52 protein-coding genes and 1 tRNA gene (2 of these 53 only partly in view) are annotated in these 56,278 nt (G+C 60.0%); 42 read left to right on the top strand and 11 right to left on the bottom strand.

Annotated elements, in window-relative coordinates:
• The 4 genes from CKW21_RS02585 to CKW21_RS02570 all read left to right on the top strand — a co-directional run.
• On the top strand, positions 1–799 hold the 3' portion of the coding sequence (locus CKW21_RS02585) for a LysR family transcriptional regulator (protein WP_095192453.1). Its footprint begins 119 nt before the window's first position; only the last 799 of its 918 coding nucleotides appear in the window; its start codon lies off the left edge, out of view; its stop codon occupies positions 797–799.
• A 350-nt stretch (positions 800–1,149) separates the two neighbouring features.
• A complete protein-coding gene (locus CKW21_RS02580; protein ID WP_095192452.1) occupies positions 1,150–2,682 on the top strand; it encodes an MFS transporter in 1,533 nt (510 codons plus the stop codon).
• A gap of 26 nt (positions 2,683–2,708) precedes the next feature.
• Entirely contained in the window at positions 2,709–3,776 is a 1,068-nt protein-coding gene (locus CKW21_RS02575; protein ID WP_095192451.1) for an HlyD family secretion protein, read from the top strand.
• Complete coding sequence (locus CKW21_RS02570) at positions 3,773–5,344, top strand: efflux transporter outer membrane subunit (protein WP_095192450.1); 1,572 nt, start codon at positions 3,773–3,775, stop codon at positions 5,342–5,344. The genes CKW21_RS02575 and CKW21_RS02570 overlap by 4 nt, the downstream gene beginning before the upstream one ends.
• 2 nt (positions 5,345–5,346) lie before the next feature.
• Here the strand turns inward: CKW21_RS02570 and CKW21_RS02565 are convergent, their stop codons facing one another.
• Together CKW21_RS02565 and CKW21_RS02560 are read right to left on the bottom strand one after the other, a co-directional pair.
• A complete protein-coding gene (locus CKW21_RS02565; RefSeq protein WP_095192449.1) occupies positions 5,347–6,105 on the bottom strand; it encodes a slipin family protein in 759 nt (252 codons plus the stop codon).
• A 2-nt stretch (positions 6,106–6,107) separates the two neighbouring features.
• Positions 6,108–6,641, bottom strand: a complete 534-nt coding sequence (locus tag CKW21_RS02560; protein WP_095192448.1) for an NfeD family protein — start codon at positions 6,639–6,641, stop codon at positions 6,108–6,110.
• 197 nt (positions 6,642–6,838) lie between these two features.
• Between CKW21_RS02560 and CKW21_RS02555 the strand changes: the two genes are divergently transcribed.
• Positions 6,839–7,300 carry an aminoacyl-tRNA deacylase gene (locus CKW21_RS02555; protein ID WP_095192447.1) on the top strand — a complete coding sequence of 154 codons (462 nt, stop codon included), beginning with the start codon at positions 6,839–6,841 and terminating at the stop codon, positions 7,298–7,300.
• A gap of 133 nt (positions 7,301–7,433) precedes the next feature.
• Complete coding sequence (locus tag CKW21_RS02550) at positions 7,434–7,679, top strand: DUF2789 domain-containing protein (RefSeq protein WP_095192446.1); 246 nt, start codon at positions 7,434–7,436, stop codon at positions 7,677–7,679.
• Positions 7,680–7,683: 4 nt separating this feature from the next.
• Here CKW21_RS02550 and CKW21_RS02545 read toward each other — a convergent pair whose 3' ends face one another.
• Positions 7,684–7,965, bottom strand: a complete 282-nt coding sequence (locus tag CKW21_RS02545) for a type II toxin-antitoxin system RelE/ParE family toxin (RefSeq protein WP_095192445.1) — start codon at positions 7,963–7,965, stop codon at positions 7,684–7,686.
• Positions 7,962–8,240: an antitoxin of toxin-antitoxin stability system gene (locus CKW21_RS02540; protein ID WP_095192444.1), complete on the bottom strand. Its 279-nt coding sequence runs from the start codon at positions 8,238–8,240 to the stop codon at positions 7,962–7,964. The genes CKW21_RS02545 and CKW21_RS02540 overlap by 4 nt, the downstream gene beginning before the upstream one ends.
• 199 nt (positions 8,241–8,439) lie before the next feature.
• On the opposite strand from CKW21_RS02540, the gene CKW21_RS02535 reads away from it, so the two are divergent.
• The 7 genes from CKW21_RS02535 (at position 8,440) to CKW21_RS02505 (ending at position 15,977) form a co-directional block, all read left to right on the top strand.
• Positions 8,440–8,868: a MarR family winged helix-turn-helix transcriptional regulator gene (locus CKW21_RS02535; RefSeq protein ID WP_095192443.1), complete on the top strand. Its 429-nt coding sequence runs from the start codon at positions 8,440–8,442 to the stop codon at positions 8,866–8,868.
• Positions 8,865–10,937 (top strand): FUSC family protein, encoded by a 2,073-nt coding sequence (locus CKW21_RS02530; protein ID WP_095192442.1) that lies wholly within the window; start codon positions 8,865–8,867, stop codon positions 10,935–10,937. Before CKW21_RS02535 ends, CKW21_RS02530 begins: the two co-directional genes overlap by 4 nt.
• A complete protein-coding gene (locus tag CKW21_RS02525) occupies positions 10,934–11,143 on the top strand; it encodes a DUF1656 domain-containing protein (RefSeq protein WP_095192441.1) in 210 nt (69 codons plus the stop codon). Before CKW21_RS02530 ends, CKW21_RS02525 begins: the two co-directional genes overlap by 4 nt.
• Positions 11,140–12,027, top strand: coding sequence for an HlyD family secretion protein (locus CKW21_RS02520; RefSeq protein WP_095192440.1), 888 nt, complete (start codon positions 11,140–11,142; stop codon positions 12,025–12,027). Before CKW21_RS02525 ends, CKW21_RS02520 begins: the two co-directional genes overlap by 4 nt.
• Positions 12,024–13,472 carry an efflux transporter outer membrane subunit gene (locus CKW21_RS02515; RefSeq protein WP_095192439.1) on the top strand — a complete coding sequence of 483 codons (1,449 nt, stop codon included), beginning with the start codon at positions 12,024–12,026 and terminating at the stop codon, positions 13,470–13,472. The genes CKW21_RS02520 and CKW21_RS02515 overlap by 4 nt, the downstream gene beginning before the upstream one ends.
• 92 nt (positions 13,473–13,564) lie before the next feature.
• Entirely contained in the window at positions 13,565–14,200 is a 636-nt protein-coding gene (locus CKW21_RS02510; RefSeq protein WP_095192438.1) for an NADH:ubiquinone oxidoreductase subunit N, read from the top strand.
• 271 nt (positions 14,201–14,471) lie between these two features.
• Positions 14,472–15,977 carry a YdgA family protein gene (locus CKW21_RS02505; RefSeq protein WP_095192437.1) on the top strand — a complete coding sequence of 502 codons (1,506 nt, stop codon included), beginning with the start codon at positions 14,472–14,474 and terminating at the stop codon, positions 15,975–15,977.
• A 75-nt stretch (positions 15,978–16,052) separates the two neighbouring features.
• Here CKW21_RS02505 and CKW21_RS02500 read toward each other — a convergent pair whose 3' ends face one another.
• Complete coding sequence (locus CKW21_RS02500) at positions 16,053–17,576, bottom strand: apoptosis inducing factor family protein (RefSeq protein ID WP_095192436.1); 1,524 nt, start codon at positions 17,574–17,576, stop codon at positions 16,053–16,055.
• Between the two features lie 139 nt (positions 17,577–17,715).
• Here CKW21_RS02500 and CKW21_RS02495 point away from each other — a divergent pair, with 139 nt between their 5' ends.
• From CKW21_RS02495 to CKW21_RS02475, 5 genes are all read left to right on the top strand, one after another.
• Positions 17,716–18,279, top strand: coding sequence for a YbhB/YbcL family Raf kinase inhibitor-like protein (locus CKW21_RS02495; protein ID WP_095192435.1), 564 nt, complete (start codon positions 17,716–17,718; stop codon positions 18,277–18,279).
• Positions 18,280–18,366: 87 nt separating this feature from the next.
• Entirely contained in the window at positions 18,367–20,106 is a 1,740-nt protein-coding gene (locus CKW21_RS02490) for a VWA domain-containing protein (RefSeq protein ID WP_095192434.1), read from the top strand.
• Complete coding sequence (locus tag CKW21_RS02485) at positions 20,106–20,717, top strand: RNA polymerase sigma factor (protein ID WP_095192433.1); 612 nt, start codon at positions 20,106–20,108, stop codon at positions 20,715–20,717. Before CKW21_RS02490 ends, CKW21_RS02485 begins: the two co-directional genes overlap by 1 nt.
• Complete coding sequence (locus CKW21_RS02480; RefSeq protein WP_095192432.1) at positions 20,714–21,337, top strand: hypothetical protein; 624 nt, start codon at positions 20,714–20,716, stop codon at positions 21,335–21,337. Before CKW21_RS02485 ends, CKW21_RS02480 begins: the two co-directional genes overlap by 4 nt.
• An 81-nt stretch (positions 21,338–21,418) precedes the next feature.
• Positions 21,419–21,628: a hypothetical protein gene (locus CKW21_RS02475; RefSeq protein WP_095192480.1), complete on the top strand. Its 210-nt coding sequence runs from the start codon at positions 21,419–21,421 to the stop codon at positions 21,626–21,628.
• Positions 21,629–21,711: 83 nt separating this feature from the next.
• On the opposite strand, the gene CKW21_RS02470 is transcribed toward CKW21_RS02475, so the two are convergent.
• A tRNA-Arg gene (locus CKW21_RS02470) sits at positions 21,712–21,788 on the bottom strand.
• Positions 21,789–22,136: 348 nt separating this feature from the next.
• On the opposite strand from CKW21_RS02470, the gene gabD reads away from it, so the two are divergent.
• The 3 genes from gabD (at position 22,137) to CKW21_RS02455 (ending at position 26,391) form a co-directional block, all read left to right on the top strand.
• Positions 22,137–23,579 (top strand): NADP-dependent succinate-semialdehyde dehydrogenase, encoded by a 1,443-nt coding sequence (gene gabD / locus CKW21_RS02465; protein WP_095192431.1) that lies wholly within the window; start codon positions 22,137–22,139, stop codon positions 23,577–23,579.
• Positions 23,580–23,763: 184 nt separating this feature from the next.
• Positions 23,764–25,041: a 4-aminobutyrate--2-oxoglutarate transaminase gene (gene gabT / locus CKW21_RS02460; protein WP_095192430.1), complete on the top strand. Its 1,278-nt coding sequence runs from the start codon at positions 23,764–23,766 to the stop codon at positions 25,039–25,041.
• Positions 25,042–25,176: 135 nt separating this feature from the next.
• A complete protein-coding gene (locus tag CKW21_RS02455) occupies positions 25,177–26,391 on the top strand; it encodes a response regulator (RefSeq protein WP_095192429.1) in 1,215 nt (404 codons plus the stop codon).
• Positions 26,392–26,517: 126 nt separating this feature from the next.
• Here CKW21_RS02455 and CKW21_RS02450 read toward each other — a convergent pair whose 3' ends face one another.
• Both CKW21_RS02450 and desA read right to left on the bottom strand, forming a co-directional pair.
• A complete protein-coding gene (locus tag CKW21_RS02450) occupies positions 26,518–27,507 on the bottom strand; it encodes a sensor domain-containing diguanylate cyclase (protein WP_095192428.1) in 990 nt (329 codons plus the stop codon).
• 226 nt (positions 27,508–27,733) lie between these two features.
• Entirely contained in the window at positions 27,734–28,915 is a 1,182-nt protein-coding gene (gene desA, locus CKW21_RS02445) for a delta-9 fatty acid desaturase DesA (protein WP_095192427.1), read from the bottom strand.
• A 146-nt stretch (positions 28,916–29,061) separates the two neighbouring features.
• Between desA and dibA the strand changes: the two genes are divergently transcribed.
• The 6 genes from dibA to CKW21_RS02415 all read left to right on the top strand — a co-directional run bounded on the left by dibA (position 29,062) and on the right by CKW21_RS02415 (position 35,415).
• A complete protein-coding gene (gene dibA / locus CKW21_RS02440) occupies positions 29,062–30,981 on the top strand; it encodes a phosphodiesterase DibA (protein WP_095192426.1) in 1,920 nt (639 codons plus the stop codon).
• Positions 30,982–31,276: 295 nt separating this feature from the next.
• Positions 31,277–31,459 (top strand): sulfur starvation response protein OscA, encoded by a 183-nt coding sequence (oscA, locus tag CKW21_RS02435; protein WP_022643503.1) that lies wholly within the window; start codon positions 31,277–31,279, stop codon positions 31,457–31,459.
• An 83-nt stretch (positions 31,460–31,542) separates the two neighbouring features.
• A complete protein-coding gene (locus CKW21_RS02430) occupies positions 31,543–32,556 on the top strand; it encodes a sulfate ABC transporter substrate-binding protein (RefSeq protein WP_095192425.1) in 1,014 nt (337 codons plus the stop codon).
• Between the two features lie 160 nt (positions 32,557–32,716).
• Complete coding sequence (gene cysT / locus CKW21_RS02425) at positions 32,717–33,535, top strand: sulfate ABC transporter permease subunit CysT (RefSeq protein WP_053160682.1); 819 nt, start codon at positions 32,717–32,719, stop codon at positions 33,533–33,535.
• A 13-nt stretch (positions 33,536–33,548) separates the two neighbouring features.
• Positions 33,549–34,421, top strand: coding sequence for a sulfate ABC transporter permease subunit CysW (gene cysW / locus CKW21_RS02420; RefSeq protein WP_095192424.1), 873 nt, complete (start codon positions 33,549–33,551; stop codon positions 34,419–34,421).
• Positions 34,422–34,425: 4 nt separating this feature from the next.
• Positions 34,426–35,415 carry a sulfate/molybdate ABC transporter ATP-binding protein gene (locus tag CKW21_RS02415; protein ID WP_095192423.1) on the top strand — a complete coding sequence of 330 codons (990 nt, stop codon included), beginning with the start codon at positions 34,426–34,428 and terminating at the stop codon, positions 35,413–35,415.
• 107 nt (positions 35,416–35,522) lie between these two features.
• Here the strand turns inward: CKW21_RS02415 and CKW21_RS02410 are convergent, their stop codons facing one another.
• Positions 35,523–36,044, bottom strand: coding sequence for a DUF962 domain-containing protein (locus tag CKW21_RS02410; RefSeq protein ID WP_095192422.1), 522 nt, complete (start codon positions 36,042–36,044; stop codon positions 35,523–35,525).
• An 84-nt stretch (positions 36,045–36,128) separates the two neighbouring features.
• On the opposite strand from CKW21_RS02410, the gene CKW21_RS02405 reads away from it, so the two are divergent.
• Positions 36,129–36,815: a Crp/Fnr family transcriptional regulator gene (locus tag CKW21_RS02405; protein WP_095192421.1), complete on the top strand. Its 687-nt coding sequence runs from the start codon at positions 36,129–36,131 to the stop codon at positions 36,813–36,815.
• Between the two features lie 114 nt (positions 36,816–36,929).
• Here the strand turns inward: CKW21_RS02405 and CKW21_RS02400 are convergent, their stop codons facing one another.
• Entirely contained in the window at positions 36,930–37,934 is a 1,005-nt protein-coding gene (locus CKW21_RS02400) for an AraC family transcriptional regulator (protein WP_095192420.1), read from the bottom strand.
• 100 nt (positions 37,935–38,034) lie between these two features.
• On the opposite strand from CKW21_RS02400, the gene CKW21_RS02395 reads away from it, so the two are divergent.
• The 9 genes from CKW21_RS02395 to CKW21_RS02355 all read left to right on the top strand — a co-directional run bounded on the left by CKW21_RS02395 (position 38,035) and on the right by CKW21_RS02355 (position 47,242).
• On the top strand, positions 38,035–39,108 hold the full coding sequence (locus CKW21_RS02395; RefSeq protein ID WP_095192419.1) for a fatty acid desaturase: 1,074 nt from the start codon (positions 38,035–38,037) through the stop codon (positions 39,106–39,108).
• 496 nt (positions 39,109–39,604) lie between these two features.
• On the top strand, positions 39,605–40,186 hold the full coding sequence (locus CKW21_RS02390) for an alpha/beta hydrolase (RefSeq protein ID WP_095192418.1): 582 nt from the start codon (positions 39,605–39,607) through the stop codon (positions 40,184–40,186).
• A gap of 56 nt (positions 40,187–40,242) precedes the next feature.
• Positions 40,243–41,166, top strand: a complete 924-nt coding sequence (locus CKW21_RS02385; RefSeq protein WP_095192417.1) for a sigma 54-interacting transcriptional regulator — start codon at positions 40,243–40,245, stop codon at positions 41,164–41,166.
• Between the two features lie 285 nt (positions 41,167–41,451).
• On the top strand, positions 41,452–42,234 hold the full coding sequence (locus tag CKW21_RS02380; RefSeq protein WP_095192416.1) for a MetQ/NlpA family ABC transporter substrate-binding protein: 783 nt from the start codon (positions 41,452–41,454) through the stop codon (positions 42,232–42,234).
• Positions 42,235–42,850: 616 nt separating this feature from the next.
• On the top strand, positions 42,851–43,516 hold the full coding sequence (locus tag CKW21_RS02375) for an amino acid ABC transporter permease (RefSeq protein WP_095192415.1): 666 nt from the start codon (positions 42,851–42,853) through the stop codon (positions 43,514–43,516).
• Positions 43,497–44,156: an amino acid ABC transporter permease gene (locus CKW21_RS02370; RefSeq protein ID WP_095192414.1), complete on the top strand. Its 660-nt coding sequence runs from the start codon at positions 43,497–43,499 to the stop codon at positions 44,154–44,156. The genes CKW21_RS02375 and CKW21_RS02370 overlap by 20 nt, the downstream gene beginning before the upstream one ends.
• On the top strand, positions 44,153–44,935 hold the full coding sequence (locus CKW21_RS02365) for an amino acid ABC transporter ATP-binding protein (RefSeq protein ID WP_095192413.1): 783 nt from the start codon (positions 44,153–44,155) through the stop codon (positions 44,933–44,935). The genes CKW21_RS02370 and CKW21_RS02365 overlap by 4 nt, the downstream gene beginning before the upstream one ends.
• The gene (locus CKW21_RS02360) at positions 44,932–45,813 is read left to right on the top strand and encodes a transporter substrate-binding domain-containing protein (protein WP_095192412.1); all 882 of its coding nucleotides are present in this window, start codon (positions 44,932–44,934) and stop codon (positions 45,811–45,813) included. The genes CKW21_RS02365 and CKW21_RS02360 overlap by 4 nt, the downstream gene beginning before the upstream one ends.
• Before the next feature lie 289 nt (positions 45,814–46,102).
• Positions 46,103–47,242 (top strand): RHS repeat-associated core domain-containing protein, encoded by a 1,140-nt coding sequence (locus CKW21_RS02355; protein WP_095192411.1) that lies wholly within the window; start codon positions 46,103–46,105, stop codon positions 47,240–47,242.
• 12 nt (positions 47,243–47,254) lie between these two features.
• On the opposite strand, the gene CKW21_RS02350 is transcribed toward CKW21_RS02355, so the two are convergent.
• A complete protein-coding gene (locus CKW21_RS02350; RefSeq protein ID WP_095192410.1) occupies positions 47,255–48,415 on the bottom strand; it encodes an AAA family ATPase in 1,161 nt (386 codons plus the stop codon).
• Positions 48,416–48,674: 259 nt separating this feature from the next.
• Here CKW21_RS02350 and CKW21_RS02345 point away from each other — a divergent pair, with 259 nt between their 5' ends.
• From CKW21_RS02345 to CKW21_RS02325, 5 genes are all read left to right on the top strand, one after another.
• The gene (locus tag CKW21_RS02345; protein WP_095192409.1) at positions 48,675–49,709 is read left to right on the top strand and encodes an RHS repeat-associated core domain-containing protein; all 1,035 of its coding nucleotides are present in this window, start codon (positions 48,675–48,677) and stop codon (positions 49,707–49,709) included.
• 152 nt (positions 49,710–49,861) lie between these two features.
• Positions 49,862–50,965 carry an efflux RND transporter periplasmic adaptor subunit gene (locus tag CKW21_RS02340; protein WP_095192408.1) on the top strand — a complete coding sequence of 368 codons (1,104 nt, stop codon included), beginning with the start codon at positions 49,862–49,864 and terminating at the stop codon, positions 50,963–50,965.
• Positions 50,962–52,029 (top strand): efflux RND transporter periplasmic adaptor subunit, encoded by a 1,068-nt coding sequence (locus CKW21_RS02335; protein ID WP_095192407.1) that lies wholly within the window; start codon positions 50,962–50,964, stop codon positions 52,027–52,029. The genes CKW21_RS02340 and CKW21_RS02335 overlap by 4 nt, the downstream gene beginning before the upstream one ends.
• A complete protein-coding gene (locus CKW21_RS02330) occupies positions 52,026–55,079 on the top strand; it encodes an efflux RND transporter permease subunit (protein ID WP_095192406.1) in 3,054 nt (1,017 codons plus the stop codon). The genes CKW21_RS02335 and CKW21_RS02330 overlap by 4 nt, the downstream gene beginning before the upstream one ends.
• A 206-nt stretch (positions 55,080–55,285) precedes the next feature.
• Positions 55,286–56,278 carry the beginning of a glycoside hydrolase gene (locus CKW21_RS02325; RefSeq protein ID WP_371917489.1) on the top strand. Its footprint extends 1,251 nt past the window's final position, so only the first 993 of its 2,244 coding nucleotides appear in the window; the start codon lies at positions 55,286–55,288; its stop codon lies off the right edge, out of view.

Below are 56,278 nucleotides of genomic sequence, written 5' to 3'. Positions count from 1 at the left end.
GCGCATCCGCGAGGCCATTGGCGATCCGATCCTGGTACGTGCCGGCCGTGGTCTGGTACCGACACCCAAGGCGCTGGAGTTGCGCGAGCAAGTGCGGGATGTGGTCGAGCAAGCCGCGCAGCTATTCCATTCGGCCCGTGTCGTGGACCTGGGCAGTTTGCGCCGACGCTTCAGCATCCGGGCCAATGACTTCTTCATCGGCATCTACGGCGGCAAGTTGTTCGACACCATGGAGCGTCAGGCGCCGCATTGCGAGTTGCGCTTTGTTCCGGAAGGCGATGGCGATGACGAGGCCTTGCGTGAGGGCCGCATCGATCTGAGCGTCAGCAACAACCGGCCGCTGATGCCGGAAGTGAAAGTGCAGAACCTGTTTTCCACCCAGTTCGTCGGCCTGGTGCGCGAGGATCATCCGCTGCTCGATGAAGAGATCACCGCCGAACGTTTTGCCGGGTTTTCCCATATCAGCATGTCACGTCGCGGGATTGCCCGCGGACCGATCGATACGGCGCTCAATGCGTTGGGGCTGGAACGGCGGGTGGCGGTGATTGCACCGAGTTTCCATGCAGCGATGTTCGCCTTGCCCGATTCCGATCTGATTCTGCCGGTGCCCAGGGAAACGCTGTTGAGCGTGCGGCGCCTGGGTTTGAAGTTGCGTTCGTTCACCCTGCCGGTGCCGCTGCCGACCATCATGCTGACCCAGGCCTGGCATCCGCGGTTCGACAATGACCCGGCCCACCGCTGGCTGCGTGAGACGCTGAAAAGCTGTTGCGATGAGACGTGGTTGGCAGCCCAGTCGTGATGGCGTGAGAAACAGTTTGTGGCGAGGGAGCTTGCTCTCGTTGGACTGCGCAGCAGTCCCTTCTTTTCGCAGGTAAGCGGGGCCGCTTCGCGACCCGGCGGGAGCAAGCTCCCTCGACACAAAAGCGCCTTCCTGCATCGCACCGCTCTAACACCTATGGATGGTGGTCCGCCTGACTCGGCGGTGTTAGTTTTTCCCCGCCGTTTCTTCACGAGACCGCTTTCTGTCCTCGTTCGTTTTCATCACCCAATTGCTGCGTCCCACGCACTTATAAATTACCAATAAGTCAGTTTTCGTCAGCGATTCGCCTTCGTAGACTGCCCCCTCAATCATTTCGGAGTTGTGAACCGATGACCTCCCTGACGGCCTCGGTGCCTCTGGCCGCCCCTGTGCCGGCCGCCGCACCAGTGGTGTTTGGTCCACGGATCATCATTGGCCTGGTGGGTGTGCTGCTGGCGGTGCTGGTTTCGGGACTGAACGAGATGGTGACCAAGGTTGCCCTGGCTGACATTCGCGGTGCGCTGGCTATCGGCTACGACGAAGGCACCTGGTTGGTCGCCAGCTACGCCGCGACCTCGGTAGCGGCTGCGGCCTTCGCGCCCTGGTGTGCGGTGACGTTCTCGCTACGGCGTTTCACGCTGTGTGCGATCAGTGCATTCACCTTGTTGGGCGTGTTGTGCCCGCTTGCACCGAATTACGAAAGCCTGCTGGTTTTGCGCACGTTGCAAGGCCTGGCCGGTGGCGCGTTACCCCCCATGTTGATGACCGTCGCACTGCGTTTTCTGCCGGCCAACATAAAAGTCTTCGGCCTGGCCGGTTATGCCTTGACGGCCACTTTCGGTCCTGGGCTCGGCACACCTTTGGCGGGGTTATGGACCGAGTATGTCGGCTGGCAATGGACGTTCTGGCAAGTCGTCGCGCCGTGCCTGATCGCCACGGTGGCGGTAGCCTACGGGATTCCCCAGGACCCGTTGCGACTGGAGCGCTTCAAGCAGTTCAACTGGCGCGGTTTGCTGTTGGGTTTTCCGGCGATCTGCATGCTGGTGATCGGCATTTTGCAGGGCAATCGGTTGGACTGGTTCGAGTCGAGCCTGATCAGCGTCTTGCTGGTGGGCGGTACGTTGTTGCTGGTGCTGTTTCTGATCAACGAGTGGTCGCAGCCGATCCCGTTTTTCAAGATGCAGATGCTCGGCATTCGCAACCTGTCGTTTGCCTTGCTGACTCTGGCCGGGGTGCTGGTGGTGCTGCTGGCAGTGATCATCATTCCGTCCAGCTACCTGGCGCAGGTCCAGGGTTATCGCCCGGTGCAGACCGCGCCGATCACCCTGCTGGCGGCGTTGCCGCAGCTGATCGCGCTGCCGTTGGTGGCGGCGCTGTGCAACTTGCGCTGGGTCGATTGCCGCTGGGTGCTGGGCATCGGTCTGGGCATGCTGACCCTGTCCTGCCTGGGTGGATCGCAGCTGACGTCGGCATGGATTCGCGATGATTTCTATGTGCTGCAACTGCTGCAAATCTTCGGTCAGCCCATGGCGGTGTTGCCGCTGCTGATGCTTTCAACCGGCAGCATCAGCCCGATGGATGGGCCATTCGCCTCGTCCTGGTTCAACACCGTGAAAGGCCTGGCGGCGGTGATCGCCACCGGCGTGCTGGAGACGTTGACCACGGCGCGGCTGCACTTTCACTCGACGATGCTGGTGGACCGCCTGGGCAATTCGCCCTTGGCCGATGCCGACAGCGCCGGCCTCGCCCATCGGCTGCATGAGCAGGCGGTGGTGCTGACCGCCGCGGATCTTTACCTGTGCATGGCCGGCGTCGCCGTGGCGCTGATCCTGCTGATTTTTTGGCTGCCGACGCGGATCTATCCGCCGCGCGCGCCGACCTGAATGCTCCACTGAAACTGAAGGTTTTTATGACGACTCAATCCAAGCAAAAAGTGGCCGTGGGCGCTGCCGTTGTGATCGCGGTGGGCGCGCTGATTTATCTGCTGGCGCCTGGCCTGTTCGGCCAGCGTACGCACCAAAGCACCAATGACGCTTATGTCTCGGCGGATTACACGCTGGTGGTGCCGCGCGTCGCCGGGTTCATCAAGCAAGTGCTGGTGGAAGACAACCAGCAGGTTCAGGCCGGGCAGTTGCTGGCGCTGATCGATGATCGCGATCTACGCGCCGCTGCCGAAGCGGCTGCAGCCGAAGCGCTGATGGCCCAGGCGCAATTGCAAAATGCCAAGGCCACCCTTGAGCGCCAGGCGTCGGTGATTGCCCAGGCGCAAGCCGCGGTGGTGTCGGCCAAGGCTGAGATGGCCTTCGCCGAGCATGAACTCAATCGCTACAACCATCTCGCCGGTGTCGGTGCCGGTACGGTGCAGAACGCGCAGCAGGCGCGCACACGCATCGATCAGGCCAGCGCCCGGTTGACCAATGTCACGGCGGTGCTGGCGGCGGAACGCAAACAGGTGGACATCCTCACGGCTCAGCGCGACGGGGCTGACGGTGGCTTGAAGCGGGCGCAGGCGAAGCTGGAAATGGCCAGTTACGAGCTGTCCTACACGCGGATTACTGCGCCGCAGGACGGCATGGTCGGCGAGCGAGCGGTGCGGGTTGGCGCTTATGTCACACCGGGCAGCAAGCTGCTGGCTGTGGTGCCCCTGGCGCAGGCTTATGTGGTGGCCAACTTTCAGGAAACCCAACTGACCCACGTGCAGCCGGGGCAGAACGTCCAGGTCAGCGTCGACACCTTTGGCGGCGAAATGCTGAATGGGCGCGTCGAGAGCATCGCACCGGCTACCGGAGTGACCTTCGCTTCGGTCAAGCCGGACAACGCGACCGGTAACTTCACCAAGGTCGTGCAGCGGATTCCGGTGAAGATCGTGCTGGCGCCGGGGCAGCCCTTGGCCGAACGGTTGCGGGTGGGTATGTCGGTGGAGGCGAGGATTGATACCGCAAGCGCCGGCGTCGAGCATGAGGTTGCGCAGCGATGAAGATGTTTGGTGATGGGTCTGACGCTTTCGCGAGCAGGCTCGCTCCCACAATGGGACGGTGCGTTGACCACAATCTATTTTCAAAAGGTGATCCCCTGTGGGAGCGAGCCTGCTCGCGAAGAGGCCGTCAGCCTCGACTCACCTTGTGCGCCTTACTGGTCATGAGTCTTTCAGCCTGCACCGTCGGCCCGGACTTCAAGAAGCCCGAAGCCCAACAAGTCACCGGGTGGTCGAAACCTTCAAGCGCCGCACTTAGCCAAGCCACCGATGAAGCGATGAGCGAACGCTGGTGGGAAGTGTTCAACGACCCGAAGCTATCGGCCCTGAGTCAGCGCGCCCTGACCGATAACCTCGACCTGAAACTGGCGAGCAGTCGCCTGGAGCAAAGCCGCGCGGTGCGCCAGGTGGTCACCGCCGACCGCTACCCGACGACCGCCGCCACAGGCAGCTACGCCCGTAAACGCAACAGCGGCGAAGGCTTGATGGACCCCTCGGGGCACAACGGCAATTCCGCATTCAACCTCTGGGATGCCGGTTTCTCTGCATCCTGGGAGCTGGATTTCTGGGGGCGGGTGCGCCGCGAAACCGAGGCCGCCGACGCCACACTGGAAGTCGCGGAAAACGACCGTCGCGGTGTGCTGTTGTCGGTCCTCGCTGAAACCGCCCAAGACTACATTCAACTGCGCGGTGTGCAAAACACCCGGGCCGTCACCGAGCAGAATCTAGAGGTGGCTCGCCACAGTCTGAAGCTGTCGCAGCTGCGCCTGGCCGATGGTGTCGCCACGGATCTGGACGTCGCCGAAGCCGCCGCGCAAGTCGCCGCCATCGAATCGCGCCTGCCGGCGCTGGAACAACGTCAGGCACAACTGATCAACGCCTTGAGCCTGTTGATGGGTGAACCGCCCCAGGCGCTGACGGCCGAGCTATCCACCGACGCGCCGGTGCCGCAGACGCCGCGCCAGGTTGCCATCGGCCTGCCGTCGCAACTGGCCGAGCGCCGCCCGGACATCCGCCAGGCCGAGGCCCGTCTGCATGCCGCAACGGCGAGCATCGGCGTGGCCAAGGGGGATTTCTATCCACGCATTACCCTGTCGGGCAATGTCGGTTCGCAAGCCATGCAGCTGAGCGATTTCGGTTCGTGGGGCTCGCGTACCTTCGGCATCGGCCCGCAATTCACCCTGCCGTTGTTCGACGGTGGGCGCTTGCGCGGCGTGCTGAACCTGCGCGAAGCCCAGCAACAGGAAGCGGCCATCGCCTACCAGCAAACCGTGCTGCGGGCCTGGCATGAAATCGATGACCAACTGAGCGCCTACAACGCCAGCCAATTGCGTCGCGACAGCCTGGCCGAAGCGGTGCGCCAGAACCGGATCGCCCTGCAAACCGCGCAACGGCAATACGTTGAAGGCGTGGTGGATTTCGTCAACGTGCTTACGGTGCAAGGCGCGCTGCTGGCGACCCAGGAGCAATGGGTCGAGAGTTCGACCGGCGTGTCGCTGGCAGCGGTAGGGTTGTACAAGGCCCTGGGTGGTGGATGGGAGTCGGTTTATCCGCTCGCCGCGCAGCGTTGAGTTCAAGGCTTGGCCGACAAATCCGCCATGCCCTTGAGCAACTCGATCGGCAATGGAAAGACGATGGTCGAACTCTTGTCGCCGGCAATCGAGCTCAGCGTCTGCATGTAACGCAACTGCATGGCGCCGGGCTGGCGACCGAGCATTTCGGCGGCCTGCATGAGTTTTTCCGAGGCCTGCAATTCGCCTTCGGCATGGATCACCTTGGCCCGGCGTTCCCGTTCCGCTTCGGCCTGTCTGGCGATGGCGCGGATCATCGATTCGTTGAGGTCCACGTGCTTGATTTCGACGTTGGCCACCTTGATGCCCCAGGCATCGGTCTGGGCGTCGAGCACTTGCTGGATGTCGATGTTCAGTCGTTCGCGTTCGGCCAGCAGTTCATCGAGTTCGTGTTTACCGAGCACCGCGCGCAAGGTGGTTTGCGCCAATTGACTGGTGGCCATCAGAAAGTCTTCGACCTGGATGATTGCCTTTTGCGGATCGAGAACGCGGAAGTACAGCACAGCGTTGACCTTGACCGATACGTTGTCGCGGGTGATCACATCTTGTGCTGGCACGTCGAGGACGATGGTGCGCAGATCGACGCGGACCATTTGCTGGATCACCGGAATCAGCAGGATCAAGCCCGGGCCTTTGACCTGCCAGAAGCGTCCGAGCTGGAACACCACCCCACGCTCGTATTCGCGCAGGATGCGAAACGTCGCGCCTGCCAATGCGATCAGCAATAACAGGAGCGCGACAAAACCCAGCTGTAAGCCCATGACTATTCTCCAACCGATACCGCGTCAGTCGCGGCCACTTCCAGCATTAATCCCTTGCGTGCCACCACCCGGACCCGCTGCCCGATCTGCAGCGGCTTGGCGCTCGACACCTGCCAGCGTTCGCCCTGCAAATGCACCCAGCCGTGACAGGTATCGCCGACCTGCAATGACAACACCGGCGTCACGCTGCCCAGCAGTCCGGCATCGCCGCTGACAGTCTGGCGCGGTCGGGTTTTCAGGGCGCGGATCAGCAGGAAGATCAGCAGCAGTGCACTGATCAGTCCCAAGCCAATCATCAAGGGTACGGGTAATTCGGCATTGGTCAGGATCACGGCGCCGATCACGAACATCACGATCCCGCCCAGGCCGATCACGCCGTAGTTGGGCAGGGCGGCCTCGGCGATCAGAAACGCGATGCCGAAGGTAATCAGCCAGATGCCGATGGGGTCGGGAGCCGGCAGTCCGGCGGGGTCCGCGGCGAAGGCGGAGCCGCTCAAGGCCAGCAGAAATGCAATGGCACAACAACGCGTATTCACGTGACCCTCCGGGAGAGTCGCTGGTGGTTCTGTATACAGTTTAGTTGACGTGTCAGTTGTATGAATTTTGCTCAGTTGTCGACCTGTCCGATGGGCGGATTTCCCGCCGGATCGTTCCGGCAGGCCTAGACTTTGAGTACGTAGAAAAAGTGTTAACCATCGTCCGCCAGGCGTTTTTGCGGACACCGAGGTGCATCATGCGTATGGCAAGAACCGTGCAGAGAAGCCTGGAAAAGGCTCAATGCGACTATGACATCGTCACCCATCCCCACTCGGCCAGCAGCCTCGAAACGGCGCGTGTGGCGGGCATTCCCGCCGAACGGGTGGCCAAATCCGTAATCCTCGACGACCACCACGGGCACTACCTGATGGCTGTGCTGCCCGCCAGCCGTCATCTGGACCTGAGCAAAGTCCGCAGCAGCGGTGAATGGCAAGTCTCCCGTGAAAGCAACCTGCCGCACCTGTTTGACGATTGCGAACGCGGCGCCGTGCCTGCCCTGGGCGAAGCCTATGGACTGGACGTGGTCATCGACCCGCTGTTGACCCGGCAGAAAGACATCTACCTGGAAGCCGGCAACCACACCAATCTGCTGCACATGAACGTGCCGGATTTCCTGAAAATGGTGCCGCATGCGGAAGTGCGGGAGTTGAGTTATTAAGTATTTGCAGCGCCTGTGACATCGATTCGCGAGCAGGCTCGCTCCCACAGGGGATCGCGTTTCTCTTGTGGGAGCGAGCCTGCTCGCGAATGACTGCGAAGCAGTCACCTCACGACGAAAGAAGGAGTCAGACATGGAAAACCCAACCCACAGCCTCCCATCCCTGTTCAAACAACTCGGCCTGCCGGACGACGCCGAAAGCATCGACAAATTCATCGCCACCCATTCACCGCTCAAACCGGAACTGCATCTGGCAGATGCGTTTTTCTGGAATCCAAGTCAGGCAGATCTGTTGCGTAATGAAATACTGGATGACGCCGATTGGGCCGAGGTGGTGGATCAACTGGATGTGATGCTGAGGAAGGGGCGGGGGGTGTAGGCGTTTAGTTCGCTGGAGGCCATTGTCGGGATGTATGAACCAAGGCAAGTATCCAGACTGCATCCAGTTCCTGTTGATAAATCATGCGATAACTCTGGTGCGGAATGAGTTCGCGAGTGCCTGAGACGATTCCAGCAGGACCACTCCCGGGGTTCTGTACAAGTCTGGATATCGCATCGCTGAAGCGGTTATCCATGTCGATGGCCGCTTGTGGGTTAACGGTGTGTAGGTAATCCCAGATGTCTGCACGGTCCTGTGCTGCTTCCTTCGTCCAGATTATTTTCATTCTTGTATGGCTGCCCTTCCTCGCCTGGCGGCGAACTCTGCTTCAACTTCCTCATTCGTCAGACCGTCACCTTTGCGCATGGAAGCACGAGCGATATCCACTTTACGTTGCAGGAATGCTTCGTACTCACGTGACTCTCGTTGTGTTTGAACAAATTGACGCATCATTTCCCGAACAATTTGCGAGGCAGGCCGGTGAGCCGCTTCTGCTTCGGCCATGAACTGTTCGCGCAATTCTGATTCGAGTTTCATCGTAAAAACGGCTTGTTTTGACATGGCCTGGCCTCCGAACGGATGTGATGAAAAAGTATATACAAATTCATTACATCGGTTCGCCAACGGTCGGGCGGTAATGACGGATGGTCACCAATTTGTTTCAAAACTTGACGAAAAATCCTCTCCAATGCCATATTGATAGTTAGCAAACTAACAGTGTGTGCATTCCCTCGTGCCGAATAACCTCGACGCTCTCCAGATGAACATCAGCAGCTCCATGGTGGTGGCCGCGCGGCATTGGCGGAAGATCTGCCAGACGACGCTGGTCAACTATGGAATCTCCGAAGCCTGCGCGGTCCCGTTGTTGATGATCGGACGCTTGGGCGATGGTGTGCGGCAAGTGGCGGTGGCGCAGGCGTCGGGGATGGAGAGTCCGTCGCTGGTGCGCCTGCTCGACCAGCTGTGTCATGCCGGTCATGTCTGCCGCACCGAAGACGCTCAGGATCGCCGCGCCAAATGCCTGAGCCTCACCGACAGCGGACGGACGCTGGTGCAAACCGTCGAGGTCGAACTGGTGCGTTTGCGTAATGAAGCGCTGGAAGGCATCGACCGGCGTGATCTGGAAGCTGCGCTGCGTGTGTTGAAGGCTTTCGAGTCGGCCAGTCCATTTCCGGTGACCCACCCTTGAACGGTTTCTTTACCGGCATGCCCCCGGCCCGTGACTGGTTCTACGGCGTGCGCACCTTCGCGGCGTCGATGATCGCGCTGTACATCGCCCTGCTCATGCAAATGCCGCGTCCGTACTGGGCGATGGCCACGGTGTACATCGTTTCCAATCCGTTTCTCGGCCCGACCACATCCAAGGCGCTGTACCGCGCGGTCGGTACCTTGCTGGGTGCTGTTGCAGCCGTTTTTTTCGTGCCGATGTTCGTCCAGAGCCCCTATGTGCTGGTGCTGGTCATTGCCCTGTGGACGGGAACGCTACTGTTCCTGTCCTTGCATCTGCGTACTGCCAACAACTACGCGTTGATGCTGGCCGGATACACCTTGCCCTTGATCGCATTGCCGGTGGTGGATAACCCTTTGGCGGTGTGGGATGTAGCGGAAGCGCGCACCGAGGAAATCTTTCTGGGCATCGCCGTCGCAGCGGTGGTCGGCGCGATCTTCTGGCCCCGGCGGCTGGCGCCGGTGTTCAACGATTCGGTGAGCAAATGGTTTGCCGATGCATCGACCTACAGTCTGCGTTTTCTCAGCCGCAACGTGCAGCCGGATGAAGTCAGCGGATTGCGCGCGTCGATGGTCGCGACCTTCAACAGCCTGGAATTGATGATCGGCCAGTTGCCCCACGAGGGTGCGCGTCCGCAAACCGTGCGCAACACCAAGGAATTGCGCGGGCGCATGATTCACTTGCTGCCGGTGATCGATGCCCTTGACGATGCGCTTTACGCCCTCGAACGGCGCACACCCGAGCTTGTGGACAAGTTCGCGCCGCTGCTCGGCGCCACTTCCGATTGGCTACAGCACAAAGACGCCGACATTGACCGCTGGCAGGCGTTGAAGCATCAGCTCGAAGCCTTGCAGCCCAGTACCCAGGCGCTGGAGGATCGCAAGCAGCTGCTGTTTTCCAACGCGCTGTATCGCCTCGGCGAATGGATCGATCTATGGCAGGACTGCCGCAGCCTGCAAATCGCCATCCAGTGTGACAACCAGGACAGCTGGCGTGCGGTGTATCGCCATTGGCGGCTGGGGCGGCTGACGCCGTTTCTGGATCGTGGCCTGATGCTTTATTCGGCGGCGTCCACCGTCACCGCGATCATTGTCGCGTCGGTACTGTGGATTTTGCTCGGCTGGACTGACGGTGGCGCGGCGGTGATCCTGGCCGCCGTGGCGTGCAGCTTCTTCGCTTCGATGGACGACCCGGCGCCGCAGATTTACCGGTTCTTTTTCTGGACGGCGATGTCGGTACTGTTTGCCAGCCTGTATCTGTTTCTGGTGCTGCCCAACCTGCATGATTTCCCGATGCTGGTGTTGGCGTTCGCCGTGCCGTTCATCATCGTCGGCACCCTGACGGTCAAGCCGCAGTTTTACCTGGGGATGCTTTTGACCCTGGTCAACACTTCGTCCTTCATCAGCATTCAGGGCGCCTACGACGCAGATTTCCTCAGCTTCGCCAATTCCAACCTGGCAGGCCCCATCGGCCTGCTGTTTGCGTTCATTTGGACCCTGGTTGCCCGGCCATTCGGCGCCGAGCTGGCGGCCAAGCGCCTGACCCGTTTCAGCTGGCGCGACATTGTCAGCCTCACCGAGCCGGCAACGCTGGCCGAGCACCGGCACCTGGGTGTGCAGGTACTGGATCGCTTAATGCAGCACTTGCCGCGCCTGGCCATGACCGGCCAGGACACCGGCATCGCCCTGCGGGAAGTGCGCGTGGTGCTGAATCTGCTGGACCTGCTCGCCTATACGCCACGGGTTGATGGCGTGCCGCAGGCGCTGCTGCATCAGGTGGTGGCTGAGGTCGGCAAATACTTCAAGGCGTGCCTCAAGGCCGGTGAACGCTTGCCGGCGCCGAGTCCGTTGCTGATGACCCTTGACCGCACCCGTCGCGCCCTCGCTGGCGCGGGTGACGAGCAAACCCGCCTGCACCTGCTGCACGCCTTGAGCGGCTTGCGCCTGGCGCTGTTGCCGGGCGTCGAATTCGTCGGTTCCGCAGAGCAAGAAGAACCGCTTCCCCATGGCATCGATGGAGCGCCTTTATGATCGGTGATCTGGATATCAGCGGGGTGTTCCTGCCTACGCTGCTGGTGCTGATGGGCTTTACGTACGTGTTGTACCTGCTGGTGCATGGGGTACTGACGCGCCTGCACTTTTACCGTCTGGTCTGGCACCGGGCATTGTTTAACGTGGCTCTCTACGCTTTGCTGCTTGGCGTGGTGGACTCACTCAGTCGATACCTGATGACATGAAAAAACCTTTATTGACCATCGGTCGCGTGGTCCTGACCCTGTTGATCGTGAGCTTCGCCGTTGTCGTGGTCTGGCGCATGGTGATGTATTACATGTTTGCCCCCTGGACCCGCGACGGGCACATCCGTGCCGACATCGTGCAGATCGCGCCGGACGTGTCCGGACTGATCCAGCAGGTGGAAGTACGCGATAACCAAATGGTCAAGCGAGGGCAGGTGCTGTTCAGCATTGACCAGGACCGCTTCAAGCTGGCCCTGCGCCAGGCAAAAGCGGCGGTGGCCGACCGCGAAGAAACCCTGGCCCAGGCCCAGCGTGAAGCCAAGCGCAACAAGGGCCTCGGTAATCTGGTGCCGGGCGAGCAACTGGAGGAAAGCCAGTCGCGGGTGGCCCGTGCCCAAGTGGCGTTGATGGAAGCTCAGGTGGCGGTGGACAGCGCTCAGCTCAACCTTGATCGCTCGGTGATCCGCAGCCCGGTGGACGGTTACGTCAACGACCGCGCGCCGCGTACCCAGGAGTTTGTCAGTGCAGGGCGGCCGGTGTTGTCAGTGGTCGACAGCAACTCTTTCCACATCGACGGCTATTTCGAAGAAACCAAGCTGGACGGCATTCATGTCGGCCAAAGCGTCGACATCCGTGTGATCGGAGACCGTGCGCGGCTGCGCGGCCACGTCGAAAGTATCGTCGCCGGTATCGAAGACCGCGACCGCACCAGCGGCAGCAACCTGTTGCCCAACGTCAATCCGGCGTTCAGTTGGGTGCGGCTGGCCCAGCGGATTCCGGTGCGGATCGCCTTCGATGACGTGCCGGCGGATTTCCGCATGATCGCCGGGCGCACCGCCACGGTGTCGATCATTGATGATCAGGCCCGGGGGCAGGCGCAATGAGCCAGGCCTCGGTTTTAGCGGTCGCCGGATTGGGCCTGCTGTTGTCGGCGTGCCAGGTGGTCGGGCCGGACTATCACTTGCCCGAAGAAGCGGCCATCCACCGTGAAGACTTGCAGGGTGAACTGGCGGTCGACGGCAAGCCGGTGGTTTCGGCACCGGTGCCTGCCGATTGGTGGCGCCTGTACAACGACCCGCGGCTCGACCAGCTGGTTCAGCAAGCCATGGCGTCCAATACTGACTTGCGCGTGGCGGCGGCGAACCTGCTGCGGGCTCGCGCCCAGGTCGACGAAGCCGAGGCGGCGGGCGGCTGGAGCGCCGGTGTGAAGATGGGTGCCCAACGCTTGCAGGAATCCGGCGAAGCGTTCCTCTTGCCGGAAAAAGTACCGGTGGCCAACATCGGTGACATCGGCATCAGCGCCTCGTACCAGTTCGACCTGTTCGGCACCTTGCAGCGCGGCATCGAAGCGGCCAAGGCCAATGCCGATGCGACGCAAGCCGCGGCCGATACTGCACGCATCACCCTGGTGGCCGACGTGGTACGCGCCTACACGCAAGTGTGCGCAGCCAACGAAGAGCGGGAAATCGCCCAGCACTCCCTCGACCTGCAGGCCCAGAGCACCACGCTGATTCAACGTCTGCGCGATGCCGGGCGCGGCGATGAAACCCAGGTCACCCGTTCGCAAACCCAATTCAAATCCCTGCGCGCCGACATGCCGCGTTATGAGGCGGCGCGCCAGGCCGGACTGTTCCGCTTGTCGATGCTGTTGGCCAAACCGGTGGGTCAATTGCCTGCCGGGACCGACAGCTGCGCCGAACTGCCGAAAATTGCCCGATTGATGCCGGTGGGGGATGGTGCGGCCTTGCTCAAGCGGCGTCCCGACGTACGGCAGGCTGAGCGCCGACTGGCGGCTGCGACCGCCACCATCGGCGTTGCTACGGGTCAGCTGTACCCGGACATCAGCATCGGCGCGACCGTCGGTACCATCGGTATCCTGGATAACCTCGGCGAGCCGTCCACCAACCGCTGGGGCTTTGGACCCTCGCTGACCTGGACGGTGCCGACCAACGGCGCCCGCGCGCGTATCCGCGAGGCCGAAGCGGCCACTCAAGGCGCACTGGCACATTTCGACGGCGTGGTACTCAACGCCATTCGTGAAGCCCAGACCGGCCTGGCCCAGTACTCAGCGTTGCTGCAACGCCGTGAGGCCCTGGCGGACGCCGAGCAATCGGCGAAACTGGCCGCCGATCAGACTCACCGTTTCTTCCAGGCCGGCCGCGCGTCGTTCCTGGCGGACCTGCAAGCGACCCGTACCTACACCGACGTCACGGCACAACTGGCCGCTGCGAACACTCAGGTTGCGACGAGCCAGATCGATTTGTTCCTGGCCCTGGGTGGCGGTTGGGAAAGCGGACGAACGCAAGCGTCGAACTCCGGCAAACCCTGAGGCCGTTGCTATGCTTTGAAGTGTTGAAAGGGCGTTCGTGAAAAACGCCCTTGCTTCGCACAAGGCTTGCGCAGGTCATGGGGAAACCAATAATGAAAAACCCTTATGCTCTCGGCTTCTGGTGTGCCGTCGTGGCGTTGGTGCTGCTCACGGCGACCTATTTCTACGGCATCATGCTGGCCCACCAGATCGACAAGGCGATGGTATTTCTCGACAGTGCCGCCGCGCTGATCGCCGTGATGTCCATCGCGGTGGTGGCCTGGGCGTCCGTCCAGACGCAGCGGATCAAAAAAAGGCAACTCGAACAAGGCAAGACCCTGGTGCTGATCTGGGACACCAAGGTGGCGTTGCGTCGTGTCGAAACGGTGTTCGACCGCTATTTCTGGGGCAGTTACTGGCAACCGGGGCGCACGTTCCAGGAAGTCATGGGCGAGCTCACTGGCACGCCGCTGGAAAAGAGCCTCGAAACCCTGAAGAAGCAATGCCTGGAGCTGGACAAACAAGTGGCCGACGACGGTCGGCACTGGCTCAACAACGCCCGGGAACTGGCCGATGTCGCCACCGCCATGGCTCGTGAGCGCTATCAACTGGACTTCTGCGACCCCCGTGGGGAAGTGACGGGCGGGGCGGTGATCAATCGGGATTTTGAAGTGCTGGTGTACACCTGGACCGCGCGGCTCAAAACCTTTGATCATCAGCTGGATGAGATCGAAGTACAGTATTCCTGATCCGAAGTGCCTGGACTGACGCTTTCGCGAGCAGGCTCGCTCCCACAGGGGATTGCATTCCAAATGTGGGAGCGAGCCTGCTCGCGAAGGCGATCGCATGAGCACCAGAATCTTTACCCGCCTATGACACTCTTTCACCTTTAATCATTGGGCCGCCCCCTGCGCCTGATGCTAATCTGCTCCCCACTTCAAGCGCAGTCGTGACCGCAACCCGTCATGGGTTCAGGGAAGACGACCACACCTTCAACAACGGACATTGATCGGGTCATTCATGAATAAATCTGCAGGCGTGCTTCTGGGAATCGTTGTCGCCATCGGCGCAATCAGCGTCGGCGGTGCGTGGTACACCGGCACCAAGATCGAAAGTGTACTGAACACCTCCCTGGCGGACGCCAACCAGCAATTGCAGGCCGCGCTGGTGGGGCACAAGGGCACGGCGACGGTGGAGCTGGTGTCGCTGGAGCGCCACGTATTCAGCAGCACGGCGCACTATCGCCTCAAGGCTGAAGGCGAAATGTTCGGCGAGGTACCGGTCGAGTTGCTGTTCGTCGATCGCCTCGAACACGGCCCGCTGCCATTCTCGCGCCTGGTCTCGCTCAAGTGGTTGCCGGTCATGGCCACCAGTCATTACACACTTGCAAAAACGCCGCTCACGGAAAAATGGTTCGCCGCTACCAAGGATGCGTCGCCACTCAAAGGCGTGGTCAACATCGGCTACGACAATTCCACCAACGGCACGCTTGAATTGCTGCCGCTGGAAACAGCACTGGACGACAAATCCAGCATGAAGTTCTCCGGCCTGAAAGTCGACGTCGCGGCCAGTGCCCAGGCGCAGAAGGTCAAGGCCGACGGCTACATGGACAGCCTGAAGCTGACCACTGTCGCCGAAGACCAGACACCGGTGCAGGTGGAGTTGAGTGGCCTGACCCTGGCCAGCAACCTGAGCAAAAGTACCTACGGTTACTACACCGGTGAAAACACGGTCGAGCTGAGCAACAGCCAAACCACCTTTGGCCCGAAACAGTCGGTGCTGGGCTTAAAAAAATTCGAAATGAAGAACCAGACCTCGGAATCGGGGACCAACGCCTCCGGGCGTGCCGATTACAAGATTGGTGAGGTGTCCCTCAACGGCAAGGCTGTCGGTTCTGCGCAGATGGCCCTGAGCCTGAAGAACCTCGACATTCCTTCCACCATGGCGTTGATGCAGATCTACCAGACCAAACTGCAGCCGTACGAGGAGGCTGTCGCCGAGGCGACCGAGGCGGGTCAACCGGCGCCGGAGCTTCAGCTGACCGAAGCCGAAGAGACCCAGCTCAAGACCCATCTGGAGCAATTGCTCGCGGCCGGTCCGCAGGTAGCTTTGGAGAACCTGTCGTTCAACACTGCCAATGGCGAAAGCCGCGCCAACCTGGTGCTCGACTTGACCAAGCCACAAGCGATCGACCTGCCGGCCGATCAACTGGTCCAGCAGTTGATCGCGTTGCTGGATTTCAATCTGCAAGTGTCCAAGCCGATGATCGTTGACGTGCTCACCGTGCAGTCGCAAATCGATGGTCAGACCGACGCCAAGTTGATCGCCGATCAGGCCACCGCCACGGCCGACATGTTCAGCAGCATGGCCGTCGGTTCGCAGTTGGCGAAACTGGAAGGCAACAACATCGTCACCAAGCTGCACTACACCAACAATCAGGTGGATTTCAACGGCCAGAAAATGACCCTCGAAGAATTTGTCGGTTTCTTGATGAGCAAGTTTGGTGGCGCTGGCGAAGTGCAGTAAAACCACTGCTTGAATAGAAACGCCCGGCTTTTGCGCAATGCAGACGCCGGGCGTTTTGCTGTCCTGGATCGTGATTTACCCGCGAATCAACCGCCACCCCTCATCCACTGACAACGGCTGCTTCATCCGCTCGGCGAGCATCGCCATGGTCCGCTCTTCATCGCAGGCCACGGCTGCCGTCACCACGCCGTTCTTGCCGAACAGCCCGATAAAGGGTGGATTGAACGGATCACCCTTGAATTCGACTTCGTCCCACGCCTCGGCGTGGCCGAGGTAGTCGTAGTTCTTGCCGAAGTGCCAGGTCCAGAAGTACGGTACGTCGAGGTAATGCTCATCGCCCCCGAGCATGTTCGCGGCGGCGATGCGTGCCTGTTGTTGAGCCAGGCGCCAGTGTTCGATCCGTACCCGCTGCCCGTTGAGCGGGAAGGTGACGATATCACCAGCCGCCCAAAGTCCATCGGTCACGCGCATGCCGCCGTCGACGCACAGCGAGTGGTCCTTTTCCTTCGGCAAATCGGTAAACGCCCCGGTCGCCGGGCTCACGCCAATGCCCACCAGCACCAGGTCCGCCGGTAACCGTTGGCCATTGTCCAGGCGCACGGCATCAACCTTGTTCACGCCTTCGATCTGCGTGGCTTCGCCCTCGGTACTAAACACCACGCCATTGGCTTGATGCAGGGCAAGAATCGCCTTGCCGACGGTTTCGCCGAACTGTTTGGCGAAAGGCACCGGCTGACGGGCCAGGACAGTGACGTCGAGGCCATATTGGCGCAGGGACGAAGCGGACTCCATGGCGATGAAGCTATCGCCGATGATCACCGCCCGCTGACCGGGTTTGGCGCTTTTCAGAATCCGCTGTGCATGGTCCCTTGAGCGTAAAACAAACACTTGCGGCAGGTCGGCACCGGGCAGTTCGAGCGTTTTTGGTGTGCCGCCGGTTGCCAGCAGTACGGCGTCATAATCAAGCGATTGGCCATCGCTGAGCCGCAGTGTTCGGTGGGTGGAATCCAGGCTCACTACATCCGCATTGATCCGCTCAATGCGTTGCTCTTTATAAAACGCTTCATCGCGCAGGGTTGGGACGTCGTCCGGCGGCGTTTCTCCGGAAATCACGAATTTGCTTAATACCGTACGGTCGTAACCGGCAGCGTTTTCGCGGTCAATCAACAATACCCGGCCACCGAAGCCTTTCTCCCGCAGCGCCGCTGCCGCGGCCGTGCCTGCAGCGCCGGCGCCGACAATCACAAAGGTCCGCTCGTCGTCGGCCGGGGGCGTGTGCGCATCCACCAACGGCTGATCGCCCACCCAGACCTCGCCGTCACGCACTTCGAGCGGGTAGCGCTTGAGGCTGTCGAGGGCTGGTGGTTCGCACAACCCGCCGTCCTCGATGCGAAACTGCGCCTTGTGCCACGGACAGGTCAGTCGTCCGTTGCAAAGCGCGCCTTCGGCCAGCGGCGCTCCGGCATGAGGGCATTCGCCTTGATAGGCGCGCAATTGGTCGCCGACCTTCAACAGCAGGATTTTGCTGTCCTCGATCTTGACTTCAAGACCACGATTTTCAGGAATATCTGCGAAACGGGCGACGCGATGCAGGATCATGATCGCTCTCCAGGCAAGCGTTTCATTTAAGAGTCTGGCCCCAAATTTGAGGTTCAGCCAAATCCCGGTGCCAAGGCACGAACGGTCCGGCTATAGTTTGCACGCCGACGACGGCCCCATCCGCTTATGGTGCTCTGGAATGACCCGATTGACCTCACTGAACCCTTGGCTGGCAGCCGTAGCAGTCGCCTTTTGCGTGCAATTTCCGGCGCAGGCGGCTCAGGAACGTTTCACCCTGAACATCCCGGGTGTATCGGATGACCGTTTGTTCACCTCGGCCGCCGCCAGCGATGCCCAGGGTTGCGGCGGGCACAATGTTTCGCCGGCGCTGAACTGGAACGCCGGTCCGGCCGGCACGCTCAGCTATGCCATCGTCATGCACGACCCGGATGGCCAGAAAGGGCAGGGCATCGATCATTGGGTTCATTACGGCATCAAGGCCACCACCCACCAGATCCCGGCGGGTGTCGGTGCCAAATCCGCGCTGGAAGGCGTGGGCGGCACGAACAGCAAAGGCACCACGGGCTATGTCGGGCCATGCCCGCCAGTGGGCGACAGCGCGCACCATTACATCATCCAGCTCTACGCCCTGGACCTGGCCCCGGATGCCTTGCCCGCCGGCCTGACCCGTGCGCAGTTCCTGGAAAAAATCAAAGGCCATGTGTTGAGAAACAGCAGCGTGGTGCGGCGTTATCACCGCTGAAGATTTTTTTCGCATGGGTTAACCCGAACCGTTTGGGCTGTCCGTCTCAGAGGATGAATGGATCAATTTCCTCCTGAGGTCAGCCCCATGCTCCCTTCTCTGCAGTCCCTCCCTCTGCATTTTCTCCGTCCGGCCACCCAGGGTTTTGCCGCCGGGTTGTTGCTGGCGATTGCCGGTTGCGGCGTTTCTTCGAAACCCGAGTCTGCGGTGGTGCCGCCACCGGCAAAGGCTGAACTGAAAACCGAAGCCTTGGTGCAACACGAAACCGTCATGGCGGATGCCGCGGTGGCCAAGCGCAGCGTACGCGCGGCACCCATGGCCGGTTTCGCGCCGATGCCTGCCGGTGAGGCTTATCCACAAGACATTTACCCACAGGGCTATCGCGACGAACAGCGCGAGCAATACCAGGCTTTGGCCGACAACCCGATCCACAGCGTCACCGAGGCGCCGGTCTCGACCTTCAGCGCCGATGTCGACACCGGCGCCTACGCCAACGTTCGTCGTTTGCTCAACCAGGGACGCCTGCCACCGGAAGGGGCGGTGCGGCTGGAGGAGATGGTCAATTACTTCCCTTACGACTACGCCTTGCCCACCGATGGCTCGCCTTTCGGCGTGACCACCGAATTGGCGGCGTCACCGTGGAACCCGCATACCCGTTTGCTGCGCATCGGCATCAAGGCGTCGGACCGGGCGGTGGCGCAATTAGCCCCGGCGAACCTGGTATTTCTGGTGGACGTGTCCGGCTCGATGGACCGCCGCGAGGGCTTGCCGCTGGTCAAAAGCACGCTGAAATTGCTGGTCGATCAACTGCGCGAGCAGGATCGAGTGTCGCTGGTGGTTTACGCCGGCGAATCCCGCGTGGTGCTCGAGCCCACTTCCGGACGCGACAAAGCGAAGATTCGTACCGCCATCGACCAATTGACCGCCGGCGGCTCCACCGCCGGAGCTTCGGGCATCGAGCTGGCCTACCAAATGGCGCAACAGGCGTTTATCCCCAAGGGCATCAACCGCGTGCTACTGGCCACTGACGGTGACTTCAATGTCGGCATCAGCGACTTCGACAGCCTCAAGCAAATGGCTGTGGATAAACGCAAGACCGGCGTATCCCTGACCACCCTCGGTTTTGGTGTGGATAACTACAATGAACAGCTGATGGAACAACTGGCTGATGCCGGCGATGGCAACTATGCCTACATCGACAACCTGCGCGAAGCGCGCAAGGTGCTGGTGGATCAACTCGGCTCGACCCTCGCCGTGGTGGCGAAAAACGTGAAGCTGCAAGTGGAATTCAATCCGGCGCAGGTCAGTGAATATCGCCTGCTGGGCTATGAAAACCGCGCGTTGAAGCGTGAGGATTTCAGTAACGACAAGGTCGATGCCGGTGAAATCGGGGCAGGGCATACGGTGACGGCGTTGTACGAAATTGTCCCCACGGGCGAGAAGGGCTGGTTGGAGCCGTTGCGCTACGGTAAAGCGAGCGCTGCGGTTTCCGACAAGAACGGGGAATTGGCGATGCTGCGTGTGCGATATCAGCTGCCGGAAGGTGGGAATAGTCGCCTGATCGAGCGCCCCGTCGCGGATAGCGCGAAACCAGCCAGTGACGATCTTCGATTTGCCGCTGCCGTCGCCGCGTTTTCCCAACAACTCAAGGACGGCCGTTACACCGGCGAGTTCAGCCTCAAGGACACCGAAGCGCTGGCCCGTGGTGCCCGGGGCGACGACCGCTTCGGCCTGCGCAGCGAGTTCGTGCAATTGGTGGAACTGGCGCAGAGCCTGCGCACCACTACAGCGTCGAATCCAACCGCCACTGACCGACGGATTGAATAGTGAACCGACTCAAGGGGTTCATCAGCCAGCTGTTCGCGCCAGCAGACAGCGTTGAGGCCAGCAGCGACGAATCGCTGCTGGCCCGTTATCGCCAAGGCGACAGCGCGGCGTTCGAGATTTTGTACGCGCGCCATCGTCAGGGGTTATACCGGTTTCTGCTGGGGCTCAGTGGCAGCGCGGAACGGGTCGAGGAGGTGTATCAGGAAACCTGGCTGAGCCTGATCCGCAGCGGCAGTCAGCCACAAGGCCGAGCGACTTTTCGTACCTGGCTGTACCAGATCGCTCGCAATCGCTTGATCGATCACTGGCGGAAAAACGGAGTCCACCAACCGCTGCACGACAGTTACGACGAGCAGATTCACGCGATATCTGACGGCGTATCCGATCCCGAGCAACTGCTGAGCCTCAGCCGCGACAGTCAGCGCCTGGAAGCCGCCCTGCAAATGTTGCCCGCCGACCAACGCGAAGTGTTCCTGCTACGCGCCTACAGCGATCTCGATCTGCCGCAGATCGCCACCCTCACCGAAACACCGCTGGAAACGGTCAAGAGCCGCTTGCGCTACGCCCAGCAAAAACTGCGTCTGCTGCTGGCCGAGGAGGTACTGACATGACTGACGCCCGCCCGACACCGCAAGAACAGGTCGTTGAACACTACCGAAAGCATGGAAGCGGCGAACCACCTGCCCACCTCGATGCTTTCATCCTGGCGGCCGCGCAGCGTGAGACCCCGACACCGAAGCCAAGCCTGTGGCAACGCTGGGTTCGCGCCTGCCTACAACCCCGCTGGCAAGTCGCATTCGCCAGCCTCGTCGGCGTCGCCCTGATGCTGACGCTGGTACAACGCACCCCGGAGCAAGTGCCAAGCTACGACTTCGCACCTGCGCCCGAGGCCTCCGCGCCGGTTGCCAAACAGGAAGCCGAATCAGCACCGCCAGCGACTGTCCGTGCGTTATCTGCCCCGGCGGGCGCGATGCCCGCACCCGCAGCGCCCATGGCCGAATTGGCCGCTCCTGCACAGCGTGAATCCTTCAGCGCCGAAATGGCTGACGAAGCCAAAGTCAGCAAGCGCGCAGCGGCACCGGTGAAATCACTGGATGAACAACTGCGTGAAGTCCTGCGCCTGCAAAAAACCGGACAGACCCAAGCGGCAGACAAACTGCTGGCAGACCTGCACAAGCGCTTCCCCAACGAAAACCTCACCACCCGACTCAAGGCACTGCAAAAAAACTGAGCCTTACCAACCCCGGCGATTTGGCATCCGCGCCCGAAAGCGCGCACTATCAAGCCATCGCCGATGGGGTTGGAGGAAGCCGTGGCAAAAAAAATCGACCGCATCGCCCAAATGCTCAACTGCCCGGAAAAGGGCGAAGAACTTCGGCGCGCGATTACCGAGAGTCGTAAGGATTTTCTGCTGAATCAGCCGGAAGAGGGTGACGCTGAGGAAGAAGACGTTCTTGAAGAGGACGTGTTCGAGGACGACGAGGATGATGAGTACGACGAGTTTGATTGGACGACGGAATGACAAAAAACCGCTTTGGCGGTTTTTTTGTGAAACACAAAAAAGCCCCAGACCCTACAGGCCTGAGGCTTTCTCGTTTCTATCTATGGCGCACCAGGCGGGATTCGAACCCACGACCCCTGCCTTCGGAGGGCAGTACTCTATCCAGCTGAGCTACTGGTGCAAGCGGGCGCCATGATACTCATATGCATGGCGGGCGTCCATGCTGCTGAATCGCTTGCTGTTTTCACAAGCGTAACCTGCGTTTGCTACGTTGATCAGAAAAAACAGGCAAATGCGGCGTTTTCGTTCTTTTTTTCGAACGGCCTATTGTCCTTTACCCCCTTTGATCCTAGGATTCGTTTGAGATTTCAAACGCTCTTGTCTGGGTGCTGAACCGCACGAGTCCAATCCGTGCGCTATTTTGTGCTTCAGCCCGGTGAATGATTTCCCTGACGGCAGCCTATTGAGGCGCCTTTCTACAATCATAATTTGCTCCGCGCGTGCCGCGGTGCTGTTAAGGAAAGCCGACATGCAGCTTAAAGACACCCAGTTGTTCCGCCAGCAAGCCTTCATCGATGGCGCGTGGGTCGATGCGGACAGTGGTCAGACGATCAAGGTCAACAACCCGGCAACGGGCGAAATTCTGGGCACTGTGCCGAAAATGGGCGCTGCCGAAACCCGCCGTGCCATCGAAGCCGCTGACAAGGCGCTGCCGGCCTGGCGTGCACTGACCGCCAAAGAGCGTGCGACCAAGCTGCGTCGCTGGTTCGAGCTGATCATCGAGAACCAGGACGACCTGGCTCGCCTGATGACCCTGGAACAAGGCAAGCCATTGGCTGAAGCCAAGGGTGAAATCGTTTACGCCGCTTCTTTCATCGAGTGGTTCGCCGAAGAAGCCAAGCGCATCTACGGTGATGTGATCCCGGGCCACCAGCCAGACAAGCGCCTGATCGTGATCAAGCAGCCGATCGGCGTGACCGCTGCCATCACCCCGTGGAACTTCCCGGCCGCGATGATCACCCGTAAGGCCGGCCCGGCCCTGGCCGCCGGTTGCACCATGGTGCTCAAGCCTGCTTCGCAAACCCCATTCTCGGCGTTCGCCCTGGCTGAACTGGCCCAGCGTGCCGGCATTCCTGCCGGTGTGTTCAGCGTTGTTTCCGGCAGCGCCGGCGACATCGGCAGCGAGCTGACCAGCAACCCGATCGTGCGCAAACTGTCCTTCACCGGTTCGACCGAAATCGGTCGCCAGCTGATGTCGGAATGCGCCAAGGACATCAAGAAAGTGTCCCTGGAACTGGGCGGCAACGCGCCGTTCATCGTGTTCGACGACGCGGACCTGGATAAGGCCGTCGAAGGCGCGATCATTTCCAAATACCGTAACAACGGCCAGACCTGCGTCTGCGCCAACCGCCTGTACATTCAGGACGGTGTCTACGACGCATTCGCCGAGAAGCTGAAAGTGGCCGTCGCCAAGCTGAAGATCGGCAACGGTCTGGAAGCTGGCACCACCACTGGCCCGCTGATCGACGAAAAAGCCGTGGCCAAGGTGCAAGAGCACATCGCCGACGCCTTGAGCAAAGGCGCGACCGTACTGGCCGGTGGCAAGCCGATGGAAGGCAACTTCTTCGAGCCGACCATCCTGACCAACGTGCCGAATAACGCTGCCGTGGCCAAGGAAGAAACCTTCGGTCCATTGGCGCCACTGTTCCGCTTCAAAGACGAAGCCGACGTGATCGCGATGTCCAACGACACCGAGTTCGGTCTGGCCTCGTACTTCTATGCTCGCGACCTGGGTCGCGTGTTCCGTGTGGCTGAAGCCCTGGAATACGGCATGGTCGGCGTCAACACCGGTCTGATCTCCAACGAAGTCGCGCCATTCGGCGGCATCAAGGCCTCGGGCCTGGGCCGTGAAGGTTCCAAGTACGGCATCGAAGATTACCTGGAAATCAAATACCTCTGCCTGGGCATCTAAGCCCGGAAAAAGGCATCGCTTCAAACGCAAAGGGCACGAGAGCGCTGTCCCTTTGCGTGCTTCAAACGAAATTTTCTCGGTGGCCGGGAACGCTGTGGCAGTCGATCATCGCATGCTGCCGCTGTTGTTCCCCGCCGCTTAATCCTTGAACCACGCCGCCCGATGAGCGGTGAATGAGGAATGTATGAGCAAGACTAACGCTGATTTGATGGCCCGCCGTACCGCTGCAGTTCCACGTGGTGTTGGCCAGATTCACCCGATCTTCGCCGACTCCGCGAAGAACGCTACCGTGACCGACGTTGAAGGTCGCGAGTTCATCGATTTCGCCGGCGGTATCGCCGTGCTGAACACCGGCCACGTACACCCGAAAGTCATCGCCGCCGTGACCGAGCAGCTGAACAAGCTGACCCACACCTGCTTCCAGGTACTGGCCTACGAACCGTACGTAGAAGTGTGCGAAAAAATCAACGCCAAGGTGCCAGGTGATTTCGCCAAGAAAACCCTGCTGGTGACCACCGGTTCCGAAGCCGTTGAAAACTCCATCAAGATCGCCCGTGCCGCCACTGGCCGTGCCGGTGTGATCGCCTTCACCGGCGCTTACCACGGTCGCACCATGATGACCCTGGGCCTGACCGGTAAAGTCGTGCCTTACTCGGCCGGCATGGGCTTGATGCCAGGCGGCATCTTCCGCGCGCTGTACCCGAACGAACTGCACGGCGTGAGCATCGACGATTCGATCGCCAGCATCGAACGCATCTTCAAGAACGACGCCGAGCCGAAAGACATCGCTGCGATCATCATCGAGCCGGTTCAGGGCGAAGGTGGTTTCTACGTTGCGCCTAAAGAATTCATGAAGCGTCTGCGCGCCCTGTGCGACCAGCACGGCATCCTGTTGATCGCTGACGAAGTACAGACTGGCGCTGGCCGTACCGGCACCTTCTTCGCCATGGAACAGATGGGCGTTGCTGCCGACCTGACCACTTTCGCCAAATCCATCGCTGGCGGCTTCCCGCTGGCCGGTGTGTGCGGCAAGGCCGAATACATGGACGCCATCGCTCCAGGCGGCCTAGGCGGCACCTACGCCGGTAGCCCTATCGCTTGCGCCGCGGCCCTGGCCGTGATGGAAGTGTTCGAGGAAGAGCACCTGCTGGACCGCTGCAAGGCTGTTGGCGAGCGTCTGGTCACTGGCCTGAAAGCCATCCAGGCCAAGTACCCGGTGATCGGCGAAGTCCGTGCCCTGGGCGCGATGATCGCGGTCGAGCTGTTCGAAAACGGCGACAGCCACAAGCCGAACGCTGCAGCGGTAGCGTCCGTGGTGGCAAAGGCTCGCGACAAGGGTCTGATCTTGCTGTCCTGCGGCACCTACGGCAACGTTCTGCGCGTCCTGGTACCGCTGACTTCGCCGGACGAGCAACTGGACAAAGGTCTGGCAATCATTGAAGAGTGCTTCTCCGAGCTCTGATCGCCAAGTGTGACCTGATCGACAAAAACCCGCTTCGGCGGGTTTTTTTATGCCGGTCGTAATACTCCCCGCGCATTCGCGCTGTATCGAAGGGCCAGCATTCGCTAAGGTTTAGGCATTGCCAGGGAGAGCTGTATGACTGTCGTTAATTTACCCGCCGTTCCCAGAGTGTTGATTGCCGAGGCCGACCCTTGGTCCCGGGATCTGCTCAAGGAAGTGCTGCTGAACGTGCGCTGCGATGCGCGACTGGATTTGTGTGCCGACGGCCAGCAGGCGCTGGAGTGGCTGGCGACCAATCCTTACGACCTGGTAATCGTCGACTGGGAATTGCCCGGTGTCGATGGTCTGAATGTGTTGCGCAGTGTCCGCCAGCGCAAACGCAATCCGCCGCTGCCCTTCATTCTGATGAGCAGCCGCAACGACAGCGCCAGCGTGCGCGAGGCCTTGCCGCTGGCACCCGCCGCCTATCTGACCAAACCCCTGAACATGGAAATCCTGACTCATCGCTTGCAGGATTTGCTGCTCGATGCCGGTGAGGAAGTCACCTGCGAGGTGCCATCGCTGGCGCACGGCATGACCTTGTCGGTGTATCTGGAACGACGCCGTGAACGGGCGGAAGGTGCGCCGCTGATGACCGACGTGCAGTTGGCGGTCAAACGCAGCCTCAATCCCAACGGCCTCGATCTGTCGAAGCTGGAAGATGAAATCCGTACCGATCCCCAGGTCACCGCCGTACTGATCGCCGCCGCCAACAGCGCCGCCCAGCACCATGGCGCCGCGGTGCAAACCCTGTCCCAGGCGCTGCACCGACTGGGCACCGGTCAGAGCATGAACCTGATTCTTGGCCTGGCCCTCAAGCGCAGTGCGCGGCTCAGTGATCCGTACCTGGCGGACTATGCCGAGCGCTATTGGGACCTGTCGCTGCACACTGCCGAATACGCGCGAACCCTGGCGCGCTTGCTGGATCTGGACCAGGCGCGCTGCTATTGCGCCGGCATGCTGCATCGCCTTGGCGACCTGGCGTTGTTGCGTTGCCTGCAGGAATGGAAGCAGGCCGGTGGCGAACTGGACGATCAGGGGGAAGTGGGCGAAGCGCTGGCCGAATTCGGCGCGGCCTACGGTTCGGCGTTGCGCACCCGCTGGCGCTTGCCGCTGGAGTTGCGACAGCTGATTGCGGCGACCTACCAGCTCGGTGGCGGGGTTTACTCCCGTGAAGCGCTGGTGATGAACATGGCGGCGCAACTGGCGCGCCTGACCGAGCATGAGGGCATCGAGGAGCTCGCTAAAAGCCGGACGGCGCGGCTGCTCAAGATCGGGCTGCCGGAGTTGATACGGATGCGCAAAAAATAGGTTTCACGCTAATCGCTGTGGGAGCGGGCTTGCCCGCGAAAGCGGTCTATCAGCCAACATGTATGTTGGATGTCAGTCCCTCTTCGCGAGCAGGCTCGCTCCCACAGTGGGTTTGTGTTTAGCCTGTCAGCCCGTGACGATCCGATTCTTCCCATCGCGCTTGGCCTGATACATCGCCGCATCCGCCCGGGCAAACAGACTTTCGATGTTTTCATCCTTGGCCGTGAGGCTGGTCAGCCCCTGGCTGACGGTGATGCCGAATGTCTGGCCGTCATGGTCGAAGCTCAAACGCTGGATCTCCCGTTGCAGCCGTTCGGCCACTTGCAGGGCCATGTCCGGTGTGCAACCGGGGAACACGGCCGCGAATTCTTCGCCACCAATGCGCCCGAACAGATCGCCACGACGCAATGTCGCGCGACCGCTATCAGCGATATGTTGCAGCACGTTGTCACCTTCCTGGTGACCGTAGGTGTCGTTGATCACCTTGAAGTCATCGATGTCCAGCATCAGGAACGACAGCGGTGTGCCTCGTTGCCGTGCCAGTTCGAACTCCTCGTGCGCACCTTCGAAGAAATGTCGGCGGTTGCTGCTCTGGGTCAGGGCATCGGTGGTGGCCAGGCGTTGCAGCTCGGTTTCCATCAGCTTCTTGTCGGTGATGTCTTCGGCGATGCCGACAATGATCACCGGCTGACCGGGCTCGGCCTGACGGTTGATAAAGCATTTGTCGCTGAGCCAGCGGACCTCGCCGTCAGCGTCGATGATCCGGTACTCGCGGTCTTCAACGGCGCCTTTTTCCAGCACGTCCGCGAAGCTGCTCTCGGCGTACTCCAGATCGTCTGGATAAATGGCGTCGCGCCATTGGTTGTAGTCGGCCAGCAGCAGATCGGCGGGGCGGCCGAAGATTCGTTCGTAGGCGGGGCTGACGTACAGCACCTGACGGGTGTCCCAGTTGAATGCCCAGAGCACTGCGTTGACGCTCACCAGCAAGGTGCTGAACAGCTGTTCGCGTTCGCTCAGGCGCGCCACTTCACCTTGGGCGTGCATCAGCGCCATAAGTGTTTGCGCGGCCTCGGGCCACTGCGGTGGAGAAGGGTCTTTCAGGTTCTTGATGACCATCGGCACAAATCTCAAAGGGCGTGCCGCAGGTTCGACAGCGGCCAACACGAAGCCCGCCTGGATGGCGAAGTGTCTTTGAGAGGGACGATTTGAGGTGAAGTTCCCGCTTTCTGTGGCGAGGGAGCTTGCTCCCGCCGGGCGGTATGGGTGACGTATTTACAGTAAGGTCTCAAACCACTGTGGGCGCGAGCAGGCTCGCTCCCACAGTTTTACAGCCTATGCACCGTCAGGCAGCAGGGCGCAGGGAATAGGTTTTGAGCTGATCGGCGAAGTCGCGCAGGGATTGAATCCCGCTGGCTTCTGCTTCGTGTACCCAATCCTTGATGGCGGCCAGCATGTCATGACCATTTGAGCTGGTCTTGACCCAGATCTGCTGCAAGGCCAGGCGTTTTTCGTAAATTACCTTCAGTGCCTGGCTGTGCTCGAGCATGTTCTGGATGCGTACGTGGTGTTTGTCATCCAGCAGGCTGGTTTCCCGCGACAGCAGACGCTTGGCGCGACGGAACTGGTGGCGGACCGAATGATCGACCTTGGCCAGCTCTTGCTTGACCAGCGGACCGATCACCAATTTGCGGTACTGGGCCATGATCTGGAAGCGATTGTTGAGGATGGCCATGGCAGTGTCCATGTCCAGGTTGCCCTTGCCTTCGACACGGTGGGCAATCGGCGCGACGCGCTGAACCTTGGCCAGGCGCAGGAAGCTGAACACTTGAATCCAGGCCCAGCCCAGATCGAATTCCCACTTCTTCACCGACAGTTTGGCCGAGTTAGGGTAGGTGTGATGGTTGTTATGCAGTTCTTCACCGCCGATCAGGATGCCCCAGGGCACCAGATTGGTCGCCGCATCGCGGCACTCGAAGTTGCGGTAGCCGATGGCATGGCCCAGGCCGTTCACTACGCCTGCGGCCCAGACCGGAATCCACATCATCTGGATGGCCCAGATGGTGATGCCGATGGTACCGAACAGCAGCAGGTCGATGACGCCCATGATCGCCACACCCAGCAGCGGGTAGCGGCTGTAGAGGTTGCGCTCGATCCAGTCTTCGGGGCAGTTTTTGCCGTAGATGCGCAAGGTCTCGGGGTTTTCCGCTTCGGCGCGGTACAGCTCGGCACCTTTGCGCAGAACCGTGGACAAGCCCTTGATGACCGGGCTGTGCGGGTCATCGACGGTTTCGCATTTGGCGTGATGCTTGCGGTGAATGGCCGTCCACTCACGGGTGTTCTGTGCCGTGGTCAGCCACAGCCAGAAGCGAAAGAAATGTTTCAGGCCGGCATTCAGCTCCAAAGAGCGGTGGGCTGAATAGCGGTGCAGATAGACCGTGACGGCGACGATCGTCACGTGGGTCATCAGTAAGGTGACTGCCACCAGTGACCAGGGCGACAAGCCGAGAAAACCTTCGTACCACATAGCCTGTAGGGCCCTCGATAAAGAAAAAACAGCCGTTGCATTATCACCAAGCCCACAGAGAAAACCAGTCGCCCTTTCAGATAAGAGTGGCTGGATGTGTCTTTAACTTATAATCCCGGCTTTTTTGTAGGGACATGGACAGTCTTATGTCTGCCAGCTATCGCGATGCCGTGCGCGCAGCGCTGCTTTACCTGTTGCTTTCCGTGGTCTGGCTACAGCTGAGTGGCTATTTATTGAACAGTTTCTTCGATAGCTCGGTTGAGCTGTTGCGATGGCAACTGATCAACGGTTATGTCTGGGTAGCGATCAGCGCCGGGTTGATCTTCGTTGCCCGAACGCGACGACTGCGTTGTCCGGGTATTGGCGCCCAATTGCGCGAGCGCAGCGAAGACCGTGAGCGTTTGCAGCAAGCGGCGGCCGTATTTGATTGCACCCGCGAAGGCGTGCTGGTGACCAACCGTGACGGATTGATCGTGCACGTCAACCGCGCCTTCATGGAAATTACCGGCTATCAAACCGAAGAAGTCATGGGGCAGCGCCCCAGTCTGTTCAAATCCGGCCGTCATCCGGCAGATTTCTACCAGGCGATGTTCGCGTCGCTCGACAGCGACGGTGAGTGGAGCGGCGAGATCTGGAACCGACGCAAAAGCGGCGACATCTACCCGCAATGGCAAACCATCCGCGTCATTCATGATGAATTGGGGCGGCGCAGCCACTACGTTGCGGTGTTTTCCGACATCAGCGCGATCAAGAAGTCCGAGCACGAACTGATGCACCTGGCACACCACGATCCGCTGACTGACTTGCCCAACCGCCTGCTGTTCACCGACCGTGCCGGGCAGGCCTTGGCTTCGGCGCAGATTCACAAGCGCGGTTGCGCATTGCTGTTGATCGATCTGGATCATTTCAAGATGATCAACGACAGCCTTGGGCACACCATCGGTGACCAGTTGCTAAAGGCGGTGGCTGAGCGCTTGAGGGCTATGTTCGGAGCCGGCATTACCCTGGCTCGGCTGGGAGGCGACGAGTTCGCCGTGCTGGCCGAAAGCTGCCCGCACTTGGTGCAGGCGGCGGCGCTGGCCGAGCGAATCATTGATGGCCTCAAGGAGCCGTTCCCGATTGACGGGCATCCGCTGTTTATCAACACCAGCATCGGTATCAGCCTGTTCCCCGGCGATGCCTTGAGCGCTGAACAATTGTTGCGCAATGCCGATTCGGCGCTGTTCAAGGCCAAAAGCGCTGGCCGCAATGGCTATGCACTCTATACCGAAGAGTTGACCGTCCATGCACGGCAGCGGGTCGAGACTGCCTTCCAATTGCGCCGTGCGCTGGATCAGCAGCAATTGCGCGTTTTTTACCAACCGGTTCACGACCTTCGGACCGGTCGGTTGATCGGCGTCGAAGCGCTTGTGCGTTGGGAGCATCCACAACGCGGTTTGGTGTCGCCGGCAGAATTCATTCCCGTCGCCGAGCGGACCGGACTGATCGCCGAAATCGACGCTTGGGTGATGCAGCAGGCCTGCCGGCAAATGTGCCTCTGGCAGCAGGCCGGCGTGGTGTTGTCGTTTGTTGCGGTGAATGTGTCTTCGCGCCTGTTTGCCCGCCACGAGCTGTACCAGCAAGTGGCGCAAGTGCTGCACGAAACCGGGCTGGACCCGGCCTGCCTGGAGTTGGAAGTCACGGAAAGCGCGGTGATGGAGGACCCGGAAGTCGCGCTGGAGCAGATGCATCGCCTGCGTGAGTTGGGAGTGCGGCTGGCCATCGACGATTTCGGTACGGGCTATTCATCACTGCTACGGCTCAAGCGCTTGCCGGTGCAGAAGCTCAAGATCGATCAGGGTTTTGTCGCCGGGTTGCCATGGGACGAAGACGACGCCGCCATCGTGCGGGTGATCATCGCCCTGGCGCAGAGCATGGGAATGCAGGTGCATGCGGAGGGGATCGAGCAGCTTGAGCAGGCGGCGTTCCTGCTCAAGCACGGCAGTGATCTGGGGCAGGGGTACTGGTTTGGGCGGCCGGTGCCGGCCGGGCAGCTGGATTGGCTGCATGCGCCGGTAAATCCTTGAGTGCTTGATCTGCTTTTTGTGGCGAGGGAGCTTGCTCCCGTTGGGTGGCGCAGCCGCCCCAATAGCGAGCGCTTCGCACTCGAGCGGGAGCAAGCTCCCTCGCCACAGGGATATCTATTGGCTTAAAGAGTGAGCTAATTCCCCGCAAACCCTTGTCCCGTCAAATAATGTCTTATGGTTATATAAACATTCTTAAATAGTCTTTTTAAGAATATCCGCGCCTCTCTACTATTGGTCCCACGCCGCAAGCAGTGCCGCCACTGCCAGGCAACCTCTCAGTCGAAGGAGCAGCACCATGAGCGCATCTCTACGTAGCGTTGACGGCCAGGACGAAGCAACCATTCTGCGTGAAATCCAGAGCGCCCTGCGCGACCTGCGTTTCGGCGCTGTGGAAATCACCGTCCATAACGCCCAGGTGGTTCAGATCGAGCGCAAGGAAAAATTCCGCTTGCAGCAGCCGGGCAACAAACCGAGCTGAAGCGAAACCGCGTAACCGGCAACCCCCCATTCCAGCACCTCCATAAGAAAAGCCAACACTCAAGAATTCCAGGAGCTTTCACCATGTCGTCGATTCGCCATTTCGCTTTGGCCGCCCTGGCCAGTGCCCTGTTTGCCGGTACCGCGGTTGCCAAGGATTACGAGCTGCTCAACGTGTCATACGACCCGACTCGTGAGCTGTACCAGGATTACAACGCTGAATTCGTCAATTTCTGGAAGAAAAGCAATCCCGGCGACACCGTGAAAATCCAGCAATCCCACGGTGGTTCGGGCAAGCAGGGGCGTGCGGTGATCGATGGCCTGCGTGCCGACGTGGTGACCCTGGCCCTGGCCGGTGATATCGACGAAATCGCCAAGCTCGGCAAATCGCTGCCGGCCGATTGGCAAAAACGCTTGCCGGAAGCGAGTACGCCTTACACCTCGACCATCGTGTTCCTGGTGCGCAAGGGCAACCCCAAAGGCATCAAGGACTGGGGCGATCTGGTCAAAAACGATGTCTCGGTGATCACCCCGAACCCGAAAACCTCCGGCGGGGCGCGCTGGAACTTCCTCGCAGCCTGGGCCTATGGCCTCAAAGCCAACGGCGGTGACGAAGCCAAGGCCAAGGAATACGTGCAAACCCTGTTCAAGCATGTGCCTGTGCTGGACACCGGTGCTCGCGGTTCGACCATCACCTTCGTCAACAACGGTCAGGGCGACGTGCTGCTGGCCTGGGAAAACGAAGCATTTCTGGCTCTGAAAGAAGATGGCGGCGCCGACAAGTTCGACATCGTCGTGCCTTCGCTGTCGATCCTCGCCGAACCACCGGTGGCCGTGGTCGACAAGAACGCCGAGAAAAAGGGCAACACCGAGATCGCCGAAGCGTACCTCAAGCACCTTTACAGCCCGGCGGGCCAGGAAATCGCGGCGAAAAACTTCTATCGTCCACGTGACAAGGATGTCGCCGCCAAGTACGCCCGGCAGTTCCCGAAACTGGATCTGGTGACCATCGACAAAGACTTCGGCGGCTGGAAAACCGCGCAGCCGAAATTCTTTAACGACGGCGGCGTATTCGACCAGATCTACCAGGCGCAGTAATCCTGATGTCAATTGGCTAAGGTATAGCGTGTGGGAGCGAGCCTGCTCGCGAAGGCGGTATTTCAGGCGACAGGGATGTTGACTGGTACTCCCCCTTCGCGAGCAGGCTCGCTCTCACATGATTGCACTTGGCAGAACAAATTTTTAACCAAGGACTTTTATGTCGCGTCGTATCTCCCCCGTCATACCCGGCTTCGGGCTGACGCTGGGCTACACCTTGGTGTACCTCAGCCTGATTGTGCTCATACCACTGGCGGCGATGTTCGTGCATGCCGCTCAACTCACCTGGGATCAGTTCTGGGCAATCATCTCGGCGCCACGGGTGCTGGCGGCGTTGAAGCTGAGCTTCGGCACCGCGCTGTATGCCGCGATCATCAACGGCATCATCGGCACGCTGCTGGCGTGGGTGCTGGTGCGCTATACCTTCCCTGGACGCAAAGTCATCGATGCAATGATCGACTTGCCTTTCGCATTGCCCACCGCCGTGGCCGGTATCGCGCTGACCGCGCTGTATACCCCCACCGGTCTGGTCGGTCAGTTTGCAGCGGACCTGGGTTTCAAGATCGCCTACACCCCCCTGGGCATCACCCTTGCCCTCACTTTTGTAACACTTCCATTCGTAGTACGTACCGTACAGCCAGTATTGGCTGATATTCCACGGGAAGTGGAAGAAGCGGCGGCGTGCCTGGGTGCGAAACCCTTGCAGGTTTTCCGCCATATCCTGGTACCGGCGCTGTTGCCAGCCTGGTTGACGGGTTTTGCCCTGGCTTTTGCCCGTGGGGTCGGCGAGTACGGTTCGGTGATTTTCATCGCCGGCAACATGCCGATGAAAACCGAGATCCTGCCGCTGCTGATCATGGTCAAGCTAGACCAGTACGATTACACCGGCGCTACCTCCATTGGTGTATTGATGCTGGTGGTTTCTTTCATCCTGTTGCTGCTGATCAACTTGCTGCAGCGGCGCATCGAAACCCCATAAGGAGGCGCAGAACATGTCCCAATCGTCTATTGCTGCCGCTTCCTCGGCCAACGCCGCCCGCCGTGGCAGCGCCTCGGCGCGACGCATCCTGATCGGCCTTGGCTGGCTGATTTTTGCGCTGTTCCTGCTGCTGCCGCTGTTTATCGTGGTGTCCCAGGGTTTGAAGAACGGGCTGGGTGCGTTTTTCACCGCGATCTTTGAGCCGGACGCCTTGTCGGCCTTGAAACTCACGGTGATCGCCGTGCTGATTTCGGTGCCGCTGAACCTGGTGTTCGGCGTCAGCGCTGCCTGGTGCGTGAGCAAATACTCCTTCCGCGGCAAAAGCATGCTGGTGACCCTGATCGACCTGCCGTTTTCGGTATCGCCGGTGATCGCCGGTCTGGTCTATGTGCTGATGTTCGGTGCCCAGGGCCTCTTCGGGCCGTGGTTGCAGGATCACGATATCCAGATCGTCTTCGCCTTGCCGGGCATCGTCCTGGCGACGATCTTCGTTACCGTGCCGTTCGTGGCGCGGGAGCTGATCCCGCTGATGCAGGAGCAGGGCACCCAGGAAGAAGAGGCCGCGCGCCTGCTGGGGGCCAATGGCTGGCAGATGTTCTGGCATGTCACCGTGCCCAACATCAAATGGGGCCTGATCTACGGCGTGGTGTTGTGCACCGCGCGGGCCATGGGCGAGTTCGGTGCGGTATCGGTGGTTTCCGGGCACATTCGCGGGGTGACCAACACCTTGCCGTTGCACGTCGAGATCCTCTACAACGAATACAACCACGTGGCCGCGTTCGCCGTGGCGAGCCTGTTGCTGATCCTGGCGCTCTTCATCCTGCTGCTCAAGCAGTGGAGCGAAAACCGTATTAACCGCCTGCGCGCCAGCGCCGCGGAGGAATGAATTCATGTCGATCGAAGTGCGTAACGTCAGCAAGAACTTCAATGCGTTCAAGGCGCTCAATGACATCAGCCTGGACATTCAAAGCGGTGAGCTGGTGGCGCTGCTGGGGCCGTCCGGCTGCGGCAAGACCACCCTGTTGCGGATCATCGCCGGCCTGGAAACCCCGGATCAGGGCAACATCGTGTTCCACGGCGAAGACGTGTCCGGCCACGATGTGCGTGATCGCAACGTCGGTTTCGTGTTCCAGCACTACGCCTTGTTCCGTCACATGACGGTGTTCGACAACGTCGCGTTCGGCCTGCGGATGAAGCCGAAGAACCAGCGCCCGACCGAAAGCCAGATCGCGACCAAGGTCCACGAATTGCTGAACATGGTGCAGCTGGACTGGCTGTCGGATCGCTACCCGGAACAACTGTCCGGTGGCCAGCGCCAGCGTATCGCCCTGGCCCGCGCCCTTGCGGTGGAGCCGAAAGTGCTGCTGCTCGACGAACCCTTCGGTGCCCTGGATGCCAAGGTCCGCAAGGAGCTGCGCCGCTGGCTGGCTCGCCTGCACGAAGATATCAACCTGACCTCGGTATTCGTGACCCACGACCAGGAAGAAGCCATGGAAGTCGCCGACCGTATCGTGGTGATGAACAAGGGCGTGATCGAGCAGATCGGCTCGCCGGGCGACGTCTACGAAAACCCGGCCAGCGATTTCGTCTATCACTTCCTCGGTGATTCGAACCGCCTGCATCTGGGCGAAGATAATCACGTGCTGTTCCGTCCGCACGAAGTGTCGTTGTCGCGGCATGAGCTGGAAGATCACCATGCGGCTGAAGTGCGGGATATCCGGCCGCTGGGCGCGACCACGCGGGTGACGCTGAAAGTCGAAGGGCAGAGCGATTTGATCGAAGCCGAAGTGGTGAAGGATCACGACAGCCTGATCGGCTTGGCCAAGGGTGAGACGCTGTTCTTCAAACCGAAGGTCTGGCAGAAAGTCGCCAACATCTAAAGCAAAAGCTTCGCGAGCAGGCTCGCTCCCACAGGGACCGGTGTTGTACACATATCATGTGACCGACCGAAAACCCTTGTGGGAGCGAGCCTGCTCGCGAAAGCGATTTACGCAGCAGCGTTTTTCTGACGCAAACGCACACCCCCCGCCCGCGCCTCGATCTGCTCTTTGAGTTCATGGCGCATCCCCAGCAAAAACGCCAACTCAGCCACCACAAACAACGGCCCAACGATCAGCCCGGTCACATCATCGACAAACGCCGGCTTGCGCCCTTCGTAGTGATGCCCGACAAACTGGATCGCCCACCCCACCACAAACATCCCGACACCGCTCGCCAGCCAGACCAGCGTGCTTTGCTGCGCCAGCACCTGACCGGCCCACACACATAGCCCCAGCAACACTGTCATCAGCACCCCGAGGCGCAGCTCCAGACGCAGGTAGAACCACGCCGACGCCAGCGACACCAGCACCGCTGGCGAAAGCCAGCCCCCGGCCCATTGTGGACGGGATAGCAACACAGCCACTGCCACGACAATCAGCGGAATGCCGACGAAGTGGGTGGCGATGTTGCGCGGGTCACGGTGGTAGGCGGCGTATTGACTGAGATGGTCAACGAGGCTTTTTTTCATTGTTATTCCTCCTGTAGGGTGACTGATCTTGCCTCGGGGCCGTTTTTTGCTCTGTCAGCCAGGCGACAATCTCTAGGAGTTTTCATGGATATGCAGGTCTGGCGCCCGCGCCTGATGCGTGGTCAATGGTTCAGCCATTTGCCTGTTTCCTTACAGGATAGTCTGCTGACTGCTGCGCGGGTGCGGCATTTGGCGGCGGGTCAGCGCTTGTTCCAGCGCGGTGATCCACCGTGTGGCCTGTACGCGGTGCTTGAAGGCGCGGTGCGTATCGGCGCCGTGAGCGAACAGGGTAAAGAAGCGCTTCTGAGCCTGGTGGAGCCGCCGCATTGGTTTGGTGAAATCTGCCTGTTCGATGGTCAGCCACGTACTCATGATGCGTTTGGCGTAGGTCAGTGCACGCTGTTGCACATCCCGCAAACCGCACTGCTCGCCTTGCTGGACGAACAACCGGCGCACTGGCGTCAATTGGCGTTGCTGATGAGCCAGAAACTGCGCCTGACCTTCATCAATCTCGAACAGCTGAGCCTGATGCCCGCCCAGGCACGGCTGGCGCACCGCTTGCTGATGATCGCTGAAGGCTACGGCCAGATCGACGAACCACGCCGTGTCCTGCAATTGCCGCAGGAGCAGCTGGCTTCAATGTTGTCGCTGTCGCGCCAGACCACCAATCAAATCCTCAAGGATTTGCAGGGGCAGGGGATTTTGAATCTGGGGTATGGCGAGATCGAGATTGTGGATGCCGGCCGGTTGCGGGCGTTGGCGACACTCTGACAGGGCCACTTCGCGAGCAGGCTCGCTCCCACAGTGGATGTGGAGAACCCGAACCCTGTGGGAGCGAGCCTGCTCGCGAAGAGGCCAGACCAGGCAACCCAAACTCCTGATCCCTCAGCTCAACCCATCCCGAAACTGCCCCGGTGTCATCCCGGTCCAGCGTTTGAAAGCGCGGCTGAAACTGCTGGTATCGGCAAACCCCAACAGATAACTGATCTCGCTCAACGACACCTGTGGATCGCGCAGGTGCAACAGCGCCAGGTTTTCGCGGCTTTCGTTGAGCAGCGTATCGAACCGACAACCCTCGTCAGCCAAGTGCCGTTGCAAGCTGCGCAGGCTCAGATGCAAGGCCTTGGCGATGTGTTCGGCGCTGGGTTCACCTTCCGGCAATTGCTCTTCGATGGCATCGCGTACCTTGCGCTCCCAAGTCAACGGCTTGAGCTGCGCCAGGGTGCGCTTGAGTACGGTTTCATTGTGTTCGGCCAGTTCCGGGTTGGCGTCGTCCAGATGACTGTCGAAATCAGCCAGCGCGAACTCCAACCGGTCTTCATCGGTGGAAAAATAAACCGGTGAGCGGAACACCTTGTGCCATTGGTGCGCGTCCGCCGGTTCGGGGCGACGCAGGTACACCGCCAGCGGGGCATAGTCGCGGCCCAGGCGATTGCGGCAAGTGCGCACGTAAATCGCAGTGAAGGCATCGATGGCTTCGTAGGCCGGGGCGGGATTGCCCGGCGGGATTTTCAGGCGGAAGTGGTAGCGGTCTTCAGCGCGGGTCAGCTCCAGCTCCAGCGCATCGCTGACCACCTGGTGATAACGCACGATGCGCTCGAACACCTCGCGCAAACTGCCGCTGGCCACTAGCGCATAACCAAGGGCGTGAAACGTAGTGGGGCTGACGAACCGTGAGACGCGCAAACCAATCGCCGGGTCGCCGCTGACCTGCACTGCGAGTTCCCACAGGCGTGTGGTGCCGGACAACGGATAGCGCGCGTTCGGGTCGTCCATCAGTTGTGGGTCGAGCCCGGCTTGCTGGCACAACGCCGTGCTGTCGAGGCCCAGGGCGTCGAGCTGCTTGCGCAATGCGCGGGTCCAGCTGGCGAGGGAGGTCGGTTCAGTCATGCTGATTGGCGCTTCCGGTCAACAGGTTGGCGTTCACGGCTACCGCTACGAGAGGATGCAGCGGGCAGGATGCGAACATCAATAATCAGAGGATGGAAGCATGCACGGTACTTCTGCAAGTCCCCAGCGACTGAATGTTGCTCAACGCTCGGCGCATATTCGTGAAGTGGTGCTGGCCAAGGGGGTCCAATTGCGCGAGCGCTACCCGATTCTCAAGCACCAGGATGCCCTGGGAGCAGGCATTCTGGCCTTCGCGCTGGCCGGGATGATCGGTTCGGCGGCGCTCTACATGATGGGGCATTTGGCGTGGTGGGCGTGCCTGTTGCTCAATGGTTTTTTTGCTTCGCTGACCCACGAACTGGAACACGACCTGATTCACAGCATGTACTTTCGCAAGCAGCGGGTGCCGCACAACCTGATGATGGGCCTGGTCTGGCTGGCGCGCCCGAGCACCATCAACCCATGGATTCGCCGTCATCTGCACCTCAACCATCACAAGGTCTCCGGCACGGAAACCGATATGGAAGAGCGGGCAATCACCAATGGCGAACCGTGGGGCATTGCCCGGCTGCTGATGGTCGGCGACAACGTGATGTCGGCGTTCATCCGCATGCTGCGGGCGAAAACCCGGGCGCATAAATTCAGCATCATCAAGCGCACGTTGACGGTCTATGCACCGTTGGCGCTGATGCATTGGGGCGCGTGGTACGTGTTCCTCGGTTTCCACGCGGCCAATGGCACCGCCCATTGGCTGGGGGCGCCGATTGAATGGTCAGCGACCACGTTGTCGGTGATGCAGGTCATCGACATCGCCGCGGTGGTGATCATCGGCCCGAACGTATTACGCACCTTTTGCCTGCATTTCATCAGCTCGAACATGCACTACTACGGCGATGTGGAACCGGGCAACGTGATGCAGCAGACACAGGTGTTGAATCCCTGGTGGCTATGGCCGTTGCAGGCGTTCTGCTTCAACTTCGGCAGCACCCACGGGATTCATCACTTCGTGGTGAAGGAACCGTTCTACATCCGCCAGATGACGGTTTCGGTGGCGCACAAGGTGATGCGCGAGATGGGTGTGCGTTTCAATGATTTCGGCACGTTCGGGCGGGCGAACCGGTTTGCGCGCGGGGAATCGACAGAGCCGCAGCAGGTGCGTGCCGCTCAGGTTTGATCATTGTTCCTGGAAACTTAAATGCTTAGACGTCGTCATCAATTTGACCCAAAGGGACGCTACGGTGTGACGCACGCAACGATGATTGGCGGTTGCCGTGGGGGTGAATTGGTTTATGCAATTACGGTCTATTAAAGAAATTAAATATTCCTTTATTGGATAACCGATTTCGCCAATCATCTGCGCCAGGGTTGTTGATCAGCACTGACAGAACTTGAGTTTTCCGGGGCCGTCTCCTTGGCAGGGTGCGGTCCCTTTTTTATTCCATCTGCAAAACCACACCGAACCCCTGTGGGAGCGAGCTTGCTCGCGAAAGCGGCCTGTCAGTTATCTTCCATGTTGACTGACACGGCCCCTTCGCGAGCAGGCTCGCTCCCACAATGGTCATATCGTATATTCGATATAGGTCTTAATAAATATCTTCTTATTCCTTAACGAATATAACTCTCCTCCCTATACTCGACCGGGAACAGACACGCAGCAGGAGAGCTTCCCCATGCGCAACGAATCAATTCGCTACCTGATTGTGCCGGGCTGGCAAGGATCGCCAGAAGATCATTGGCAAAGCCATTGGCAGAACAGTCTGCCGAACAGCGCACGGGTGGAGCAGTCCGACTGGCTGACACCGCGTCGTGAAGACTGGGTCGCGGCGCTTGCCGAGGCGATTGCCGCCGACAGTACCCCGGTGATCCTGATTGCCCATAGCCTGGGCTGCATCACCGTTGCGCACTGGGCAGCGACGGCACCGTTGCAGTTTTTGCGTCAGGTTCGCGGCGCCTTGCTGGTCGCACCTGCAGACGTCGAGCGCCCGACCTGCGCGCCGGCGCTGCGCAACTTTGCGCCGATTCCTGCCGACCTGTTGCCGTTTCCGAGCCAGGTCGTCAGTTCCGACAACGACGCCGCCGTCAGTGCACCGCGGGCGCTGGAGCTGGCGCGTAACTGGGGGGCGGAAGCGGGGATTCTGTCGGGTGCCGGGCACATCAATGTGAAGTCCGGTCACCAGCGCTGGGAGCAGGGCTTTGCCTACCTCTATCGCCTGCAAAACCGCATGGAACACCACGCCCTGCGCCGCGCTTGAAACTTTCAACTTTTTAAACGCCCCCGTCTCCCGGCGGTTTGGGGCGGGAGTCTGCCATGAGTTTTGAAACCTTCGGTCAGCCGCTGCTGACCTTTCCCGACGCCGAAAAAAGTCCCTTGAGCATCCGCGCCAAGGCGTTGGTGTTCGTCGACCCGCGCTCGCGGCAATTGCGCCAGGAGCTGGAGCAACTGGCACCGCGTTCGATCTCGGTGCTGATCCGGGGTGAAACCGGCACCGGCAAGGAATTGCTGGCGCGGCATATTCATCGTGCCAGTGATCGCGGCGGGCTATTTGTCTCGGTCAACTGCGGCGCGATCAGCCCGACCTACGCCGACGCCGAATTGTTCGGTTATGCCGCCGGCAGCTTCAGCGGATCGGCCAGCAGCCGTGCCGGCTGGTTCGGTTCGGCCAACGGCGGCACCTTGTACCTGGACGAGATCGGCGATTTGCCGTTGCCCATTCAGATCAAATTGCTCGCCGCCCTGGAAAATCACGAAGTCACTCGTGTCGGTGCGCACCAGCCGAGCCCGGTGGATGTACGTCTGGTCGCCGCCACCAGCATCGACCTGGCCCAGGCTGTGGCCGCCGGCAAATTCCATGAGCGGCTCTATCACTACCTCAGCGAAGGCCAGCTCGAGCTGCCGGCATTGCGCGACCGGGTAGGCGATATCCTGTCGTTGGCCGAGTACTTTCTCGGCATCTACAGCCAACGCCTGGACCTCCCGGTGCCGCTGATCAGCGAAGCCGCGCAACGCGTGCTGGAACGACACAGCTGGCCGGGTAATACCCGCGAGCTGGAAAACGTCATTCACTTTGCATTGCTGGTGAGTACGGGCGATGAAATTTTGCCTGAGCATCTGAATTTGCCGGATGAAGGCCTGAAGCAGATCGAGCAGCAGCTTAAGCAGATTCTCGGCAGCGCCTCCGATGCCGAGAAAGAAGCCTTGAAACAACTACTTAAAGACGCCGACCTCCTGTAGGAGCGAGCTTGCTCGCGATGGTCGTCAACGATGACGCGGGTTTTCTGGATGCCCGTGTTGTCCCTGCGTTCATCGCGAGCAAGCTCGCTCCCACAGGGAACCTGCGGGCTAGAGCGGTATGAACAAAATGGAATATGAAAGTGAATAAAAGATATTGTTCGGGAATAAAAAATCCCGGTATTGTCCGCATCACGCCAGCGATAGCACTTCACTAGCACTTAATAAAAACCACGCGTATTCATAGTCGTCGTCACCGACGACTGTGATTTTCGATAAGGACACTGCATGAAAAAGGTTCTGTTGTTCACCGCACTGGCGGCTGCCCTGACCACGGGTCTGGCCCAGGCTGGCGAGAAACTGGTGGTTGCGGCGACCCCGATTCCACACGCCGAGATTCTTGAACTGATCAAGCCAACCCTCGCCAAAGAAGGCGTGGATCTGGAAATCAAAGTCTTCACCGACTACGTTCAACCGAACGTGCAGGTCGACCAGAAGCGTCTGGACGCCAACTACTTCCAGACCCTGCCGTACCTGAAAAGCTTCAACGAAGGCAAAGGCACTCACCTGGAAACCGTGATCGGTGTTCACGTTGAACCCTTCGGCGGCTACTCGAAGAAAGTCAAAACCCTGGCTGAGCTGAAGGATGGCGCGACCATTGCCATCCCTAACGAAGGCAGCAACAGCGGCCGTGCCCTGATCCTGCTGCAGAAGGCTGGCCTGATCGAGTTGAAAGACCCGAAAAACGCTCTGGCAACGCCGAAAGACATCGCCAAGAACCCGCACAACTTCAAGTTCAAGGAACTGGAGTCCGCCATGCTGCCGCGTGTGCTGGATCAGGTCGACCTGGACATGATCAACACCAACTACGCGCTGGAAGCAGGCCTGAACCCGGCTAAAGACGCGCTGGTGATCGAAGGCGCGGATTCGCCTTACGTGAACTTCCTGGTGGCTCGTCCAGACAACAAGGACAGCGTTGCCATCCAGAAACTGGCCAAAGCCCTGACCAGCCCGGAAGTGAAAGCATTCATCGAGAAGAAGTACAGCGGCGCGGTACTGCCGGCGTTCTGATTCGCGAGGTAAACCCCTTCAAGGTTTCCAACGCCGACGGCTAACAACAGCGTCGGCGTTTTTTGCGTCCGTCACATCTATGACAAGGGAGTTTTTGTGGCGAGCGAGCTTGCTCGCGTTGGGTTGCGAAGCGACCCTGAAACCTGCACATGCGGTCTGTCAGGTATACCCCATTGGATGTTTTTGCGACGGCTACGCAGCCGAACGGGAGCAAGCTCCCTCGCCACAAAATCAAAAGATTCAGGCCACCCTGGCCTTCAACGCCCTGCGCAACGCTACGAGCAATTTGACGATGTCTTGCGGATTCATCGGTTGGGGCACTTTCACGTCTGCCATGTTCTCTTCCTTGTGATGGTTCGGCCGGGGAGTCTGGCCAAAAGCGGTCCGTCCTTGGAGGGGGAGTCTGAAAAAAAGATCCTTCCTACGGCGCAAGGGAAAATAGTCGTCTTCCGCCGTCCCGGCAAATCCATGGGATAGTTTTTTGCGTGATATCAATATGCTTTAACGGTATTTAAATTCTTTTTTTTATACCTTTAAAGTTGGTGCTTGCCGGGCCGTTATCCATGGCCCGTGGACTGCGCCACCGTCGCTTACCGAGCGGCGTCCAGGATGTTCAATGGACTTCGATTACGCTTTTATCCTAAGCACCCTGCCGGCCTTCCTCAAGGCCGTGGGCGTGACGCTGCAGGTCGGACTCATCGCCATTGGCACGTCGCTGCTGGTGGCTCTGATCAACGCGACAATCCTGGTGTTTCGCACGCCCTGCCTGCAGCGACTGGTCGGGCTCTATGTCGAGTTGGCGCGCAACACACCGCTGTTGATTCAACTGTTCTTCGTCTACTTCGCCTTGCCGGCACTGGGCATCAAGGTGTCGGGTTTCGCTGCGGCAATCATCACCATGACCTTCCTCGGCGGCGCCTACCTCACTGAGGTGCTGCGCGCCGGCGTGGACGCCGTGCCCCAGGCACAACTGGAATCCGGCCGCTCCATCGGCCTCTCGCACGGGCAATTGCTGCGCTACGTGATTCTGCCGCAGGCCGGCATCCTCAGCCTGCCGTCGTTGTTCGCCAATTTCATTTTCCTGCTCAAGGAAACCACCGTGGTCTCGGCGGTGGCGGTGCCGGAAATTCTCTACACCACCAAGAGCTACATCGCGCTCTATTACAAAACCTACGAAATGCTTGCCGTACTGACGCTGATTTGCGTGCTGCTGTTCTTGCCGCTGTCGCTGTTGCTCAGCCATCTGGAAAGGAGGCTCCAGCATGGCCAGTTCGGGTCTTGAATTGCTGTGGGTGTCGTTGCCGCAACTGGGCAAGGGCGCACTGCAAACCCTGTCGATATCGTTCCTGAGCATCGCTATCAGCACGGTAGGCGGTGTGATCTATGGCGTCTTGCGCACGCTGGATGTGAAGGGGTTGAACGCGATCCTGCGGGTCTATCTGGAGCTGTTTCGGGCGATCCCGGTGCTGGTCTGGTTGTATTTGCTGTTCTTCGGCCTGCCGATCTTCTTTGGCCTGAGCATTCCCAGCTTCTGGTGCGCGGTGCTGGTGCTGTCGCTATGGGGCGCCAGCGAGGTCGGTGAAGTGGTGCGCGGGGCATTGCATTCGTTACCGCGAGGGCAGCGTGAAGCGGGCCTGTCGATCGGCCTGAGCAACCCGCAACTCTACAGCTACGTGTTGCTGCCCCAAGCGCTGAAACGCATGACGCCGCCGACCATCAACGTTTACACGCGGATCATCAAGACCAGCTCCCTGGCGGTCCTGATCGGTGTGGTGGATGTGATCAAGGTCGGCCAGCAAATCATCGAACGCACCTACGAATCAGTGCTGATCTACGGCGCGCTTTTCCTGTTTTTCTTTTTCATCTGCTACCCGTTGTCGGCCGCCTCGCGTGTGCTGGAGCGGCGCTGGACGCAAGCATGAGCGCATTGATCGAGTTCAAGGGTTTCAACAAATTCTTCGGCGAACAGCAGGTACTCAACGGCATCGACCTGAGCGTGAAATCGGGTGAGGTCATCGTCATCCTCGGTCCCAGCGGCTGTGGCAAAAGCACCCTGCTGCGTTGCCTCAATGGGTTGGAAGCCGCCCACAGCGGCAGCCTGACATTTGTCGGTCGTGAACTGCTGGACAAGGCCACCGACTGGCGTGAAGTGCGGCAGCAAATCGGCATGGTGTTCCAGAGTTATCACTTGTTTCCGCACATGAGCGTGCTCGACAACCTGTTGCTCGGGCCGCTCAAGGTACAGAAGCGCGACCGCTGCGAAGCCCGTGCCCAGGCGCAAGCCTTGCTCGAGCGTGTGGGGCTGGCGGACAAGCGTGATGCTTTCCCACGACAACTCTCTGGTGGCCAGCAACAACGCATCGCCATTGTCCGTTCGCTGTGCATGAACCCCAAGGTCATGCTCTTCGATGAAGTCACCGCCGCCCTTGATCCCGAGATGGTCAAGGAAGTGCTGGAAGTCATTCAGGGCCTGGCCCGCGAGGGCATGACCCTGTTGATCGTCACCCACGAAATGGCCTTCGCCCGCGCCGTGGCCGATCGCATTGTGTTCATGGATGCCGGGCGCATCCTTGAGCAAAACCGTCCCGAGATTTTCTTTACGAACCCGCAAACCGCACGAGCGCAGCAGTTCCTGGAGAAGTTCTCCTACGTCGCCGCACTACCTGTAACGACTCAAACAAAGGAACTGGAACTGCCATGAAAACTGCCAAGTCTTCACTCTTGCTTCTTCCACTGCTGAGCCTGGCGCTGCTGGCCGGCTGCAACAAAACCGAAGAACCGCCGAAACCGAAAGTCGCCAGCGAGAGCACCGCGCCGAGCGGTTACCTGGAAAAGATCAAGGCGCGGGACAAACTGATCGTGGGCGTGTTTACCGACAAACCGCCGTTCGGGTTCGTCGATGAGGCCGGGCGCTACGTGGGCTTCGATACCGACATCGGCCGGCAATTCGCCAAGGATCTGCTGGGCGATGAAAACAAGGTCGAGTTTGTTGCCGTGGAGCCGGCGAGCCGGATTCCGTTCCTGCAAAGCGATAAGGTCGATCTGATCCTGGCCAACATGACCGTCACCCCGGAGCGCAAGGAAGCGGTGGACTTCACCAACCCCAACCTGAAGGTCGCGGTGCAGGCTTTGGTACCTCAGGACAGCGCGGTGAAAAACCTCGATGACCTGGCGACCCGCACCACCATCGTCACCACCGGCACCACCGCCGACATCTGGCTGACGAAGAATCACCCGGACTGGAAACTGCTGAAGTTCGAGAAAAATTCCGAGTCCCTGCAAGCCCTGGCCAATGGTCGCGGCGATGCCTACGCGCAAGACAATCTGGTGCTGTTCAGCTGGGCCAAGCAGAACCCTGGCTACCGTGTGCTTGAGCAGAAACTCGGGGCCGAAGCACCGATTGCGCCAGCGGTGAAGAAGGGCAACATTGAACTGCGCGACTGGGTCAATGCCGAGTTGGCGAAGCTGGGCGAGGAGAAGTATCTGCTCAAGCTGTACGACCAGTATGTGCGCAAGGAACTGAGTGATGACACCAAGCCTGAGAGTGTGATTGTCGAGGGTGGGAAGTGGCAGGGGTGATTCACTAACTTCTGCAGTGATCTTGCCGCCACCTTCGCTTGCAGGCTCGCTCCCACATTGGAATGCATTTCAAATGTGGGAGCGAGCCTGCTCGCGAAGCTTTTTCAGACTCCGCTTAATCCGGCCAATACCACGCCGGCTCATCCAGCACCCTCAATGTCGGCGGCCTGGGCGTCAACAGCGCGCCATGGCGAACTGGCGAAACCATTTCCCATGCATGACTAGCAGTTCTGATAGGTGTCCTGATCCTTCGGGCAGTGCAAGCTCAATGCATCGAAAGGAGGTGTTCATGATGCTGAAAACAGAATTGTGCCGCTATCGCTATGACGCTCTGGACCAACTGATCTTGCGTGAGCCGGCAGGACAGGAAAAACTGCAACGATTTTATCGTCATGAGCATCTGACGACCGAGCTGCAAGGTCAGGCCAGCCAGAGTGTGTTCCTGCACGACAAGCAACTGCTGGCACTGCGATCATGTCAGGGCGATGTGTTCAATACTGAACTGCTGACCACCAATCAGCAGCGCTCCGTGTTGCAGGTCACCGGGCCGGGTGGATCGGTGCGTCAGGTTTATACAGCCTACGGTCATCGACGGGCGGAGAGCGAACCTGGCAGTTTGCTGGGTTACAACGGCGAGGCGGTCGATCCGGTCACCGGGCATTATCTATTGGGCAAAGGTCATCGGGCATTCAACCCCGTGCTGATGCGCTTCAACCGCCCAGACAGGTTGAGTCCGTTTGGTCGGGGCGGGTTGAATCCATACGCGTATTGTCAGGGAGATCCGGTGAATTTCAGCGATCCGACGGGCCGAGCAGCCGCGAAAGACTGGCAACCCTGGCTGTTCCTTGGATTGTCTGTCCTGAGTCTTGTTTCGGCCGGGGTCGGGTTTTTCTCGGCAAGGCAATCTTTCAAAGAAGCAAAAATCAATAGTCATCCAGTCTCTGCACCCCTCTTGAAAAAAGCCAGGAATGCAGGCATGGCGGGGGCTGTGACGGGGTTGGTCGGAGGCGCGGTGGGGGTGGCGAGATCCACCCTGACGGTCACGGATTCGGATAGTTCTGCTCTGGATCCTCTGCTCATCACAATGGCTGCTTTGAGCGTGTTGTCTTTTGCTGCTACAGCTACTTCAGTGTCTTACAACTTTCGTGCTTACAAGATGAACAGGGCCGAAGCAGTGAAGGATGCCTACAGCGGGATAAAATCAGGAAGTTATAAGAATCCTCTGGCAAATCTGCAGTCAGGTTCGCCTCCGACGCCCGTTACCCCTAATCCTTCAACCCCAACGTCAATCTCACGGTCTTCCGATTTAGTGTTGCCTACTCAAGGGGGTCAGCGAACTTATGTTGACATGTCCTTTCACTCTACTACGCCTGCTGCCAGCGGGAACCGATTGATGGCCAGGCACAGTCGCGGCATTCGACAATCGTGATAGTCCAGAGTCTCAATCCGGCCAATACCAGGCCGGCTCATCCAGCATCCGCTGCCCGACAATCCCGGTCTGCCCGAAGTTTTTTTCCAGTACGATGCAATTGCATTCCGGGTCCTCTTGCAGTGCAGAAATCAATCGCCGCGCATGGGACACCACCCACACCTGACACTGCTCCGACGCGCGGATAATCAGCCTCGCCAGCGCGGGCAGCAGGTCCGGGTGCAGGCTGGTTTCCGGTTCGTTCAGCACCATCAACGTCGGCGGCCGCGGCGTCAACAGCGCCGCTACCAGCAATAAATAACGCAGCGTCCCGTCCGACAACTCGGCTGCCGACAACGGCCGCAGTAAACCTTCCTGATAAAACTCAATGGCAAAGCGTCCGCCGGCCAGCGGCTGGATATGCAGCCGTGCTCCTGGAAACGCGTCGCTGATTGCGTTTTGCAACGCCACGGGGTCACCGATTTCGATGATGGTCTGCAACGCCGCCGCCAGGTCTCTGCCGTCGTGATGCAGTACCGGGGTGCGGGTGCCCAGTTGCGGTTGGCGCACTGGCGCATCGGCGTCGCTGCGAAAGTGATCATAGAAGCGCCAGCGACGGATGAATTCGCGCATCTGCAGCACTTCCGGCGAAGCCCGCAGGCTGCCGACCTGGTCGAACAGGCTGTCGAAATTCGGCGTGTGTTGAGCCAACACGTCCCAGCTACGGCTGGCCCGGGCGCGGATCATCGGGCCGTCGCGATCCACCAGCAAGCTGGCCGGGCGGTAGAAAGGGCCGGACCAGATGCATTCCTTTTTGATTTCCGGGTCCAGGGAGAACGCAGACTGGCTCGGCTCGGGCAATCCGAGGGCAATCGAATAGCTGAAATCATCACCGGCGAACCCCAGGCGCAGGCGTTTGGGGCCGTGTCGTACGGTCGACTCGATCGGCACTTCGCCATTTCGCATGCGTCGCGAGATGTTTTCCGGACCGGCCCAAAAGGTCGAATCCAGCCCGCCCTCGCGGGCCAGCGCATTGACCACCCCGCCCTGAGCGGTTTCCGCCAGCAGGCGCAGTGCCCGGTAGAGATTGGATTTGCCGCTGCCGTTGGGGCCGGTAATCAGGTTCAGTCGACCCAGCGGGATCACCAGTTTGTTGATCGAGCGGTAATTGGCCACCGCGAGGGTATTGAGCATGAAAGAGGTTCTCTGTGGCTCGGAAGCGGCATCAAGATAACGGTGTGTGAAAAATTACAATGTAGGAGTCTTCGGCAATTGCTGTAGGAGGAAATTCCGATCAGCGCGGGCGAAGGCAGAACCTTGCCGCGCAGGAAAAATAGCTGTCTTGCGCTGCCGTGGCGTGCTGACGAAAGACTTTTCATCCATTACTAGCAGTTCTGATAGGTGTCCTGATCCTTCGGGCAGTGCAAGCTCAGCGCATTGGAAGGAGGTGCTCATGATGCTGAAAACAGAACTGTGCCGCTATCGTTATGACCCACTGGACCAACTGATCGGGCGAGAACCTGCCGGACAGGAAAAGCTGCAACATTTTTACCGTCACAAGGACCTGACAACCGTGCTGCAAGGTCAGGCCAGCCAGAGCGTCTTCCAGCACGACAAGCAACTGCTGGCGCTGCAATCATGTCAGGACGATGTGCTCAATAGTGAACTGCTGACCACCGATCAGCAGCGTTCCGTATTGCAGGTCACCGGGCCGGGTGGAGCGGAGCGTCAGGTTTATACAGCCTACGGTCATCGATGGGCCGAGAGTGGTCCAGGCAGTCTGCTGGGCTTCAACGGTGAGGCAGTCGATCGGGTCGCCGGGCATTATTTGCTGGGTAACGGGCATCGGGCGTTCAACCCGGTGCTGATGCGGTTTCACAGTCCGGACCGGTTGAGTCCGTTTGGGCGGGGAGGATTGAATCCTTACGCGTATTGTCAGGGGGACCCGGTGAATTTCGGTGATCCGACGGGGCAGTTCTCCAAGCTCATTTCCAGTGTGCTCAGTGTGTTTAACGCCCGTATTGTTTTAGAGCCCGCCATTCCCTTTAAGCTGGCAAAGGACGCATTACAGTGGGGGGCGGCAGGGCAGTTGCCGGCTAAAGTCACGCTGGGAGCTGCTGGCTCGACCATTGCGGGCGTCACGACAATGCTTACGTCCGTGGTGGGAGTCGGTGCTGCTGTCGCGACGATCTACAAAGATACCGAGACCGCCGCGATTCTTGGCTTAATATCGCTAGGACTGGGCGCCGTTACGGTTTCGGCGCGAATGGGATCCTATTGGGCTGCGCGCGATCCGAAAACAATTCCTGCGTTGAAGGGTTTTGTCGAGCGTCACAAGCCTGTGGCGACTACTGGTGAGACACCGTCAGTTTCACCTTTATTTCAAGAAGTGACTGGAAGGATTCTTTTAGGGGGGCAGCCCGCCCGCCAGTCTTTTTTGTATCCGAACGTACCTACGGACGCACGAAGTGTGCGGCGTGATTCCTGATAGCTCGAAGACCAAACTCGTCGCGCTCCATGACCCATCGTTACAAGGATGACCGCGCCCCCCTGCGGTTTTTTGCCGCTGCAGCGTGCACCCTTGTAACCCTGTTCTAAGCTGACAGACGAATCGCGCCCGTAAAACGCAAAGGAGTCTGCATGGCTGGTCCCGGATTGAAAATGGCGCTTGGCCTGAGCCTGTTGGCCTTGCTGAGCGCTTGCAGTGAAGAGAAATCCGTCGAAAAGGACCGGCCACGGGTGTTCGTGCAAGAGGTGAAGCCAGCCGATTACGCCGCCAGTGTAACCTTGACCGGCGATGTGCAGGCACGGGTGCAGACCGAGCTGTCGTTCCGCGTCGGCGGCAAGATCATCCAGCGCACGGTCGATGTCGGAGACCGGATTGCCGCCAAACAGGTACTCGCCCGGCTTGATCCCAAAGACCTGCAAACCAGTGTCGATTCAGCCCAGGCCCAGGTCGTCGCCGAGCAGGCCAAGGTCAAACAGAACGCCGCGTCGTTTGTGCGTCAGCAAAAACTGCTGCCCAAGGGCTACACCAGCCAAAGCGAATATGACTCGGCACAAGCGGCGTTGCGTAGCAGCCAGAGTTCGTTGGCGGCGGCCCAGGCGCAGTTGGCCAATGCCCGCGAACAATTGAGCTATACCGCGTTGATATCCGATGCGCCGGGTGTGATCACGGCGCGTCAGGCCGAGGTCGGCCAGGTGGTACAGGCTACGGTGCCGATCTACAGTCTGGCCCAGGACGGTGAGCGCGACGCAGTGTTCAACGTCTACGAGTCGCTGCTGATCGAACCTCCGACAGACCGAACGGTGGTGGTCAGCCTGCTCGATAACCCGGCGATCAAAACCACCGGCACCGTACGCGAAATCACCCCGGCAGTCTCCGAGCAGACGGGCACGGTGCAGGTCAAGGTCACCCTCGACAGCCTGCCGCAAGGCATGCAACTGGGGTCGGTGGTGAGCGCTACCGGCACCACCCGTGGCAAAGCCGCGGTTGAATTGCCATGGTCGGCGCTGACCAAAAAAGTCAACGAACCGGCGGTGTGGCTGGTGGACGCGGAGGGCAAGGCGCAATTGCACCCGGTCACCGTCGGCCGCTACCTGACCGGTAAAGTCATCATCAGCGCCGGTCTGAACGGTGGCGAAAAAGTCGTCATCGCCGGTGGCCAGTTGCTGCACCCCGGTGTGACGGTGGAAGTCGCCGAAAACACCTACAAGGACCTGGCCACGGAGGCTAAGCCATGAAGCCTCTCTTGTGGGTGTTGGCCAGCGTGATGCTGGTGGCTTGCTCGAAAGAAGAACCGCCGCCGGAGCCGGTGCGTCCGGTACTGTCGATCAAGGTGCAGGCACTGGGTGAAGAAACCCTCGGGCGTTTTGCCGGCAACATCCAGGCCCGTTACGAAAGCAATGTCGGCTTCCGGGTGCCCGGACGCATTGCCAGTCGCAGTGTCGACGTCGGGGCGGAGGTTGAAAAAGGCGCCTTGCTCGCCTCGCTCGATCCCACCGACCAGCAGAACCAGTTGCGGTCGGCCGAGGGTGATCTGGCGAGCATCCAGGCGCAATTCATCAACGCCCAGGCCACCGCGCGGCGACAGCAGGATCTGTTTGATCGTGGCGTGGGCTCGCAGGCACAGCTCGACTCCGCGCAAACCGATCTGAAAACCACCCAGGCGTCGCTTGATCAGGCCCGGGCTGCGGTCAATCAGGCCAAGGATCAGCTCAACTACGTTGAATTACGTGCCGACCACAAGGCGGTGGTCACCGCGTGGAGTGCCGAGGCCGGGCAAGTCGTCACCGCTGGCCAGCAGGTCGTGACCCTGGCACAACCGGACATCAAGGAAGCGGTGATTGATCTGCCGGACACCTTGATCGACCAATTGCCCAAGGATGTGGTGTTCCAGGTCGCCTCGCAATTGAACCCGGAAATCAGCACCACGGCCATCGTGCGGGAAATCGAGCCCCAGGCCGAAAGCACGACCCGCACCCGGCGCGCGCGTCTGACCCTGTCCGAGACACCGCCTGCGTTTCGTCTGGGTACGGCGATCAGCGTGACCTTGAGCTCTACGGTCAAACCCCGAATCGAGCTGCCTGTGAGCGTGCTGCAGGAGGTCGAAGGCAAGGCCCGTATCTGGGTCGTCGATCCGCAGACGCAAACCGTGTCCCCCCGGGACGTCAGCCTCATCAGTCGCACCGACGGCAGCGTCGTGCTGGCCGGCGGTGTGAAGAACGGCGAGCGTGTCGTCACGGCCGGTGTGAACAGCCTCAAACCGGGGCAAAAAGTGAAAGTCGATGAGGACAGCCCACAATGAAAGGGAGTTTCAACTTATCCGAATGGGCGCTCAAGCATCAGTCGTTCGTCTGGTACCTGATGTTCGTCGGCCTGCTGATGGGCGTGTTCTCGTACATGAACCTGGGCCGCGAGGAAGATCCTTCGTTCACCATCAAAACCATGGTGATCCAGAGCCGCTGGCCCGGTGCGACCCAGGAAGAAACCCTCAAGCAGATCACCGACCGCATCGAGAAAAAACTCGAAGAACTCGACTCCCTCGACTATGTGAAAAGCTATACCCGCCCCGGCGAATCCACGGTCTACGTGAACCTGCGCGACACCACCAAGGCCAAGGACATTCCGGAAATCTGGTACCAGGTGCGCAAGAAAATCGGCGACATCAAAGGCCAGTTTCCCCAGGGTATTCAGGGACCGTCTTTCAACGACGAGTTCGGTGATGTGTTCGGCTCGGTCTACGCCTTCACGGCCGATGGGTTGTCGATGCGCCAGTTGCGTGACTATGTCGAGCAGGCCCGCGCCGAAATCCGCGATGTGCCGGGGTTGGGCAAGATCGAGATGGTCGGTCAGCAGGACGAGGTCCTTTACCTGAATTTCTCCACGCGCAAACTGGCGGCGCTGGGCATTGATGAACGCCAGGTATTGCAGAGCCTGCAAGCCCAGAACGCCGTGACCCCGGCTGGGGTGATCGAGGCGGGACCCGAGCGGATTTCCGTGCGCACGTCCGGGCAGTTCGCGTCCGAAAAAGACCTGGCCAACGTCAACCTGCGGCTCAATGACCGGTTCTATCGACTGGCCGACGTCGCTGACATCCGGCGTGGCTACGTCGATCCGATGAGCCCGGAGTTTCGCTACAACGGGCAGCAGGCCATCGGCCTGGCCATCGCCATGCAGAAGGGCGGCAACATTCAGGTCTTCGGCAAGGCGTTGCACCAACGCATGATCGACCTGACTGCCGATTTGCCCGTCGGCGTCGGAGTGCACACCGTTTCCGACCAGGCGCAGGTCGTGGAAGAGGCCGTCGGCGGCTTCACCAGCGCGTTGTTCGAAGCGGTGGTGATCGTGCTGGTGGTCAGTTTCGTCAGCCTCGGTGTGCGCGCCGGGTTGGTGGTGGCGTGTTCGATCCCGCTGGTGCTGGCGATGGTGTTCGTGTTCATGGAATACAGCGGCATCACCATGCAACGGATTTCCCTCGGTGCGTTGATCATTGCCCTGGGTCTGTTGGTGGACGATGCGATGATCACCGTCGAGATGATGGTCTCGCGCCTGGAGTTGGGCGATACCAAGGAACAGGCGGCGACGTTCGCCTACACCTCGACCGCTTTCCCGATGCTCACCGGGACCCTCGTGACGGTCACCGGTTTCGTTCCGATCGGCCTCAATGCCAGCTCGGCCGGCGAGTACACCTTCACCTTGTTCGCGGTGATCGCCGTGGCGATGCTCGTCTCATGGATTGTCGCGGTGCTGTTCGCCCCGGTGATCGGCGTGCACATCCTCAGCACTAAGGTGAAGCCCCACTCGGCAGAGCCGGGGCGTATCGGGCGAGCGTTCAATGGGGGCTTGCTGTGGAGCATGCGCAACCGTTGGTGGGCCATCGGCATCACCGTGCTGCTGTTCTTGCTGTCGGTGGTGGGCATGCGTTTTGTGCAGAACCAGTTTTTCCCGTCCTCGGACCGCCCGGAAATCCTGCTGGATCTGAACCTGCCGCAAAACGCCTCCATCGAGGAAACCCGCAAAGCGGTGGACAAGCTCGAAGCCACGCTCAAGGGCGACCCGGACATCGTGCGCTGGAGCACCTACATAGGCCAGGGCGCGATCCGTTTCTACCTGCCCCTCGACCAGCAATTGCAGAACCCGTACTACGCGCAACTGGTGATCGTCAGCAAGAGTTTCGAGGCGCGAAAAGTGCTCAGCGACCGCCTGCGCGAACGCCTGCGCAAGGATTTCGTCGGTATCGGCAGCTACGTGCAGGCGCTGGAAATGGGCCCGCCGGTCGGGCGGCCGATTCAGTACCGGGTCAGCGGCAAAGACATCGATCAGGTACGCAAACACGCCATCGATCTGGCCAGCGAGCTGGACAAGAGCCCGCACATCGGCGAGATCATTTTCGACTGGAACGAGCCGGGCAAGGTCTTGCGCATCGATATCGCCCAGGACAAGGCACGCCAGCTCGGCCTGTCGTCCGAGGACGTGGCGAACCTGATGAACAGCATCGTCAGCGGCTCGACGGTGACGCAAGTTGACGATGATATTTACCTGATCAACGTGGTCGGCCGTGCGGTGGACACCGAGCGGGGCTCACCGGAAACCTTGCAAAACCTGCAAATCGTCACGCCGGGCGGTACCTCGATTCCGCTGCTGGCATTCGCCACCGTGCGTTACGAATTGGAGCAGCCGCTGGTGTGGCGCCGTGACCGCAAACCGACGATTACCATCAAGGCCACGCTGCTCGGCGACATTCAACCCACGGACCTGGTGACCGTGCTCAAACCGGACATCGACAAATTCGCCGCGAGTTTGCCGGTGGGCTACAAGGTCGCCACCGGCGGTACGGTGGAGGAAAGCGGCAAGGCCCAGGGGCCGATTGCCAAGGTCGTGCCGTTGATGCTGTTTTTAATGGCAACCTTCCTGATGATTCAGTTGCACAGCGTGCAGAAGCTGTTCCTGGTGGCCAGCGTCGCACCACTGGGTTTGATCGGCGTGGTGCTGGCGCTGGTGCCGAGCGGAACGCCGATGGGCTTCGTGGCGATTCTGGGGATCCTGGCGCTGATCGGCATCATCATCCGCAACTCGGTGATTCTGGTAACCCAGATCGATGCGTTTGTCAGCGAAGGGTATTCGCAGTGGGATGCGGTGATGGAGGCGACGGAACACCGCCGTCGCCCGATCCTGTTGACTGCGGCGGCGGCGAGTCTGGGCATGATTCCGATTGCCCGGGAAGTGTTCTGGGGGCCGATGGCTTACGCGATGATTGGCGGGATCATCATTGCCACGCTACTGACCCTGCTGTTTCTACCGGCGCTGTATGTCGCCTGGTACAGGATTCGCGAGCCGAAGAAAGAGTCTGCATAAAGGCGAGCGCTGCGCGCTCTATTCGCGAGCAAGCCCGCTCCCACAGGGTGTACGCGGTCCATTGTGGGAGCGAGCTTGCTCGCGATAAGGGCAACGGAGTGCCGATGGTTGCCGAAAGGAATTTTGGGAACGGTCCTACTTACAGCGTCGACGGGCTGTTGTAGCTTCCCTCTTCCACCGCGAGGAGGGATTTTCCGATGTCGTGCATGGCTCATTACTTACGCTACGCATTGTTGCTTGGCGTACTGCTTTGGTCCTCGGCGCTGGCTGCCAGCGTGCTGGAAAATTCATTGTGGCGTGTCGAACTGGACCCCGCCACGCTGGCAATCCGCGTCATTCCCGCGCAGCAAATGCCCGTGCAAGCCTCGGCGGGCGTTGCCAGGCATAAGGTCAGCAACCTCAAGTCAGGTAGCAATCGACTGGATTGGCAGTGGGATGACGCCGCCTGGACCCTCAGTGCCGCTCTCGATCAACGAGAGCTGTCCCTGTCCATCACGGCCCGAGCTCCGGGTGAACTGAAATTTCTCGAACAACCTGGCCATGCCATGGGCAAAGGCTTGATCTGGCCACTGGCCGAGGGGCGCTACGTCCCGGCGGGTGACGCGCGCTGGCAGAAATTTCTGCTCGATCAGGGTGAATTCAACACCACCCAGGATCTGAGCCTGCCCCTTTGGGGTGTCGATCACGGCGGGTTCACGCTGAATTGGCTGATGACCAATCCCTACAACAATCGCCTGACGTTCAGCGCCGAGAACAATACCCTTGTCCTGGCGGCCCATCACCAATTCACCTCCCTTGGACCTGATGCTCCGCTGACGTTCAAGCTGTCATTGGGAGATGCCGATCTGTTGGCCGGGGCCAAGCGTTATCGGCAATGGTTGGTCGACAATGGGCAATACGAGACCTTGAGCGACAAACTGCTGAAGACACCGGAAGCCAACAAGCTGCTGGGCGCCACTCATGTTTATTTGTGGGGCAACGACCTGCTCGGACCGAGCGACGTGCGCAACTGGTCGGCGTTGTTGACCCTGTTGCGAAGCGACGGGGCACTGGCCGGCAAGTTGCGAGGCAGCTTCGATGTTGAAACCCGCAAGATGCTCGGCGTCGTGCAAGCGCCGCTGAACCCTTATCAACAAACGACAGTGCTGCGCGGCCTCAACGGCGCGCTCAACACCTTGGCGCGAAAGGGCTGGCAGGCC

Origin of the sequence: Pseudomonas sp. Irchel 3A7 (assembly GCF_900187565.1) — a bacterium.
Taxonomy (GTDB): domain Bacteria; phylum Pseudomonadota; class Gammaproteobacteria; order Pseudomonadales; family Pseudomonadaceae; genus Aquipseudomonas.
The sequence above is the reverse complement of the archived record's forward strand: the minus strand, read 5'-3'. Positions and strand labels throughout refer to the sequence as shown.

What these genes read in the sequence shown, in the direction of transcription:
- CKW21_RS02580 (WP_095192452.1), top strand. Translation starts at nt 1,150, where the DNA reads ATGACCTCCCTGACGGCCTCGGTGCCTCTGGCCGCCCCTGTGCCGGCC.
- CKW21_RS02575 (WP_095192451.1), top strand. Translation starts at nt 2,709, where the DNA reads ATGACGACTCAATCCAAGCAAAAAGTGGCCGTGGGCGCTGCCGTTGTG.
- CKW21_RS02570 (WP_095192450.1), top strand. Translation starts at nt 3,773, where the DNA reads ATGAAGATGTTTGGTGATGGGTCTGACGCTTTCGCGAGCAGGCTCGCT.
- CKW21_RS02565 (WP_095192449.1), bottom strand. Translation starts at nt 6,105, where the DNA reads ATGGGCTTACAGCTGGGTTTTGTCGCGCTCCTGTTATTGCTGATCGCA.
- CKW21_RS02555 (WP_095192447.1), top strand. Translation starts at nt 6,839, where the DNA reads ATGCGTATGGCAAGAACCGTGCAGAGAAGCCTGGAAAAGGCTCAATGC.
- CKW21_RS02550 (WP_095192446.1), top strand. Translation starts at nt 7,434, where the DNA reads ATGGAAAACCCAACCCACAGCCTCCCATCCCTGTTCAAACAACTCGGC.
- CKW21_RS02545 (WP_095192445.1), bottom strand. Translation starts at nt 7,965, where the DNA reads ATGAAAATAATCTGGACGAAGGAAGCAGCACAGGACCGTGCAGACATC.
- CKW21_RS02540 (WP_095192444.1), bottom strand. Translation starts at nt 8,240, where the DNA reads ATGTCAAAACAAGCCGTTTTTACGATGAAACTCGAATCAGAATTGCGC.
- CKW21_RS02535 (WP_095192443.1), top strand. Translation starts at nt 8,440, where the DNA reads ATGAACATCAGCAGCTCCATGGTGGTGGCCGCGCGGCATTGGCGGAAG.
- CKW21_RS02525 (WP_095192441.1), top strand. Translation starts at nt 10,934, where the DNA reads ATGATCGGTGATCTGGATATCAGCGGGGTGTTCCTGCCTACGCTGCTG.
- CKW21_RS02520 (WP_095192440.1), top strand. Translation starts at nt 11,140, where the DNA reads ATGAAAAAACCTTTATTGACCATCGGTCGCGTGGTCCTGACCCTGTTG.
- CKW21_RS02515 (WP_095192439.1), top strand. Translation starts at nt 12,024, where the DNA reads ATGAGCCAGGCCTCGGTTTTAGCGGTCGCCGGATTGGGCCTGCTGTTG.
- CKW21_RS02510 (WP_095192438.1), top strand. Translation starts at nt 13,565, where the DNA reads ATGAAAAACCCTTATGCTCTCGGCTTCTGGTGTGCCGTCGTGGCGTTG.
- CKW21_RS02505 (WP_095192437.1), top strand. Translation starts at nt 14,472, where the DNA reads ATGAATAAATCTGCAGGCGTGCTTCTGGGAATCGTTGTCGCCATCGGC.
- CKW21_RS02500 (WP_095192436.1), bottom strand. Translation starts at nt 17,576, where the DNA reads ATGATCCTGCATCGCGTCGCCCGTTTCGCAGATATTCCTGAAAATCGT.
- CKW21_RS02495 (WP_095192435.1), top strand. Translation starts at nt 17,716, where the DNA reads ATGACCCGATTGACCTCACTGAACCCTTGGCTGGCAGCCGTAGCAGTC.
- CKW21_RS02490 (WP_095192434.1), top strand. Translation starts at nt 18,367, where the DNA reads ATGCTCCCTTCTCTGCAGTCCCTCCCTCTGCATTTTCTCCGTCCGGCC.
- CKW21_RS02480 (WP_095192432.1), top strand. Translation starts at nt 20,714, where the DNA reads ATGACTGACGCCCGCCCGACACCGCAAGAACAGGTCGTTGAACACTAC.
- gabD (WP_095192431.1), top strand. Translation starts at nt 22,137, where the DNA reads ATGCAGCTTAAAGACACCCAGTTGTTCCGCCAGCAAGCCTTCATCGAT.
- gabT (WP_095192430.1), top strand. Translation starts at nt 23,764, where the DNA reads ATGAGCAAGACTAACGCTGATTTGATGGCCCGCCGTACCGCTGCAGTT.
- CKW21_RS02455 (WP_095192429.1), top strand. Translation starts at nt 25,177, where the DNA reads ATGACTGTCGTTAATTTACCCGCCGTTCCCAGAGTGTTGATTGCCGAG.
- CKW21_RS02450 (WP_095192428.1), bottom strand. Translation starts at nt 27,507, where the DNA reads ATGGTCATCAAGAACCTGAAAGACCCTTCTCCACCGCAGTGGCCCGAG.
- desA (WP_095192427.1), bottom strand. Translation starts at nt 28,915, where the DNA reads ATGTGGTACGAAGGTTTTCTCGGCTTGTCGCCCTGGTCACTGGTGGCA.
- dibA (WP_095192426.1), top strand. Translation starts at nt 29,062, where the DNA reads ATGTCTGCCAGCTATCGCGATGCCGTGCGCGCAGCGCTGCTTTACCTG.
- oscA (WP_022643503.1), top strand. Translation starts at nt 31,277, where the DNA reads ATGAGCGCATCTCTACGTAGCGTTGACGGCCAGGACGAAGCAACCATT.
- CKW21_RS02430 (WP_095192425.1), top strand. Translation starts at nt 31,543, where the DNA reads ATGTCGTCGATTCGCCATTTCGCTTTGGCCGCCCTGGCCAGTGCCCTG.
- cysT (WP_053160682.1), top strand. Translation starts at nt 32,717, where the DNA reads ATGTCGCGTCGTATCTCCCCCGTCATACCCGGCTTCGGGCTGACGCTG.
- cysW (WP_095192424.1), top strand. Translation starts at nt 33,549, where the DNA reads ATGTCCCAATCGTCTATTGCTGCCGCTTCCTCGGCCAACGCCGCCCGC.
- CKW21_RS02415 (WP_095192423.1), top strand. Translation starts at nt 34,426, where the DNA reads ATGTCGATCGAAGTGCGTAACGTCAGCAAGAACTTCAATGCGTTCAAG.
- CKW21_RS02410 (WP_095192422.1), bottom strand. Translation starts at nt 36,044, where the DNA reads ATGAAAAAAAGCCTCGTTGACCATCTCAGTCAATACGCCGCCTACCAC.
- CKW21_RS02405 (WP_095192421.1), top strand. Translation starts at nt 36,129, where the DNA reads ATGGATATGCAGGTCTGGCGCCCGCGCCTGATGCGTGGTCAATGGTTC.
- CKW21_RS02400 (WP_095192420.1), bottom strand. Translation starts at nt 37,934, where the DNA reads ATGACTGAACCGACCTCCCTCGCCAGCTGGACCCGCGCATTGCGCAAG.
- CKW21_RS02395 (WP_095192419.1), top strand. Translation starts at nt 38,035, where the DNA reads ATGCACGGTACTTCTGCAAGTCCCCAGCGACTGAATGTTGCTCAACGC.
- CKW21_RS02390 (WP_095192418.1), top strand. Translation starts at nt 39,605, where the DNA reads ATGCGCAACGAATCAATTCGCTACCTGATTGTGCCGGGCTGGCAAGGA.
- CKW21_RS02385 (WP_095192417.1), top strand. Translation starts at nt 40,243, where the DNA reads ATGAGTTTTGAAACCTTCGGTCAGCCGCTGCTGACCTTTCCCGACGCC.
- CKW21_RS02380 (WP_095192416.1), top strand. Translation starts at nt 41,452, where the DNA reads ATGAAAAAGGTTCTGTTGTTCACCGCACTGGCGGCTGCCCTGACCACG.
- CKW21_RS02375 (WP_095192415.1), top strand. Translation starts at nt 42,851, where the DNA reads ATGGACTTCGATTACGCTTTTATCCTAAGCACCCTGCCGGCCTTCCTC.
- CKW21_RS02370 (WP_095192414.1), top strand. Translation starts at nt 43,497, where the DNA reads ATGGCCAGTTCGGGTCTTGAATTGCTGTGGGTGTCGTTGCCGCAACTG.
- CKW21_RS02365 (WP_095192413.1), top strand. Translation starts at nt 44,153, where the DNA reads ATGAGCGCATTGATCGAGTTCAAGGGTTTCAACAAATTCTTCGGCGAA.
- CKW21_RS02360 (WP_095192412.1), top strand. Translation starts at nt 44,932, where the DNA reads ATGAAAACTGCCAAGTCTTCACTCTTGCTTCTTCCACTGCTGAGCCTG.
- CKW21_RS02355 (WP_095192411.1), top strand. Translation starts at nt 46,103, where the DNA reads ATGATGCTGAAAACAGAATTGTGCCGCTATCGCTATGACGCTCTGGAC.
- CKW21_RS02350 (WP_095192410.1), bottom strand. Translation starts at nt 48,415, where the DNA reads ATGCTCAATACCCTCGCGGTGGCCAATTACCGCTCGATCAACAAACTG.
- CKW21_RS02345 (WP_095192409.1), top strand. Translation starts at nt 48,675, where the DNA reads ATGATGCTGAAAACAGAACTGTGCCGCTATCGTTATGACCCACTGGAC.
- CKW21_RS02340 (WP_095192408.1), top strand. Translation starts at nt 49,862, where the DNA reads ATGGCTGGTCCCGGATTGAAAATGGCGCTTGGCCTGAGCCTGTTGGCC.
- CKW21_RS02335 (WP_095192407.1), top strand. Translation starts at nt 50,962, where the DNA reads ATGAAGCCTCTCTTGTGGGTGTTGGCCAGCGTGATGCTGGTGGCTTGC.
- CKW21_RS02330 (WP_095192406.1), top strand. Translation starts at nt 52,026, where the DNA reads ATGAAAGGGAGTTTCAACTTATCCGAATGGGCGCTCAAGCATCAGTCG.